This window comes from Nocardioides sp. (assembly GCF_964229035.1).
Classification (GTDB): Bacteria; Actinomycetota; Actinomycetes; order Propionibacteriales; family Nocardioidaceae; genus Nocardioides.
Genome location: NZ_CAXRAZ010000065.1, coordinates 54,126 through 108,272 on the forward strand (window position 1 = coordinate 54,126; position 54,147 = coordinate 108,272).

48 protein-coding genes (1 of these 48 cut by a window edge) are annotated in these 54,147 nt (G+C 72.7%); 33 read left to right on the top strand and 15 right to left on the bottom strand.

Features of this window, described 5'->3' with window-relative positions; translation table 11 throughout:
* Positions 1-751 carry the 3' portion of an acyl-CoA thioesterase gene (locus tag ACERUN_RS18810; protein WP_370291641.1) on the top strand. 158 nt of this gene lie to the left of the window's left edge, so only the last 751 of its 909 coding nucleotides appear in the window; its start codon lies off the left edge, out of view; the stop codon is at positions 749-751.
* Positions 752-790: 39 nt separating this feature from the next.
* On the opposite strand, the gene ACERUN_RS18815 is transcribed toward ACERUN_RS18810, so the two are convergent.
* The 3 genes from ACERUN_RS18815 to ACERUN_RS18825 form a co-directional block, all read right to left on the bottom strand.
* Entirely contained in the window at positions 791-1,576 is a 786-nt protein-coding gene (locus ACERUN_RS18815; RefSeq protein ID WP_370291642.1) for an enoyl-CoA hydratase/isomerase family protein, read from the bottom strand.
* Positions 1,577-1,658: 82 nt separating this feature from the next.
* The gene (locus ACERUN_RS18820) at positions 1,659-2,069 is read right to left on the bottom strand and encodes a globin (protein WP_370291643.1); all 411 of its coding nucleotides are present in this window, start codon (positions 2,067-2,069) and stop codon (positions 1,659-1,661) included.
* Between the two features lie 7 nt (positions 2,070-2,076).
* Complete coding sequence (locus tag ACERUN_RS18825) at positions 2,077-3,150, bottom strand: mechanosensitive ion channel family protein (RefSeq protein WP_370291644.1); 1,074 nt, start codon at positions 3,148-3,150, stop codon at positions 2,077-2,079.
* A gap of 111 nt (positions 3,151-3,261) precedes the next feature.
* On the opposite strand from ACERUN_RS18825, the gene ACERUN_RS18830 reads away from it, so the two are divergent.
* Entirely contained in the window at positions 3,262-3,630 is a 369-nt protein-coding gene (locus ACERUN_RS18830; RefSeq protein ID WP_372740705.1) for a hypothetical protein, read from the top strand.
* A gap of 4 nt (positions 3,631-3,634) precedes the next feature.
* Complete coding sequence (locus ACERUN_RS18835) at positions 3,635-4,003, top strand: DUF5130 family protein (RefSeq protein ID WP_370291646.1); 369 nt, start codon at positions 3,635-3,637, stop codon at positions 4,001-4,003.
* Positions 4,004-4,111: 108 nt separating this feature from the next.
* Here the strand turns inward: ACERUN_RS18835 and pepN are convergent, their stop codons facing one another.
* Positions 4,112-6,688 carry an aminopeptidase N gene (gene pepN / locus ACERUN_RS18840; protein ID WP_370291647.1) on the bottom strand — a complete coding sequence of 859 codons (2,577 nt, stop codon included), beginning with the start codon at positions 6,686-6,688 and terminating at the stop codon, positions 4,112-4,114.
* A 235-nt stretch (positions 6,689-6,923) separates the two neighbouring features.
* On the opposite strand from pepN, the gene ACERUN_RS18845 reads away from it, so the two are divergent.
* The 9 genes from ACERUN_RS18845 (at position 6,924) to secA (ending at position 19,986) form a co-directional block, all read left to right on the top strand.
* Positions 6,924-8,552 (top strand): CHAP domain-containing protein, encoded by a 1,629-nt coding sequence (locus tag ACERUN_RS18845; RefSeq protein WP_370291648.1) that lies wholly within the window; start codon positions 6,924-6,926, stop codon positions 8,550-8,552.
* A 52-nt stretch (positions 8,553-8,604) separates the two neighbouring features.
* Positions 8,605-9,243 carry a disulfide bond formation protein DsbA gene (locus ACERUN_RS18850; protein ID WP_370291649.1) on the top strand — a complete coding sequence of 213 codons (639 nt, stop codon included), beginning with the start codon at positions 8,605-8,607 and terminating at the stop codon, positions 9,241-9,243.
* A 216-nt stretch (positions 9,244-9,459) separates the two neighbouring features.
* Positions 9,460-11,256, top strand: a complete 1,797-nt coding sequence (gene metG, locus ACERUN_RS18855; protein ID WP_370291650.1) for a methionine--tRNA ligase — start codon at positions 9,460-9,462, stop codon at positions 11,254-11,256.
* An 87-nt stretch (positions 11,257-11,343) separates the two neighbouring features.
* Entirely contained in the window at positions 11,344-12,252 is a 909-nt protein-coding gene (locus tag ACERUN_RS18860; RefSeq protein WP_370291651.1) for a GNAT family N-acetyltransferase, read from the top strand.
* Between the two features lie 78 nt (positions 12,253-12,330).
* On the top strand, positions 12,331-13,215 hold the full coding sequence (locus tag ACERUN_RS18865) for an alpha/beta hydrolase (RefSeq protein ID WP_370291652.1): 885 nt from the start codon (positions 12,331-12,333) through the stop codon (positions 13,213-13,215).
* Positions 13,212-15,203, top strand: coding sequence for an acyltransferase family protein (locus ACERUN_RS18870; RefSeq protein ID WP_370291653.1), 1,992 nt, complete (start codon positions 13,212-13,214; stop codon positions 15,201-15,203). Before ACERUN_RS18865 ends, ACERUN_RS18870 begins: the two co-directional genes overlap by 4 nt.
* A gap of 81 nt (positions 15,204-15,284) precedes the next feature.
* Complete coding sequence (locus tag ACERUN_RS18875) at positions 15,285-16,679, top strand: folylpolyglutamate synthase/dihydrofolate synthase family protein (protein ID WP_370291654.1); 1,395 nt, start codon at positions 15,285-15,287, stop codon at positions 16,677-16,679.
* Positions 16,676-17,083: a DUF4233 domain-containing protein gene (locus tag ACERUN_RS18880; RefSeq protein WP_370291655.1), complete on the top strand. Its 408-nt coding sequence runs from the start codon at positions 16,676-16,678 to the stop codon at positions 17,081-17,083. Before ACERUN_RS18875 ends, ACERUN_RS18880 begins: the two co-directional genes overlap by 4 nt.
* 29 nt (positions 17,084-17,112) lie before the next feature.
* Positions 17,113-19,986, top strand: coding sequence for a preprotein translocase subunit SecA (gene secA, locus ACERUN_RS18885; protein WP_370291656.1), 2,874 nt, complete (start codon positions 17,113-17,115; stop codon positions 19,984-19,986).
* 84 nt (positions 19,987-20,070) lie between these two features.
* Here secA and ACERUN_RS18890 read toward each other — a convergent pair whose 3' ends face one another.
* The 3 genes from ACERUN_RS18890 to ACERUN_RS18900 form a co-directional block, all read right to left on the bottom strand.
* Positions 20,071-21,321 carry a hypothetical protein gene (locus tag ACERUN_RS18890; RefSeq protein WP_370291657.1) on the bottom strand — a complete coding sequence of 417 codons (1,251 nt, stop codon included), beginning with the start codon at positions 21,319-21,321 and terminating at the stop codon, positions 20,071-20,073.
* 89 nt (positions 21,322-21,410) lie between these two features.
* Positions 21,411-22,040, bottom strand: coding sequence for an Rv3235 family protein (locus ACERUN_RS18895; RefSeq protein WP_370291658.1), 630 nt, complete (start codon positions 22,038-22,040; stop codon positions 21,411-21,413).
* A complete protein-coding gene (locus tag ACERUN_RS18900) occupies positions 22,037-22,984 on the bottom strand; it encodes a LysM peptidoglycan-binding domain-containing protein (RefSeq protein ID WP_370291659.1) in 948 nt (315 codons plus the stop codon). Before ACERUN_RS18900 ends, ACERUN_RS18895 begins: the two co-directional genes overlap by 4 nt.
* Positions 22,985-23,113: 129 nt before the next feature.
* Here ACERUN_RS18900 and ACERUN_RS18905 point away from each other — a divergent pair, with 129 nt between their 5' ends.
* A complete protein-coding gene (locus tag ACERUN_RS18905; protein ID WP_370291660.1) occupies positions 23,114-23,653 on the top strand; it encodes a hypothetical protein in 540 nt (179 codons plus the stop codon).
* Between the two features lie 42 nt (positions 23,654-23,695).
* Here ACERUN_RS18905 and ACERUN_RS18910 read toward each other — a convergent pair whose 3' ends face one another.
* From ACERUN_RS18910 to ACERUN_RS18930, 5 genes are read right to left on the bottom strand one after another with little or no spacing between them, the layout of a single operon-like run.
* Complete coding sequence (locus ACERUN_RS18910) at positions 23,696-24,043, bottom strand: sec-independent translocase (protein WP_370291661.1); 348 nt, start codon at positions 24,041-24,043, stop codon at positions 23,696-23,698.
* A gap of 30 nt (positions 24,044-24,073) precedes the next feature.
* Positions 24,074-25,213 (bottom strand): Mrp/NBP35 family ATP-binding protein, encoded by a 1,140-nt coding sequence (locus tag ACERUN_RS18915; RefSeq protein WP_370291691.1) that lies wholly within the window; start codon positions 25,211-25,213, stop codon positions 24,074-24,076.
* 50 nt (positions 25,214-25,263) lie between these two features.
* Positions 25,264-25,857 (bottom strand): DUF1003 domain-containing protein, encoded by a 594-nt coding sequence (locus ACERUN_RS18920; RefSeq protein ID WP_370291662.1) that lies wholly within the window; start codon positions 25,855-25,857, stop codon positions 25,264-25,266.
* Entirely contained in the window at positions 25,854-27,122 is a 1,269-nt protein-coding gene (locus ACERUN_RS18925) for a magnesium transporter MgtE N-terminal domain-containing protein (protein WP_370291663.1), read from the bottom strand. The genes ACERUN_RS18920 and ACERUN_RS18925 overlap by 4 nt, the downstream gene beginning before the upstream one ends.
* Before the next feature lie 46 nt (positions 27,123-27,168).
* Positions 27,169-29,058 carry an alkaline phosphatase family protein gene (locus ACERUN_RS18930; protein WP_370291664.1) on the bottom strand — a complete coding sequence of 630 codons (1,890 nt, stop codon included), beginning with the start codon at positions 29,056-29,058 and terminating at the stop codon, positions 27,169-27,171.
* Positions 29,059-29,367: 309 nt separating this feature from the next.
* Between ACERUN_RS18930 and ACERUN_RS18935 the strand changes: the two genes are divergently transcribed.
* From ACERUN_RS18935 to ACERUN_RS18950, 4 genes are read left to right on the top strand one after another with little or no spacing between them, the layout of a single operon-like run.
* Positions 29,368-30,561: an acyl-CoA dehydrogenase family protein gene (locus ACERUN_RS18935; RefSeq protein ID WP_370291665.1), complete on the top strand. Its 1,194-nt coding sequence runs from the start codon at positions 29,368-29,370 to the stop codon at positions 30,559-30,561.
* A 24-nt stretch (positions 30,562-30,585) separates the two neighbouring features.
* The gene (locus ACERUN_RS18940; RefSeq protein WP_370291666.1) at positions 30,586-31,644 is read left to right on the top strand and encodes a hypothetical protein; all 1,059 of its coding nucleotides are present in this window, start codon (positions 30,586-30,588) and stop codon (positions 31,642-31,644) included.
* A gap of 11 nt (positions 31,645-31,655) precedes the next feature.
* Positions 31,656-33,266, top strand: coding sequence for a hypothetical protein (locus ACERUN_RS18945; RefSeq protein WP_370291667.1), 1,611 nt, complete (start codon positions 31,656-31,658; stop codon positions 33,264-33,266).
* Entirely contained in the window at positions 33,254-33,493 is a 240-nt protein-coding gene (locus ACERUN_RS18950; protein WP_370291668.1) for a DUF6752 domain-containing protein, read from the top strand. The genes ACERUN_RS18945 and ACERUN_RS18950 overlap by 13 nt, the downstream gene beginning before the upstream one ends.
* 21 nt (positions 33,494-33,514) lie before the next feature.
* Here ACERUN_RS18950 and ACERUN_RS18955 read toward each other — a convergent pair whose 3' ends face one another.
* Positions 33,515-34,756: an endonuclease/exonuclease/phosphatase family protein gene (locus ACERUN_RS18955; RefSeq protein ID WP_370291669.1), complete on the bottom strand. Its 1,242-nt coding sequence runs from the start codon at positions 34,754-34,756 to the stop codon at positions 33,515-33,517.
* A 184-nt stretch (positions 34,757-34,940) separates the two neighbouring features.
* Between ACERUN_RS18955 and ACERUN_RS18960 the strand changes: the two genes are divergently transcribed.
* Positions 34,941-35,975, top strand: a complete 1,035-nt coding sequence (locus ACERUN_RS18960; RefSeq protein ID WP_370291670.1) for a MaoC family dehydratase — start codon at positions 34,941-34,943, stop codon at positions 35,973-35,975.
* Between the two features lie 22 nt (positions 35,976-35,997).
* Here ACERUN_RS18960 and ACERUN_RS18965 read toward each other — a convergent pair whose 3' ends face one another.
* A complete protein-coding gene (locus tag ACERUN_RS18965; RefSeq protein WP_370291671.1) occupies positions 35,998-36,609 on the bottom strand; it encodes a DUF6174 domain-containing protein in 612 nt (203 codons plus the stop codon).
* Between the two features lie 176 nt (positions 36,610-36,785).
* Here ACERUN_RS18965 and ACERUN_RS18970 point away from each other — a divergent pair, with 176 nt between their 5' ends.
* The 9 genes from ACERUN_RS18970 (at position 36,786) to ACERUN_RS19010 (ending at position 46,394) form a co-directional block, all read left to right on the top strand.
* Complete coding sequence (locus ACERUN_RS18970; protein WP_370291692.1) at positions 36,786-38,351, top strand: ABC transporter substrate-binding protein; 1,566 nt, start codon at positions 36,786-36,788, stop codon at positions 38,349-38,351.
* A gap of 1 nt (position 38,352) precedes the next feature.
* Entirely contained in the window at positions 38,353-40,383 is a 2,031-nt protein-coding gene (locus ACERUN_RS18975) for an ABC transporter permease (RefSeq protein WP_370291672.1), read from the top strand.
* 1 nt (position 40,384) lies between these two features.
* A complete protein-coding gene (locus ACERUN_RS18980) occupies positions 40,385-41,257 on the top strand; it encodes an ABC transporter ATP-binding protein (protein ID WP_370291673.1) in 873 nt (290 codons plus the stop codon).
* Positions 41,254-41,961: an ABC transporter ATP-binding protein gene (locus ACERUN_RS18985; protein WP_370291674.1), complete on the top strand. Its 708-nt coding sequence runs from the start codon at positions 41,254-41,256 to the stop codon at positions 41,959-41,961. The genes ACERUN_RS18980 and ACERUN_RS18985 overlap by 4 nt, the downstream gene beginning before the upstream one ends.
* A complete protein-coding gene (locus tag ACERUN_RS18990; protein ID WP_370291675.1) occupies positions 41,958-43,610 on the top strand; it encodes a choice-of-anchor P family protein in 1,653 nt (550 codons plus the stop codon). The genes ACERUN_RS18985 and ACERUN_RS18990 overlap by 4 nt, the downstream gene beginning before the upstream one ends.
* A gap of 3 nt (positions 43,611-43,613) precedes the next feature.
* Complete coding sequence (locus ACERUN_RS18995; RefSeq protein WP_370291676.1) at positions 43,614-44,213, top strand: hypothetical protein; 600 nt, start codon at positions 43,614-43,616, stop codon at positions 44,211-44,213.
* A 25-nt stretch (positions 44,214-44,238) separates the two neighbouring features.
* Positions 44,239-44,967, top strand: coding sequence for a TetR/AcrR family transcriptional regulator (locus ACERUN_RS19000; RefSeq protein ID WP_370291677.1), 729 nt, complete (start codon positions 44,239-44,241; stop codon positions 44,965-44,967).
* Positions 44,968-45,009: 42 nt separating this feature from the next.
* The gene (locus ACERUN_RS19005; protein WP_370291678.1) at positions 45,010-45,570 is read left to right on the top strand and encodes a histidine phosphatase family protein; all 561 of its coding nucleotides are present in this window, start codon (positions 45,010-45,012) and stop codon (positions 45,568-45,570) included.
* Positions 45,571-45,710: 140 nt separating this feature from the next.
* Entirely contained in the window at positions 45,711-46,394 is a 684-nt protein-coding gene (locus ACERUN_RS19010; RefSeq protein ID WP_370291679.1) for a DUF6758 family protein, read from the top strand.
* Between the two features lie 27 nt (positions 46,395-46,421).
* Here the strand turns inward: ACERUN_RS19010 and ACERUN_RS19015 are convergent, their stop codons facing one another.
* Positions 46,422-47,225: a thioesterase family protein gene (locus ACERUN_RS19015; RefSeq protein ID WP_370291680.1), complete on the bottom strand. Its 804-nt coding sequence runs from the start codon at positions 47,223-47,225 to the stop codon at positions 46,422-46,424.
* A 286-nt stretch (positions 47,226-47,511) separates the two neighbouring features.
* Here ACERUN_RS19015 and ileS point away from each other — a divergent pair, with 286 nt between their 5' ends.
* The 6 genes from ileS to ACERUN_RS19045 all read left to right on the top strand — a co-directional run.
* Positions 47,512-50,754 carry an isoleucine--tRNA ligase gene (ileS, locus tag ACERUN_RS19020; RefSeq protein WP_370291681.1) on the top strand — a complete coding sequence of 1,081 codons (3,243 nt, stop codon included), beginning with the start codon at positions 47,512-47,514 and terminating at the stop codon, positions 50,752-50,754.
* Positions 50,755-51,126: 372 nt separating this feature from the next.
* Positions 51,127-52,266 carry a succinyl-diaminopimelate desuccinylase gene (gene dapE, locus ACERUN_RS19025; protein ID WP_370291682.1) on the top strand — a complete coding sequence of 380 codons (1,140 nt, stop codon included), beginning with the start codon at positions 51,127-51,129 and terminating at the stop codon, positions 52,264-52,266.
* Positions 52,263-52,988, top strand: coding sequence for a TIGR00730 family Rossman fold protein (locus ACERUN_RS19030; RefSeq protein ID WP_370291683.1), 726 nt, complete (start codon positions 52,263-52,265; stop codon positions 52,986-52,988). The genes dapE and ACERUN_RS19030 overlap by 4 nt, the downstream gene beginning before the upstream one ends.
* A 9-nt stretch (positions 52,989-52,997) precedes the next feature.
* A complete protein-coding gene (locus tag ACERUN_RS19035) occupies positions 52,998-53,444 on the top strand; it encodes a DivIVA domain-containing protein (protein ID WP_370291684.1) in 447 nt (148 codons plus the stop codon).
* Positions 53,416-53,583 (top strand): DUF3117 domain-containing protein, encoded by a 168-nt coding sequence (locus ACERUN_RS19040; RefSeq protein WP_370291685.1) that lies wholly within the window; start codon positions 53,416-53,418, stop codon positions 53,581-53,583. Before ACERUN_RS19035 ends, ACERUN_RS19040 begins: the two co-directional genes overlap by 29 nt.
* Positions 53,580-54,147, top strand: a 568-nt coding sequence (locus tag ACERUN_RS19045; RefSeq protein ID WP_370291686.1) for a M17 family peptidase N-terminal domain-containing protein, incomplete at its 3' end; no start/stop codon positions are given. The genes ACERUN_RS19040 and ACERUN_RS19045, both read left to right, overlap by 4 nt.

Genomic DNA, 54,147 nt, shown 5'->3' on the forward strand with positions numbered 1-54,147 from the left:
CACCGGCGCCTACGTGGTCGTGCGCCACGAGATCACCTTCGCGGCCCCGCTGCTGTTCCGCCGCTCGTCGGTCTCGGTCGACTCGTGGGTCTCGCAGCTGCGCACGGCCTCCTTCGCCCTCGAGCACGAGATCTACGACGAGCAGGACGACGGATCGCGCACGGTCTACCTGCGCGCCCGCACGGTGCTCGCGCCGGTCGACGCGGTCGAGCAGGCCCCCCGCCGCCTGCTGCCGGCCGAGCGCGAGGCGCTGGCGGTCTACGCGGACGACGCCCCCGTCGGTCGCGAGCCCTCGCAGCCCCTGCGCCTCGAGGTGCCGCGCGCCCACGCGGCGCACTACCCGGTGCAGGTGCGCTTCTCCGATCTCGACATCTACCGCCACGTCAACAACGTCAAGTACGTCGAGTACTTCCAGGAGTCGCGCATCGCGCTGTTCCGCAAGCTGCGCGAGCCGCTGAAGGACTTCCCGCGCCTCAACGTGGTCGTCGCCCAGACCGACCTCGACTACGTCGCGCCGATCACGCTGCGCGAGGAGCCCTACGACGCCTGGACGAGCATCACGGCCTTCGGCACGAAGTCGATGACGATCGACGCCGAGATCACCGACGGCACCGGCGGTGCCGCCGGGGGCACGGTGCTCGCGCGGGCGCGCGTCGTCCTGGTGCTCTTCGACCTCGAGACCCAGCGCTCGGTGGCGGCGCCTCCCGGATACCGCGAGGCGGTGCTGGGCGCGTTCGGCGTCACCGCCTGACGCGGCGACGCGGTCCGTCGGGCCGGGGGTCCGGCGCGATCACCAGCCCGGTGGCAGCGCGGTGAAGTCGGCCTCGCGTCCCTCGGCGAACGCGGTGAGGGCCTCCAGGTTGGCGGGCCCGCCCATCAGCTCGGCGAACGCCTCGTTCTCGCGCTCGCGAGCCGCGCGCACGGCCTCGCGGTGCGGCGCGGTCATCGTGCGCTTGACGGCGATCAGCGACGAGATCGGTCGGGCGGCGAGCACGGCTGCGTGCGCGCGCGCCACGTCCATCAGCTCCTCGGGGGCGCAGACCTGCCGCACCAGGCCCATGCGCTGCGCCTCGGCAGCGTCGATCCACTCGGCCGAGAGCAGCATCCACGCGGCGTCCTGGCGTCCGATCAGCTGGGGGAACAGGTAGGAGGAGGCCGCCTCGGGGGCCACGCCGAGGGAGGTGAAGGGGCACTTGAGGCGGGCGCCCTCGGCCATGAAGGCGAGGTCGGCGAAGCCCAGGATCGTGGCGCCGATGCCGAGACCGAGGCCGTTGACCGCGACCACCAGCGGCTTCGGGAACTCCACGAGCGCGTCGACGAGGCCCACGAAGCCGTGTCGCCCGCGCACAAAAGTGGGGTCGGTGGCGATGCGGTGCATCTCGATCAGGTCGGTGCCGGCGCTGAACGCGCGCCCTGCCCCCGTCAGCAGGACGACGGCCACGCCGGGGTCGGCGGCGGCGTCCAGGAGTGCGTCGGCGGTCGCGTCGTAGAGCTCTTCGTCGAAGGCGTTGAGCGCCTCGGGGCGGTCCAGCACGATCGTGCGCACGCGCGCGTCGTCGGTGATCTGCAGCGGCATGGGCGGCAGCCTAGCCGTCAAATAGAACGTGTTCTCGTTCACGCCCCCGCCCCCGGCGCCGGTCGGCGCTCGCCGCGTTGCCTCAGCCGGGGGTGTTGATCATGAACGTGGCCGCGTGGGTCACGTAGTCCCAGAACCGCGCGTCCTGCTCGGCGGTGAGGCCGGCGTCGTCCAGGGCGGCACGGAAGTGCAGCAGCCAGCGGTCGCGGGCGGCCTCGTCGACGGGGTAGGGGGCGTGGCGCATGCGCAGGCGCGGGTGGCCGCGCAGCTCGGAGTAGGTGCTCGGCCCGCCCCAGTACTGCATGAGGAAGAGGCGGAAGCGCTCCTCGGCGGGCCCGAGGTCGGCCTCGGGATACATCGGGCGCAGCAGCGCGTCGCCGGCCACGCCCTCGTAGAAGCGGGCGACGATGCGCCGGATCGTGTCGGCGCCGCCGATCTCGTCGTAGAAGGACGACGCCGGCGGCTGCGCGGACTGCGGGGGCTGCTGCGTCACGCGACCATCATCCCTCGCCCGCCGCACCGCTGCGCTGCGGGGCCGGGGAGCCCTGGGGAGCGCCGCCGTCGGCGGCGTCCGGCGTGCGGCGGTCCTCGCGGTGCCACACGACCCGCTGGGCGAAGGGGATCTCGATGCCCTCGTGGTCGAAGCGGGCCTTGATGCGCTGGCGCAGCTCGCGGGCCACGGCCCACTGCTCCAGCGGCGCGGTCTTGACCATCACCCGCACCGTCACCGAGTCGGCCGCGAGCATCTCGACCCCGGTCACCTCGGGCTCCTCCACGATGTAGCGGCCCACCTCGTCGTCCTCGCGCAGGTCGTGGGCCACCTCGCGCAGCACCCGCTGCACGCGTGCGAGGTCCTCGCCGTAGCCGACGTTGACGTCGACCACCGCGCGCGACCAGTTCTGGCTCTTGTTGCCCACCCGCACGATCTCGCCGTTGGGCACGTACCAGACGGTGCCCTCGATGTCGCGCAGCCGCGTCATGCGCAGGGTCACCGCCTCCACGGTGCCGCCGGCCTCGCCGAGGTCGACGACGTCGCCGACGCCGTACTGGTCCTCGATGAAGATGAAGACACCGGCGAGGAAGTCGCGCACGAGCGACTGGGCGCCGAAGCCGAGGGCGATGCCGAGGATGCCGGCGCTGGCGATGATCGGTGCGATGTCGACGCCGAACTCGCTGAGCACCATGGTGCCGACGACCGCCACCACGATGAAGGTCACGATGCTCTTCAGGACGCCGCCCATCGTGGCCGCCCGCTGCTTGCGGCGGGCCGCGATGGCGCTCTCGACGCGCTCCGGCAGGACGCCGCTCTCGGCGCGCAGCGCGACCCGGTCGACGAGGCGGTGCAGCACCCAGCGCACCAGCAGGCCGCCCAGCACGAGGCCGAGGACGGCGAGCGGCTTGCCGATCAGCACGTCGGACCAGTTGGCGAGCGTGCGGTTGCCGAACCAGTCCCACATCAGCTCGCAGGTCTGCTCGCCCTCGGCGCACGGGCTCGCTCCGGAGCCGGTGGTGGCCGAGGCCAGCGCGGCGGGGAGTGCGCTGGCGAACAGGGCGGTCAGCGTTGTCCCAGGCATCTGCTCATCCTTGCAAAGCCACCTGAGCATCGCATCTGTGACGCATCCCGCGCCCGGCTGGCGGCACCGGCGCGGAACTCGGCGGCGAGGGAGGATATCCTCCTGCCCGTGATGACCACCGCAGCCCGCCGTCTGGCCGTCGCGAGCGCCGTCGCGACCACCTCCGCGATGATCCTGCTCGGCACGGCCGTCGCCGCCTCGGCCGACACCCCGGAGCCGATCCCCGGCGGCGGGTGGGAGAAGGAGCCGTCGATCGACCTCCTCCACGCCTTCCTCGTGCTCGGCGGCATCCCGCTGCTGCTCTTCGTCGTCATCACCCTGCTGTACGTCGCCCCGGCGCTGGCCCGTGGCGAGAACCTCCGCCCCGACGCGAAGGTGCCCGAGAACCAGTGGCTCGGCGGCCCGAACCGCGCGGCCGGTGAGCTGGCTGCTCCCGACACCGAGGACTCCAAGGCCGGCGGCGCCGGCGGGAGCTGGTAGTCCGATGGCCATCCAGGGCAGCCCAGGGTTGACTCCGGCCGAGCGGGCGGCCCTCGATGTCACCATCCGTCGCGCCGAGCAGGCGTGCCGCGCCGAGATCTCGGTCTACGTCGGCACCTCGACCGGCGACTTCCGCGACTTCTCCACCAGCCTGCACAACACCCTCACCCTGCCGGCCCGTAGCGTCCTCGTGATGGTCGACCCCGGCCGCCGCCACGTCGAGATCGTCACCGGCGGTCACGTGCGCGAGCGGCTCACCGACGAGGAGGCCGCCGCGGCCGTCGCCGTCATGACCGAGCGGTTCGCCGCCGGCGATCTCGCCGGAGGGCTCACGCGCGGCATCGAGCAGCTCGCCGACAGCGCGCTGTCCTGACGCTCCGGCGAGGACCGACCAGCTCGACGCGACACGGCCCCGGCCGTCCGCGGGGCCGAAGCCCCCGGACGGCCGGGGCCGTCGTCGTGTGCCGGGTGCGACCGCCCCTCAGCGGGCCGCGTCGCAGGCCTGCGCTGCGAGCGCCCGCGCGACCTCCGCGCGGCCCTCGCGCACGTAGCGCACGGCGCCGGGGTTCACGGTGCCCGCGTGCTCGTCGAGCCAGGCGTCGACGAGGTCGACGGTGGTCTGGTCGGCGAGCAGGCGCGGGAAGATGAACTCCAGGGCCACGGAGGCCTTGTGGGCGCCGAGACGCTCCCAGGCCCCGGCGACCTCGGCGAGGTAGCGCTCGCGGAAGGGCGTCAGCAGCTCCTCCTGCCCCGGCTGCCAGAACGACAGGACGACGCTGCGCTGCGTCTCGTTCGGCACCGTGGGGTCGAGCAGGGCCTGGGTCCAGGCCCGCTCCTTGGCCTCGAGGGTGGGCTGCATGGCCCGGGCGGCAGCAGCCTTCTCCTGACCGGAGATCGTGTTGTCGTTCGCCAGCTCGGCGTCGATCCGGGCGTCGTCGGCACGGCCGAGTCGAGCCAGGGCGCCCAGGAGGGTCCAGCGCAGGTCCTGGTCGATCTCGAGTCCCTCGAGCTGCCACTCGCCGGCAAGCAGTGCCTCGAGGGCATCGGCACCTGCGTCGCTGCGCACCGCTGCGGCGTAGGAGCGAGCGAAGGTCAGCTGGTGGTCGGTGCCCGACGCGGCCTGCTCGAGCAGTCCGCGCAGGCCCTGCTCCCAGCGCGCGGCCAGGTCGGCGCGTCGGGCGGGGTCGCTGTAGGAGGTGACCGTCTGGGCGGCGTAGGCGGGGATGCGGCTCACGCCCCACGCGTCGGTCTCGGCGCCGATGTTGCCGAGCACCAGCTCGACGTAGTCGCCGGCGGCCATCTCCGCGTCGCGGGTCATGTCCCAGGCCGCGCTCCACACCAGGGCCCGCGCGAGGGAGTCGTCGAGATCGGAGAGGCGACCGACGGCCGTGGCGAGGGAGCGCTCGTCGAGGCGGATCTTCGCGAAGGCGAGGTCCTGGTCGTTGAGCAGCAGCAGCGCCGGCTGGCGGCGGCCGACGAGCTCGGGCAGCTCGGTGCGCGCCCCCTCGACGTCGACCTCGACGTAGTCGGTGCGCGTGAGGCGGCCGGCCTCGTCGCTGTCGTAGAAGCCGATGCCGAGGCGGTGGCGGCGCAGGGTGGGGTGGTCCTCGGGAGCCGTCTGCACGATCGCGAACGCCGAGTACGCGCCGTCCTCGCCGACCTCGAGGTCGGGGGAGAGGGTGTTGGTGCCGGCGGTCTGCAGCCACTCCTGCGCCCACCCGGCCAGCTCGCGACCCGAGGCCTTCTCCAGCGCGGCCAGGAGGTCGCTGAACTCGGTGTTGGCGAAGGCGTGGTCGTGGAAGTACTGCTTGAGCCCGGCGAGGAAGGGCTCCAGGCCGACCCACGCCACCAGCTGCTTGAGCACCGAGGCGCCCTTGGCGTAGGTGATCATGTCGAAGTTGACCTCCACGGCGTGGAGGTCGTGGTTGTCGGCGGCGATCGGGTGCGTGGAGGGCAGCGAGTCGGCGCGGTAGCCGGTCTGCTTGCGGGCGTTCGCGAAGCCGGTCCAGGCGTCGTCGTAGGACGTCGCGAGGGCCTCGGCGTGATAGCAGGCCCACTCGGCGAAGCTCTCGTTGAGCCAGAGGTCGTCCCACCACTTCATCGTCACGAGGTCGCCGAACCACATGTGGGCCATCTCGTGCAGGATCACCGAGGCGCGGAACTCGTAGAACGAACGCGGCTGGCGCGAGCGGGGGAGGTACTCGTCGCGCAGCGTGACGGCACCGGCGTTCTCCATCGCGCCCATGTTGTACTCCGGCACGTAAAGCTGGTCGTACTTGCCGAAGGGGTAGGGATAGCCGAAGGCGTCCTCGAAGAACGCGAAGCCCTGCTTGGTCAGCGTGACGATCTCGTCGCGATCGCGCTCGAGGTAGTCCTTGAGCGACTGGCGGCAGTAGTGGCCCAGCGGGATGGTGCCGTGGGCGCCCTCGTAGACGTCCTGCACCTCGTAGTAGTCGCCGGCGACGATCGCGGTGATGTAGGTCGACATCGGCTTGGTGGGCTCGAAGGCCCACAGGGCCACCCCGTCGCGCACGGGGGAGGGCTCGGGCGTCGTCGCGTTGGAGACGACCTTCCAGTGCGCCGGTGCGGTGACGTTGAAGGTGAAGGGCGCTTTGAGGTCGGGCTGCTCGAAGGTCGCGAACACGCGCCGGGCGTCGGGCACCTCGAACTGCGTGTAGAGGTAGACCTTGCCGTCGGCGGGGTCGACGAAGTGGTGCAGACCCTCGCCGGTGTGCGAGTAGCGGCAGTCGGCGCGGACGACGAGCACGTTCTCGCCCTGCAGGCCGCGCAGCGCGATGCGGCTGTCGGCGTACGCGTCGAGGGCGACGGGCTCGCCGTTCAGCACGATCTCGTGGACGTCGGCGTCGACGAGGTCGACGAAGGTGGAGGCGTCCGCACCGGGCTCGCGGCAGGTGAAGGTGAGCGTGGTGGTGGAGCCGAAGGTCTCGACGCCGGAGGTGGTGGCGTCGGAGAGGTCGAGGTCGACGACGTAGGAGACGACGTCGACCAGGGCGGCGCGGGTGGCCGCCTCGTCGCGGGTCAGATTGGTGCCTGGCATGGGCCTCATCCAACCACCCGGTCCCTGATCCGCGGGCGGGCCCCGGTGGAGGTCGGCGTGCGGTGGCCGATAGCGGTGGTGGGGCGGTCGCCGGCCGTCGTCCACGACCCGCCCGGGCGCGTGGCGAAAGTTGCAACGATGTAATTCTCGAAAGTCAACGCGACACGCCGGTGACACGCGGGATTTATGGGGTTTTTGTTGCAAGACCGCACGTCTGTGGCCGATGGTGTTCGGCATGCGTATCCCGGGATCGGCCGCGCGCTGGACGACGACGCTCGTCGCCAGCGCCCTCCTCGCGACCCTCCTGGTGTTCGCCACAGCCCGCAGCCCGCTGGTGCAGCTCGCGCCCGCCGCCACCAACACGCGGCTGTGCAGCGGCTACTCCGGCTGCATCGACGCCGGATACTCCGATGCCGGCTACTCCGCGGTGAACGACCGGATGTACTGGAACATGTACTCCGGGCACAACTGCACGAACTACGTCGCCTACCGCGTGATCAAGGCGGGCGGGCCGACCACGCGGCCCTGGAGCGGCAACGGCAATGCGAGCCAGTGGGGACTGCGACTGGCGAACCTGACCGACCAGACCCCGAACGTCGGCGCCGTCGCCTGGTGGGCCCGCTACGACAACGGCAGCGGCTCGGCCGGCCACGTCGCGATCGTCGAGAGGGTGATCTCCCCGACCGAGATCATCATTTCCGAGGACTCCTGGGGCGGCACGTTCCACTGGCGCCGCATCAGCAAGGACAGCGGCCGCTGGCCGAGCGGCTTCATCCACATCACCGACAAGCGCGTGGTGCCGCAGGCGCCACCGGCCATCGCCGGCACCCCGGCCGTCGGTCAGGTGCTGAAGGCCGGCAAGGCCAAGTGGTCGGTCGCTCCTACCGCCCTGAGCTACCTGTGGCTCGTCGGCGGGTCGTCCACCGGCATCACCACGCCCACCTTCACGCTGCGACCCGGCGACCTCGGCAAGACCGTGGCGGTGCGGGTCCGCGCCAAGCGCGCCGGTTACACCGACGGCATCACGACCTCGGCCGCCACGCCTGCGGTGTCGCCCGGCAGCTTCACGCTCGCCCAGCCGCCGGTCGTGACCGGCGAACCGCTGGTCGACGAGACCCTCACGGCCACGTCGGGCTCATGGAAGCCCAAGCCCTCGACGGTCGGGTGGCGCTGGTACGCCGACGCCAAGCTCCTGACCGCCAACACCGGCCCGACCCTCGAGCTCACGCCGACCCTCGTCGGCAAGGTGATCACCGTGCGACCCGTCGCGCGCACCGAGGGCTACACGGCCGCGGCGGCTCCCACCCTCAAGGTCGGCACCGTGCTCATGGGCGTCATCGAGGTGACCTCGCCCCTGCGCATCGCCGGGCGCCCCCAGGTGGGCCAGACCCTCGAGGTCGCGGGCGGCACCACGAACCCCGCCGACGCGAAGCGCACCGTGCAGTGGCTGCGCGACGGCATCCCGATCCCGGGGGCGACCGGCCCCACGTTCCGCCTGGGCGCGGCGGACGTCCTGCACCGCATCGGCGTGCAGGTCAACCTCACCCGCCGCAACTACGCCCCCGCCTCCGAGACCGCCTCGGCCGGCCTCGTCACCAGCCCCGGCACCATCAAGGTGATCACCGCCGGCGGCGAGCGCACCGCCACCGTGTGGGTGAGCGTCAAGGCCACCGGGATCGACCCCGTGCCCGGCACGGTCTCGATCAAGGTCGGACGCCGCGCGGCCCAGGAGGTGCGCCTGGTCGGTGGGAAGGCCCGGATCACGGTCGAGTCGTCGTCGGGCCGCAAGCCGGTGACCGTGCGCTACCTCGGATCGGCCGGAGTGCCCGCCGGCACGGCGTCCGCCTCGGTCGTCGTCCGCTGAGCCGGCCCGGCCGACCCGGGAATGCGTCCGCGCGGCCCCGGGTTGGGCGGTCATGGCTGACTCCACCACCACCCGCGACCGCGCCGACATCTGGGTCGACCCCCTCTGCCCCTTCGCCTGGATCACCTCGCGGTGGATCCTCGAGGTCGAGAAGGTGCGCGACATCGAGGTCGTCTGGCACGTCATGAGCCTCGCCTACCTCAACAAGGACCGCGACCTCCCCGAGGGCTACCGGGCCCTCCTCGCCCCCGCCTGGGGCCCGGTGCGTGTGCTCGTCGCCGCCGCCGAGCGCCACGGCGACGAGGCCATCAAGCCGCTCTACGACGCCCTCGGCGAGCGCATTCACCCCGGTGGCCGCACGCTGCACGAGGAGGGGGACGACGGCCGCGCCCTCGTCGCCGAGGCCCTCGCCGAAGCCGGCCTCGACGCCGACCTCATCGACGCACTCGGCGACAGCTCGTTCGACGACGCCGTCGCCCGCTCCCACCACGAGGGCATGGACGCCGTCGGCGACGACGTGGGCACCCCCACGATCCACGTCAACGGATCGGCCTTCTTCGGCCCCGTGCTCTCCAAGATCCCCCGCGGCGACGACGCCGGCCGGCTCTGGGACGGCGCCGTCGCCGTCGCGGCCTTCCCGTACTTCTACGAGCTCAAGCGCACCCGCTCCGGCGACCTCGATTTTTCGTAGGCGCGAGCGTGTCGCCGGTCGTGGGCGAGGAGGGCCCTCCGGGCCCGTCCTCGTCCACGACGCGCCTACGGCGCGGGCGACACGCTGCCGCGCGCGCGGTCGACGTCGCCTCCGGTACCTCGCCGCCGGCGGCCACCGGCCACCCGCCCCGTGGTCGCCGACGTGGCAAGGATGGTGCGCATCCGTGGACGACGTGCAGCCCCTAGGCTTGCGGGCATGACGCACGTCCTCTCCGCCGTCGCCTGGCCCTACGCCAACGGACCCCGCCACATCGGGCACGTGGCGGGCTTCGGTGTGCCCTCCGACGTGTTCAGCCGCTACCAGCGCATGGCGGGCAACGAGGTGCTGATGGTGTCCGGCTCCGACGAGCACGGCACCCCGATCCTGATCGCCGCCGACGAGGCCGGCATCACGCCGCAGGAGCTGGTGGACCGCAACCACCGCCTGATCGTGGAGGACCTCGTCGGTCTCGGCGTCACCTACGACCTCTACACCCGCACCACCACGCGCAACCACCACGCGGTCGTGCAGGAGCTCTTCCTCGGCGTCTGGGAGAACGGCTACTTCGTCGAGCAGACCACCTACGGCGCGATCTCGCCGTCCACGGGGCGCACGCTGCCCGACCGCTACATCGAGGGCACCTGCCCCATCTGCGGTGCCGACGGCGCGCGCGGCGACCAGTGCGACAACTGCGGCAACCAGCTCGACCCGCACGACCTCATCGACCCGCGATCGAAGATCAACGGCGAGACGCCGGAGTTCGTCGAGACCCAGCACTTCTTCCTCGACCTCCCCGCCCTCGCCGAGGCCCTCACGCAGTGGCTCGACGGTCGGGAGGCGACGGGGCTGTGGCGCCCCAACGTCATCCGGTTCTCCAAGAACATCCTCGACGAGATCCGCCCGCGCGCCATGACCCGCGACATCGACTGGGGCATCGCGGTGCCGCTCGACGGATGGCGCGAGAACCCCACGAAGAAGCTCTACGTGTGGTTCGACGCCGTGATCGGCTACCTCTCGGCCTCCATCGAGTGGGCGCGCCGCTCGGGCGACCCCGAGGCCTGGCGGTCGTGGTGGAACGACCCCGAGGCGCTGTCGTACTACTTCATGGGCAAGGACAACATCACCTTCCACTCCCAGATCTGGCCCGCCGAGCTGCTCGCCTACGCCGGCCACGGCGCCAGGGGAGGCACCGCGCGCGAGCTGGGCGAGCTCAACCTGCCCACCGAGGTCGTCTCCTCGGAGTTCCTCACCATGGAGGGGCGCAAGTTCTCGTCGTCGAAGAAGGTCGTGATCTACGTGCGCGACCTGCTGGCGCGCTACCAGCCCGACGCCTTCCGCTACTTCGTGGCCGCTGCGGGGCCGGAGAGCCAGGACTCCGACTTCACCTGGGCCGAGTTCGTGCGCCGCACCAACGACGAGCTCGTGGCCGGCTGGGGCAACCTGGTCAACCGCATCGCCAACCTGATCGCCAAGAACTTCGGCGAGATCCCGGCCGCGGGCGAGCTCACCGACGCCGACCGCGCCGTGCTGGGCGTCACCGAGACCGCCTTCACCACCGTCGGCGACCTCATCGGCCGCCACCGCCAGAAGCAGGCGATCGGCGAGGCGATGCGCGCGGTGGGCGAGGTCAACAAGTACGTGTCCGACCACGAGCCCTGGAAGCTCAAGGGCGACGACCAGCGCGAGCGCCTCGCCACGATCCTGCACGTGGCGGCGCAGTGCATCGACGACCTCAACCTCGTCCTGAGCCCGTTCCTGCCGTTCTCGGCCAACGCCGTCGACGCCGCGTTCGGGGGCCCCGGCGGCGTGGCGCCGATGCCGCGCATCGACGAGGTGGCCGACCTCGACGACGCCTCACGCTCCTACCCGATCATCACCGGCGACTACTCCGGCGTGCCCGCATGGGGCCGTCGTCGGCTCGAGGTGGGGCGCCCGGTCGCCAAGCCGACGCCGGTGTTCACCAAGCTCGACACCGCGGTGGTCGAGGAGGAGCTCGAGCGCCTCGGCAGCTGATCCACCGCTGCCTGCCGGTGATCTGCGGCGCCGCGCGCCGCGCGAATCCCGGTGGTCCGGCGAGGCCGCATGGTCGAGGATGGGTCCGTGGCTGATCTCGGAGTCAGGTTCCTCGGCGACCCGGTCGCCTTCCTCGAGCAGGCGGGGCGCTATCTCGACGAACGCCCCGTCACGGCCACCGTCGTGGCGACGGTGGCCGAACGATGGCGACGCAGCGGTCATGCGCCCGGCTCGCCCTACGACTGGTTCGCCGTCGTCGAGGACGACGGCGAGGTCGTCGGGGCGGCGATGCGCACGGCGGCGTTCGAACCCCACCCGATCTACGTGCTCGACCAGCCCGAGGACGCCGCCCGCGCCCTGGCACGCGCGGTGGTCGAGCGCGGCGAGCCCGTGACATCGGTCAACGGGCTGCGCCCGGCGGTCGACGTCCTCGCTGCCGAGGTGGCCCGGCTCCGCGGCGGCGACCCGCAGGTCGACCTGCACATGCGGCTGTTCGAGCTGGGTACGCTGCGCCCGCCCGCCGAGGTCGCCACCGGGCGGTTGCGCCGCGTCGAGGACGACGACCTCGACCTCGCGGTGGACTGGTTCCGCCGCTTCCATCGCGACGCCGACAAGCAGGCGGGGCGTACGGCGGCGCACAGCGCGGAGGGCGAGGGCGACGAGGTCGTGGACGACGTCCGCGCCCGGATCGCGATCGGCACCATCTGGCTGTGGGAGGACGACGGCGGCCCCCGCCACCTCACCGCCGCCAACCCGCCGGCGCTGGGCGTGGTCCGCATCGGCCCCGTGTTCACCCCGGCCGAGCATCGGGGCAGGGGGTACGCGGCCTCTGCGGTGAGCCAGATCGCGGCCGACCAGCGAGCCGCGGGGCACCGGGTGGTGCTCTTCACCGACCAGGCCAACCCGGTGTCGAACCGGCTGTACCTCGGCCTCGGGTTCGAGGCGGTGGTCGACACCGCTCACCTCGCCCTGCACCGGGAGACGGGACCGCTGTGAGCCGGATCCCGCGAGATTTGGCGACTTTCCCCGGCGATCCGCCCGATCGCGAGGCCCGCTCCACCTAGCCTGGGCGCCATGACGCTGTACCCCCAGGCGCGCCGGGCCGTGGAGGCCTCGGCAGGCGGTATCTCGGTCACCGACGATGCTTTCGACATCGAGCAGGCGCGTCGGGAGGACCGCGAGGCAGCGGCCGGTCAGGAGCGCGTCGAGATCGCCGAGGTGCGCGACGTCGACGCTGGCGGGGTGCCGGCGCGCCTGTACCTCCCCGACGGCTTCGACGCCGTCGTGCTGCACGCCCACGGGGGCGGCTTCGTCTTCAACGACGTCGAGGTCCACGACGCCGCCGTGCGCCGATTCGCGGCCGCCGCGGGCGTCGCGGTGCTCAGCGTCGACTACCGCCGGCCGCCGGAGCACCGCTTCCCGGCCGCTCCGGACGACCTGGGCGCGGCGCTCGCCTGGATCGACACCCAGCCCGAGCTCGCCACGCAGCCCGCCTTCGCCCACGGCGACAGTGCGGGCGGCAACCTCGCGCTCGTCACGGCCCTGCGGCACCCCGGGCGGTTCGCGGGCGTCGTCCTCATCTACCCCTTCCTGGACCCCACGGCCTCGTTCGAGTCCTACCGCACCCACGCCGACGGCTTCGAGGCCAGCGAAGCAGCCTGGTACTGGGAGCAGTACGCGGCCGACCCCGCCGACCTCACCCACCCCGACCTCGCTCCGCTGCTCTCGCCGACGCTCGGCGGGCTGCCGCCCACCCTCGTCGTCACGGCCGAGCACGACCCGCTGCGTGACGAGGGCGAGCACCTGGCCCTCACCCTCGCCGAGGCCGGTGTCGAAGTGGTGGCGACCCGCTACCTCGGCCAGATCCACGGTTTCTGGCGTCATGCGGGGGTCTTCGACGCGGCCGAGCCGCTGATGTGGCAGGTCGCCGGATGGCTGCGTATGGTCCTGCGGCGATGACCGCCCTCGTCTCACGCCCGGAGCCCTCGCCCACGTCCCCGGCCACCGACCTGCCGGCCCGTCCCGACGCCTGCGAGCGCGCCGCTCGCCCCGCACAACCCGACCGGCTGCCCCCCGCCGCCGCCCGTGGACGACGCCCGGTCGCCCCCGCGCGGGAACGGATCGCGGGCCTCGACACCCTGCGGGCCGTCGCGGTGCTGCTGGTGGTCGGCTACCACCTCCACGTGCCGGGCCTGCCGGGCGGATTCCTGGGCGTGACGATCTTCTTCGTCATCTCGGGCTACCTGATCACCCGGCTGCTGCTGGAGGAGCTGCGCACCACCGGCTCGGTCGACCTCGGGGCCTTCTACCGGCGTCGCATCCGCCGACTGCTGCCGGCCGCCTACCTGGTGGTGGTGGCGGCGCTGGCTTGGGCCACGCTCGTGCAGCGCGACCTGCTCGTGCGCCTGCCCGGTGACGCCTGGGCGGCGCTCGGCTACGTCAGCAATTGGTCGATGATCCTGCGCGACGTCTCCTACTTCGAGTCGTTCGCCCTGCCCTCGCCGTTGGCGCACTTCTGGAGCCTGGCGGTGGAGGAGCAGTTCTACCTGTTCTGGCCGCCGGTGCTGCTCGCACTGATCCTGCTGCTGCGCCGGCGACGCACTGCGCTGCTGGCGGTGGGCGGCGCGGCCGTGCTCTCGACCCTCCTGCTGGCGGTGCTGCACGTCGGGGCCGACGACCCGAGCCGCGCCTACATGGGCACCGACACCCGTGCGGCCGAGCTGCTGGTGGGCGCCCTGCTGGCCCTGGCGCTGCACCGTGGCGGTGCTGCGGGCAGTCGTCCGCGCCCGGCCCTCGACCTCACGCCATGGCGAGCGCGCCTGCTCCTGGCCGTCGGCGCCGGCGTGCTGGTCGTGCTGGTGCGCTCGCTGGGTGATGACGCCGTCCTCGTCTACCGCGGCGGCCTCCTGCTCGCCGCCGTGGCGGCCGGTGCCGTGGTCGTCGCCGCCCAGTCGCCGGCGCTCTCGCTCCCGGCCGGTCTCGACCGAGGCCTGCCGGGCTGGTTCGGACGCCGCTCCTACGCCATCTACCTGTGGCACTACCCGGTGCTCATCGCCTGCTCCACGCCGGCGGACCTCAACGACTTCTCGCCGCTCAAGGCGGTGCTGGTGGTAGGGCTGACGCTGGCCCTCGCCGCAGCCAGCTACCGCTGGGTCGAGCGGCCCGTGCTGCGCTGGGGGGTGCGCGGCGCCCTGCGCCGGCTGCGGCGACGTCTCGCGGCGCTCTCCGCCCCCGCCAGGTCGGGCAGCCTGCTGGGCGCGATGGTGGTCGCCGCCGTGGCGATGCTCGGCCTCACCGGTGCCATCGGGCCGATCGAGCGCGATCACGGACCCAGCGTCGTCACGGTGGGGGCGGCGGCCGACACCGCGGAACCGGTGATCCCCGCGGAGCCCGCGCCCGGAGCGAGCCCCGCCTCTGGGGGAGCGGCACGACCCGCGGCGCCCCCCGTCGTCCCGCTCACGGGTCGCGCCACGGTGGCCATCGGCGACTCCCTGATGATCGACATCTCGGGTCGCCTCGAGCGCATCGCCCCCGGCATCAGCATCGACGCCCGCGTGGGTCGCCAGCCCTGGGACGGGCTGAAGGTGGCCAATCGGTTCGCCCGCTTCAACCGGCCCGGTGCCACCTACGTGCTCGGCATCGGCACGAACGGCGCGATCGACACCGACGACCTCGACACGTTCGTCCGCGGGCACCGCGCCGCCCGCGTCCTCCTCATCACCCCGCGCGTCGACCGCTCCTGGGAGGACGACAGCGTGCGCGCGATCCGCACGGTGGCGCGCCGCCATGCCAACGTCGGCGTCGTCGACTTCCACCGGCTGTCGAAGGGGCATCCCGAGTGGTTCGCGCCGGACGGCGTCCACCTCACCGGGGCAGGTGTGCGGGCGATGGTCGCCGAGATCGCCCGGGTCGCCCGCAGCACCCCGCAGCCGACGCGCCCGGCCTGAGCGCCACCGTCGCGGTCGACTCGCCCCGGATCGTCCGCCGATCGCGCCGGGCTGGGGAGGCTCAAATAGACTCGGGGTGCCATGACTGACGCCCCCACCGCCTTCGAGGCGCACGACGAATCCGACGCTCGGCCCGTCGCCCGCCCCGCAGCGACCGTGGCGGAGGTCGAGGACGCCCTCCTCTCGCGCTGGCCCGAGACCCGCCTGGAGCCCTCGCTCGACCGGATCCGGGCCTTCACCGAGCTCCTCGGCGACCCGCAGCGGGCCTACCGCTCGATCCACCTCACGGGCACCAACGGCAAGACCTCGACCTCGCGCATGATCGACGCGCTGCTCCGCGCACTCGACCTGCGCACCGGCCGGTTCACCAGCCCGCACGTCGAGCGCATGGCCGAGCGCATCAGCGTCGACGGCGAGCCCCTGGACGACGAGGCCTTCGTGCGCGCCTTCAACGACGTCGCCCCCTACACCCACCTCGTGGACGCCGCCGGCCCCCATCCCCTCAGCTTCTTCGAGACCGTCGTCGGCATGGCCTACGCGGCCTTCGCCGACGCACCCGTCGACGTCGCCGTGGTGGAGGTCGGCATGGGCGGGTCGTGGGACGCCACCAACGTCATCGACGCCGACGTCGCCGTCGTCACCCCGATCGGGCTCGACCATGCCCAGTACCTCGGCGACACCACCGCGGCGATCGCCCGCGAGAAGGCCGGCATCATCAAGCCCGGGGCCTTCGCCGTCCTCGCCCAGCAGGACGCCGACGCCGGGGCCGTGCTGCTCGAGCGGGCCGTCGAGGTCGGGGCCACGATCGCCCGCGAGGGCCTCGAGTTCGGTGTCGTCGGGCGCGTGCCCGCGGTCGGCGGCCAGGCGGTCACGCTGCAGGGTCTGCGAGGTCGCTACGACGAGGTCTTCCTCCCTCTCTACGGCGCCCATCAGGCCCAGAACGCCGCGGTGGCCCTCGCCGCCGTCGAGGCCTTCGTGGGGGGCGACGAGCCCCTCGGCGACGACGTCGTCCGCGGGGCCTTCGCCGAGGTCAGCTCACCCGGGCGCCTCGAGATCGTGCGCCGCAGTCCCGTCGTCCTGCTCGACGCCGCCCACAACCCGCACGGCGCGCGGGCCGTGGTGGCGGCGCTCGAGGACTCCTTCTCCTTCGAGCCCGTGGTCGGTGTGCTCAGCGTGATGGGCGACAAGGACGTCGAGGGCCTCCTCGCCGAGTTCGAGCCGGCCCTCGACCACGTCGTCGTCACCCGCAACTCCACCGACCGCGCGCTGTCGGCCGAGCGGCTGGGCGAGCTCGCGGTCGAGGTGTTCGGCGAAGACAGGGTCAGCGTGGTGCCCTCGCTCGCCGACGCGATCGACGCCGCCGCCGCGCTCGCCGAGGCCGACAGCCGCGACGCGCTGAGCTCGGGGGCCGTCCTCGTCACGGGCTCGGTGGTCACGGTCGGGGAGGCCCGCGCCCTGCTCGGAGGTCCGCGATGAGCACCGTCGATCCGCAGCCCGCGCCGGTGGACCCCGAACGCACACGGTCGCCCCGGCGCTCGATGTGCGCCGCGGTGCTGACGCTCGAGGCCATCACCTTGGCGCTGACCACCCCGGTGATGATCTCGCTGGCGGACGTGCAGCCGTCGCTCGCGCTCGCCATCGGTCTCGGCCTCGCGCTCCTCAGCCTCCTCGTCGCCGGCTCGCTGCGGCGCGAGCAGGCCTACCTGATGGGCCACCTCATCCAGGTCGCCGCCATCGGCCTGGGCTTCGTCGTGGGGTTCATGTGGGTGCTCGGTCCGCTCTTCGCCCTGCTCTGGGGAACCGCCTACGGGCTCGGCCGCAAGATCGAGCGCGAGCGCGCCGCGGCATGGGCGGAGTACGACCGCCGCCACGAATCCTGACTCGCGAGGACCCTGGGTAGAGTGGCCGGGTGCCAGTGATCATCGACAAGCTGCTCCGTATCGGCGAGGGCAAGATCCTCCGCCAGCTCGAGAGCATCGCGAAGGCCGTCAACGCCATCGAGGACGACTTCACGGCGATGTCCGACGACGAACTGCGCGGGATGACCGACGAGTTCCGCCAGCGTCTCGCCGACGGCGAGACCCTCGACGACCTCATGCCGGAGGCCTTCGCCACCGTGCGCGAGGCCGCCCGCCGCGTCCTCGGGCAGCGCCACTTCGACGTGCAGGTGATGGGCGGCGCCGCGCTGCACCTGGGCAACATCGCCGAGATGAAGACCGGTGAGGGCAAGACGCTCGTCTCGACCCTGCCCGCCTACCGCACCGCCCACGAGGGCAAGGGCGTGCACGTCGTCACCGTCAACGACGACCTGGCGAAGTTCCAGTCCGAGATGATGGGTCGCGTCCACCACTTCCTCGGGCTCACCGTCGGCGTGATCCTGCCCGAGATGCGTCCCGCCGAGCGGCGCGAGGCCTACGCCTGCGACATCACCTACGGCACCAACAACGAGCTCGGTTTCGACTACCTGCGCGACAACATGGCCTCCTCCATCGAGGAGTGCGTCCAGCGCGGCCACAACTTCGCCATCGTCGACGAGGTCGACTCCATCCTCATCGACGAGGCGCGCACCCCCCTCATCATCAGCGGTCCCACGCAGGACGAGGTCAAGTGGTACGGCGAGTTCGCCAAGATCGCGCAGAAGCTCACCAAGGACGTCGACTACGAGGTCGACGAGAAGAAGCGCACCATCTCGGTGCTCGAGGCCGGCATCACCAAGGTCGAGGACCACCTCGGCATCGAGAACCTCTACGAGTCGGCCAACACCCCGCTCATCTCCTTCCTGCACAACTCGATCAAGGCCAAGGAGCTCTTCCGCAACGACAAGGAGTACGTCGTCATGGAGGGCGAGGTGCTCATCGTCGACGAGCACACCGGCCGCATGCTGGCAGGGCGTCGCTACAACGACGGTCTGCACCAGGCGATCGAGGCCAAGGAGGGCGTGAAGGTCCGCGAGGAGTACCAGACCCTCGCCACCGTCACGCTGCAGAACTACTTCCGCCTCTACGAGAAGCTCTCGGGCATGACCGGCACGGCCATGACCGAGGCCTCCGAGTTCGACAAGATCTACAAGCTCGGCGTCGTCCCGATCCCGACCAACCGCAAGATGCAGCGCATCGACCAGCCCGACCTCGTCTACCGCACCGAGGAGGCCAAGTACGACGCGGTCGTCGAGGACATCGCGGAGCGGCACGCCACCGGGCAGCCGGTGCTCGTCGGCACCGTGTCGGTCGAGAAGTCGGAGTACCTCTCGCAGGCCCTGCGCAAGAAGGGCATCGCGCACTCGGTGCTCAACGCCAAGGTGCACGCCGAGGAGGCCAAGATCGTGGCCATGGCGGGCCACAAGGGCGCCGTCACCGTGGCGACGAACATGGCCGGTCGAGGCACCGACATCATGCTCGGCGGCTCGGTCGAGTTCCTCGCCGACCAGGAGCTGCGCAAGCAGGGCCTCGAACCTTCCGGCGAGACGGCCGAAGAGTACGACGCCGCTTGGCCCGCGATGCTCGAGAAGATCCGCGAGCAGGTCGAGAAGGAGCACGACGAGGTCAAGGAGCTCGGCGGCCTCTACGTGATCGGCACCGAGCGCCACGAGTCGCGCCGCATCGACAACCAGCTGCGAGGTCGATCGGGTCGTCAGGGCGACCCCGGCGAGAGCCGCTTCTACCTCTCGCTGCAGGACGAGCTCATGCGGCTTTTCAAGTCCGACTGGGTCGACCGCGTCCTGCTGATGCTCAAGATCCCCGACGACGTCCCGATCGAGAACAAGCGCGTCACCAACGCCATCGCCAACGCGCAGGGCCAGGTCGAGTCGCAGAACTTCGAGTCCCGCAAGAACGTCTTGAAGTACGACGACGTGATGGACCGCCAGCGCAAGGTGATCTACGGCGAGCGGCGTCAGGTGCTCGAGGGCGTCGACCTCGAGGAGCAGATCCGCACCTTCATCGACGACGTCGTCGCCGGCTACGTCGAGGGCGCGCTGGACGACTTCTCCGAGGAGTGGGACCTCGAGCAGCTGTGGACCGACCTCAAGCAGTTCTGGCCGGTGTCACTGTCGTGGAAGGACCTCGTCGAGGACGCCGGCTCGCAGGCCGCGCTCGAGAAGTCGGACCTCATCGAGCAGCTCAAGGCCGACGCTCACGCCGCCTACGACCGCCGCGAGGAGGAGGTCGGCGAGGAGGTCGCGCGCGAGCTCGAGCGTCGCGTGCTGCTCTCGGTCCTCGACCGCAAGTGGCGCGAGCACCTCTACGAGATGGACTACCTGCGCGAGGGCATCTACCTGCGCGCCTACTCCCAGCGCGACCCCCTCGTGGAGTACCAGCGCGAGGGCTTCGACATGTTCACCGCCATGATGGACGGCATCAAGGAGGAGACGGTCGGATTCCTCTTCAACCTGGAGGTCCAGGTCGAGGAGGAGGAGTTCCACTACCACCCCGACGGCACCCGCCACGCGGGCCCGATGCACGAGGGTGCGCTCGCCGAGCCCCCGATCGGCCTCGGTGCCGGTGGTGGCGTCGACCTCGGCTCGATCTCGCAGGGGCTGGCCCCCTCCGCGCCGAAGGTCAGCGCCAAGGGTCTCGACCTGGCCAAGCCGGCCCAGCTCGCCTACTCCGCGCCCGACGAGACGGGTCACGAGGAGGTGCGGCGCGGCACCGCGTCGTCCACCGACGACAGTGTCGACGAGGTGGGTCGCAACGCGCTGTGCCCCTGCGGCTCGGGCAAGAAGTACAAGCGCTGCCACGGCGCCCCCGGCGGCCCGAGCGGGCTGACCACGCGCGTCAACGGCTGACCCGGCGCCGCGCACAGAGCACAACGCGAGAGCCCCCTTCCGCCAGCGGAAGGGGGCTCTCGTGCCCGTGGGGACCCTGCGCCCTCAGCGCAGGGTCATCGCAGGCTCGCCGTTGACGAGGCCGTTGGCACTGCGCACGCACGAGCCGCCGCGGGGGGTGCCGGCGTTGTAGGCCTGACGCACGCAGCTGCGGACGGCGAGCTGGCCCCAGTAGTTGGGGTGCAGCGACTCCTGGATGTAGTAGGGGCTGCTGCCCGCCGTGGTGATGGTGCGGATCTGGTTGACCCACTCGGTGCGGTCGACGGCGCCGGAGCTCCGCCAGCTCGCCAGCCCGACCTCCTCGTAGAGGCCGACGCCCGTCTCGCAGAGCCGGCGCCCGTTCATCGTCGCGGCGAGATCGAGGACCTTCGCGTTGGCGATGCCCGCCTGGCTGATCGCGCCGGTCACGGCGCCGTTGATCGTGGGCAGCGCGGTGGTGTTGGCCCAGGTGGCGTCGGCGTCCCAGAAGCCGCAGCCGCCGGTGTTCTGGCGGGTGTAGCCGCTCTGGCTGTAGCGCAGACCTCCGCCGCTGGGCAGAGGCGAGGGGTAGGTCTGCACCAGCATCGTCCACTGACCGTCGCTGTAGCCGGCGTTGCGCATCGCGGTGCGCACGTTCGTCAGGGCGCCGGCGATGCGCCCCCGCACGGCCGCGACGTTGGCGCTGGTGAAGTTGGCGGTCACGCTGCTGTCGTCGTTGCAGTAGTCGCGCCACCACGAGGGCGAGAGCAGGAAGTCCTGCACGCACTGCTGCACGACGCCGGCAAAGCCGAAGTCGTTCCCGCCGATCGAGACCGCGACCATCCGCACGTTGTGGGTGCTGGCGAAGGTCTGCAGCGCCCGTGCCTGCCCGACGCCTGCGGTGCCGCTGTAGAAGTCGAGCCCGGGCTTGAAGTAGTCGCCGGTGGTGGTGGCGGTGGTGGCGCCCGAGCAGGCGAGGTTGAGGCTGCTCACGCCGTTGCCGATGTGGATCTCGGCGCTGCGGGAGCGATGGCACCGCTCGATGGCCTCGCCCGTGCCGGTGGCGTTGTCGTTGTAGGCGCTGGCCCCGAGTGCGTCGGCGCGGGCGGAGGAGTCGTTGGAGGAGCCGGCCCAGCGCCCCGCCTCACCGGAGATGTAGGAGTCGCCGACCGAGACCACCCAGGGGGTGCCGGCCCCGGGACCGTCCGCCCTGGCGGGGGACGCGCCGAGCGGGGTCAGGGCGGCGGTGGCCGCGACAGCGGCGGCGAGTCCGGCTGCGCGGCGCAGACGGCGAGGACGACGGGGGACGGGAAGAGCCCGAGAGGTGTGATCAGCCATGGTCGCACCGTAGCGGCCCGAACGTGACCTGCGTCACCCCCTTGCTGCTTCGGGGTGGGGTGGATCCGACGGCGTCTGGTGGCGGGCGCTCAGGCGAAGTCGGCCGCCGTGCAGATCCAGCGCTGCTGACGGCGCTCGAAGCGCAGGGCCACGGCACGCGAGCGGGGGCCGTAGCGCACGTGCACACCGCACTCGACGACGTCCTCGGACAGGAAGCAGGTGCGCACGCTGTGCACCCGCGGCCGCACGGGCTGCACGCGGGCCAGGCCCGGCTGGTGCCCGCCCGCGAGGGCGACCAGGTGGGCGCGACGGCGCAGGTCCTCGTACACCGTGGACGACGTCCAGCGCACGAGCTGCGTGACGGGGCGATCGCCGCCGACGATCTCGACCGCGGCCTGCGCGAAGCGGTGGGTCCACTCCTCGATCGTGCGACGCAGGCGGGCCTCCACGCCGACCACGTCGGCGCCGACGCGCGGGTGCGCCGGCCGCGGCGGCAGCGGGCGGGGTCGGCGGTGCGTCGTCTCCGCGGGTCCGGGCGAGGAGTCGGGACTCGCCGGCGCCGGCCCGCCGTCGTCCGATGCCTCGGGTGCGCTGTCGGGGGCGGGCTCCTCCGGCGGGCCCTGCCGGGGCAGGAGGGCCAGGGCCAGCGAGCCCTGGGTGGAGGCGACGGGAGCGGGGGCGCGGAAGGGGAGCAGCAGCGGTTGCGGCAGGGCGGTCATCGGTCCTCCTGGGGTGCGACGGGCGTGGATGGGGTGATCGGGTCGGCCGGAGGTGTCGGGAGCCGCAGGCGCTGACCGGGGTGCAGCAGGTCGGGGGAGCCGGCGAGGCGATCGGCGTTGAGCTCGCGCAGGCGCACCCAGTAGGCCCCCACCTGCGACGGCGCGGCGTGGCGCTCGGCCAGGCGCCACAGCGAGTCACCCGGCGCCACGGTGACCTCCCGGGGCGTCGGCGCGGGCGCCGCAGGCCGCGGTGACGGAGGGTGGGAGCGATCGCCGCCGGTGCTGCCGGGCCGCTCGGGGTGTGCTGCCGGGCTGGCCGGTGCGCCGGGCGCTGCGGGCCGCACCGGCGGCCGAGCTGACGAGGGCGGGGTCGTCGACGGCGCCGCGGGCACCAGGGTGCGCGGGGACGTCGAGGGCGCCTGCTGCTCCGGCGCCGGTGCGAGGCTCGGTGCCGCGGCGGGCTCGGGTGCCGCGGCCCGCTCGGGCAGCGGCAGGCCGACGAGTCGACGCGGGTCCAGAGGCTCCAGCTGCTCCGCCGCCGCTGCGGCGCCGCTCCCGATCTGCGTCGGTGTCGCGGCCGGGCTCGCGCTCGGGGCGCCGGGGAGCTCGGCGGCACCGGCGGGCGCGGCCAGGCCGACGCCGCTGAGAGCGGCCACCCCGCAGGCGGCCAGCAGCCAGCGCTGCGGGCCGGGGAGCCGTCCGGTCGCGAGCGTGCCGGCGAGGTCACGGCGCAGCAGGTCGGCGGCGAGCAGGCTGAGCGCCAGCAGGGCAGCGATGCTCAGGAGCGAGCACGCGCGCACGCAGAGCGTGGCGAAGTCGCCGGGCTCCTGGCCCAGCAGCGCGAGCGCTCCGGGCCCGAGGGCCGTCGTGGCGCCGATCGTCGTCGCCGTGCTGGCGGCGGCGAGCGCCAGGAGGCGACGGCGTCGCCAGACGTGGTCGATCATCCCGAGATCCCTCACGAACCATGCGTTTGATTGCGTTTGACTCAGCATGGATCGATTCGAGACGCATCGCAACCGCTCTTCCCCAGGCCCGCGTGAGGCCGGCCGGTCGGTCCGTGCGAGGGTGGAGGCATGGGTTGGGAGAGCGAGCTGTTCGCGCTGTTCGACGACCTCGAGGCCCAGGCCTCCTCCCTCAGCGCCACCGAGCGCCTCGCCGAGCACGTCGACCGCAGCCGCGCCGAGTATCAGACCGTGTCGCTGGCGGGCCGGCTCATGGCAAGCGTCGGCTCCGAGGTGTCGGTGCGTCTGAACGGGGTTCCGGGGGCGGTCGGCGGCGTGTTGGAGCGGGTCGCCGACGGCTGGCTGCTGGTGGCGGCCGGCGACGTCGACTGGATCGTGTCAACAGCGGCGGTCAGCACCGTGCAGGGCGCCTCCGTGCGTGCCGTGCCCGAAGCGGCCTGGTCACCGCTGACCCGGCTCGGTCTCGGATCCGCGCTGCGCCGCATCGCCGAGGCGGGGGAGGAGTGCGTCGTCCACCTGATCGGCGGCGACCGCCTCGAGGGCTTCCTCCGGCGCGTCGGGCAGGACTTCTGCGAGCTGGTCGAGGGCGAGGACCGGCGCGTCCAGCTGGTCGCCTTCAGCGCCCTCGCCGCGGTGCGCTCGCACGGCTGACCGCCAGGCCGGGGCGGCGAGCCGGCCGGAGGACGGGAGCGCTCAGGTGGCGTCGTGGTCGAACGGCGGGCGCTCGCCCGGGCTCAGCGGCCCGGGCGAAGCGACTGAGGGCCGGTCGTTGACGGCGTCGTCGATCTCGTCGATCTCGGCCATCGCCTCGGCGATGTGCTTGCGCACGATCGCCCGTGGATCGAGGTCGGTGAGCTCGAGGTCGGAGTACTCCGGCCCGAGCTCGGCGCGCAGCTCGTCGCGGGCGTTGGTGGCGAACCTGCGCAGCTGGCGCACCATCTGCCCCGCCTGACGAGCGACGTCGGGCAGCTTGTCGGGGCCGAAGACGATGATCGCCAGCACCATGATGACGGCCAGCTCACCGAACCCGATCCCGAACATGCGTCCTCGCCCGCTCTCGCCCGCGCCGGATCAGAACTTGCTGGTGGGCGTCAGGCCGAGCTGCAGGCCGGCGAGGCCGCGGCCGCGACCGCCGAGCCGCTCGGCGATGCCGGCGAGCTCGCGTGCGGCGGGGGAGTCGGGCGCAGCCTCGACGATAGGTCGACCGGCGTCACCGCCCTCGCGCAGCGCGACGTCGATCGGGATCCGGCCAAGCACCGGCACGTCGTAGCCAAAGCGCTGCGAGAGCGTGGCTGCGACGCGCTCGCCGCCGCCGCTGCCGAAGATCTCGAGCTTCTCCTGCGACCCGTCGGGGTTGGTGTGGAGGTAGTAGCTCATGTTCTCGACGACGCCGACGACGCGCTGGTGCATCATCGAGGCCATCGTGCCTGCCCGCTCGGCGACCTCGGCGGCGGCCTCCTGCGGGGTCGTGACCACGACGACCTCGGCGCCCGGCAGGTGCTGGCCCATCGAGATCGCGATGTCGCCCGTGCCCGGAGGCAGGTCGAGGAGCAGCACGTCGAGGGCGCCCCAGTAGACGTCGGAGAGCATCTGCACGAGGGCGCGGTCGAGCATCGGGCCGCGCCAGGCCACCACCTGGTCGCGGCGCGGCTTGAGCATGCCGATCGAGATCACCGAGACGCCCGAGGCGGTGGGCACCGGCATGATGAGGTCCTCGACCTGGGTGGGGCGCGCATCGGCCACGCCGAGCATCGCCGGCACCGAGTGGCCGTACACGTCGGCGTCCACGAGGCCGACCTTGCGGCCCTGGCGCGCCAGCGCGAGCGCGAGGTTGACCGTGACCGACGACTTGCCCACGCCGCCCTTGCCCGAGGCGATCGCGAAGACCTTGGTGAGGTTGCCGGGCTGCGCGAACGGGATCTCGCGCTGCGCCTGACCGCCGCGAAGGGTCTCGTGGAGCCCCTGGCGCTGCTCGGCGCTCATCACGCCGAGCTCGACCCCCACGCGGACGACGCCGGGGATCGCGCTCACTGCTGCGGTCACGTCGCGGGTGATGGTGTCCTTCAGCGGGCAGCCGGCCACCGTGAGCAGCGCCTTGACCAGGACCTCCGCGCCGCCGTCACCGGCGGAGATGTCGACGGCGTCGACCATGCCCAGCTCGGTGATCGGGCGCTTGATCTCGGGGTCGTTGACCTTGGCGAGGGCGGTCATGACCTGCTCGGTGCTGACCGTAGGCTGCGGGTGGCTCACGCTGGTCGAGTCTAGGCAGTGCTCGGTCGGGCGTCGTCGTCGCGGTCGCGGTGAGACGCCGCACCCCGCTCCGGCCCGCCTTCCTGGCGGTCCTTCTCGGCCTTCTCGGCCTTCTCGGCGCGCTCGTCACGTTCGTCGAGGTCGGCCAGCAGACCGCGCAGCTCCGAGCGCAGGAAGTCGCGGGTGGCCACCTCGCCCACCGACATCCGCAGCGAGGCGACCTCGCGGGCGAGGAACTCCATGTCGGCGTGGGCGCGGGCGTCGGCCTGGCGGTCCTGCTCGGCGATCACCCGGTCGCGGGCCTCCTGGCGGTTCTGGGCCAGCAGGATCAGCGGGGCGGCGTAGGAGGCCTGGAGGCTGAGCATGAGGGTGAGGAAGATGAAGGGGTAGTCGTCGAAGCGGAGGTCGTCGGGCGCGGCGAGGTTCCACGTGACCCAGCCGACGACGAACAGCGACATGTAGATGAGGAAGGTCGCCGTGCCCATGAAGCGGGCGAACTGCTCGGCGAACACCCCGAAGGTGTCGGCGTTGTAGCTGGGACGCCGCACCAGCTGGCGGCGCTCCTCGCGCGGGGTGTCGAGGCGCTCGCGACGCGGCTCGCTCATCGTCGTCCGCTCGTGCGGCCGGGGGCGCGGTCGCGCCAGTTGGCGGGCAGCATGTGGTCGAGCAGGTCGTCGACCGTGACGGCACCGAGCAGCCGGCCGTTCTCGTCGACCACCGGGGCCGCCACCAGGTTGTAGGTGGCCAGGTGCGCGGCCACCTCGTCGGTGCTGGCCTCGGGGCGCAGCCACTCCAGCGAGTCGTCGAGCGCGCCGGCGACGAGGGTCGACGGCGGCTCGCGGAGCAGGCGCTGGATGTGGGCGACGCCGAGGAGCTTGCCGGTGGGCGTCTCCAGCGGCTGGCGGCACACGTACACCAGCGCGGCCAGGGCGGGGGTGAGCTCGGGGTTGCGCACGTGGGCCAGGGCGTCGGCGATGGTGGCGTCGGGCCCGAGGATCACGGGCTCCGAGGTCATCATCGCGCCCGCGGTGTCCTCGACGTAGCTCATGAGGCGCCGCACGTCCTCGGCCTCCTCGGGCTCCATCAGCTCGAGCAGGATCTCGGCGGTCTCGGGCGGCAGGTCGCGCACGAGGTCGGCGGCGTCGTCCGGCGACATCTCCTCGAGGACGTCGGCCGCGCGCTCGGAGTCGAGCCCCTTGAGGATCTCGACCTGGTCGCTGTCGGGCAGCTCCTCGAGGACGTCGGCGAGCCGCTCGTCGTCCAGGGCGAGGGCGACGGCCGTGCGCCGGTCGGGCGGGAGGTCGTGCAGGACGCTCGCGGCGTCCGCGGGGCGCATCTCGTTGAGTGCCGCGGCGAGGTGGGTGGCGCCCTGCCGCTCGTCGGTGCGCGTGAGCCCGCTGACGTCGCGCCACTCCACCACGTGGGTCTGCCCGCGGCGTCGGAACCCCTTCGACGGCTCGCGCACCGCCACGCGGCACAGCACCCAGTCGCGGTTGCGCGCCGGCTCCATGGCGACGTCGTAGACGGTGCCGCTCACCACGGTGCCCGCACCGACCGTGATCGTCACCGTGCGGTCGAGCATCTGCCCGATCACCAGCGTCTCGGTGGAGCGCTGCTCGAAGCGGCGCATATTGAGCAGGCCGGTGGTGTAGACGTGGCCGGCGTCGATGTTGGTCACCCGGGTCATCGGCACGAAGATCCGCCGTCGACCGAACACCTCGGCCACCATGCCCAGCACGCGGGGCTGCGTGCCCTCGGCCCGCATCGACACCACGAGGTCGCGCACCTTGCCCACCTGGTCGCCCTGCGGGTCGAAGATGGGCAGCCCCACCAGTCGGGCCGCGAAGACGCGGGACGGTGTGGCGCTCACGGGTCCACCGTAGCGGTGGGCCTCGGCGTCGTCGGACGAGCCGCGCTCAGCGGCCGAAGACGTCGAGGCTCAGCGCGGTGTTGTAGGTGCTGCGCGGCACCACCGGCAGGGCGAGTGCGCTCTCGACGAGGTTGGCCACGTCGCCCGTGCGCAGCGGACGACGCGAGGTCGCGTTGTTGCGGGGGTCGGTCCAGGCCGGGTTGAGCCGGTAGAGGTCGGCCTTGCCGATGCCGCCGCCCCACACCGCGAGCGGCACGCCGTAGCCCTCGCTCGCGGGCGCCCCGGTGGTGCCCGAGGTGAGGATCACCATGGTGGACGTGGCGGTGGCGGCGTCGCTCCTGATCGTGCGCAGGATCGCGCCGACGCGCCGGTCGAGCGCCGCGACGGCCCGGAAGTAGGCGGTGCTGCGCCAGCCGCGGGCGGCGCCCGCCTGGAGGGCGTCGTTGAGCTGCACCACGGTGAGGGCTGCGGGGCCGCGGCTGAAGCTGCGCTGGGTGGCGGAGACGACCGCGGGGTCGGAGCCGATCAGCCGCGAGGTGATCTTGTTGCGGCCGTTGTCGGGTCCGTAGGAGTCGCGTCCCGCCGAGGCGCCCGCCCAGGTACGCGGCACGATCGCGCTGCGCGGGTCGCCCGAGTAGAAGGCGGTGCGCAGGCCCAGGTTGTGCGCGATGTCGAAGACGCTGGAGACGTACTGACCGGCGGTGCGGTGCACCGTCGTGCGCGGATCGCGGCTGGTGGCGACGCCGTGCCCGCCGGAGGCCCGCCGCACCGTGCGGCCGGTGAGGAGGCTGATGGTGTTGGGCAGCGCGAGCCGCGATCCGACGTCCGAGCGGGCCTGCAGCGTGGACGCCGAGCGGTCCAGCAGCGCGGCGATGTTCGGGGTGCGCGTGCGGCTGATCATCCGCGAGCGCAGCCCCTGCGCGTCGATCACCACGACACGGCGCACGCCGGCCGCGCGGGCCGGCTGCGGGGCGATGGTGGCGGTGGCGTGGATGACCGGGTGGTCGGTGGTCACCTTGACGTAGTCGTCGCGCAACGCCTCGTACCCGCTCCAGGCGATGTCGGGGGTGCCCATGATCCAGTCGATCTGCACCGGCCTCGCCGGCTGGCACGCGCCGCCGGGCACGTCCTCGTGGCGGCCGCCGGAGGCCGACTCGAGCTCGGTCAGGTAGGTGACGGGGCAGTAGAAGCGCTCGCGGTCGTTCATGTCGCCGGTGAAGATCACCGGGATGCTCGGCGTGGCTCGGCGCAGCCTGTTGACCAGCGCTGCCTGGATGCGCTCGGAGGCGTCGCGCCACTTCTGGGCGTCGCCGCGGGTGTTGGAGGGGTTGTGGGTGTTGGTGAACCACACCAGCTGGCCGGTGTGGTTGTTGCGCAGCTGCACCAGCGGACGCGGCCGGGTACGCCCGTAGAAGTAGGGCGTGGTGTAGGTGGTCTTGACGACCGCGGTCCAGTCGGCGGTGCGCCAGCCGAGCGAGCTGAAGGTGCCGTCCTTGACCGTGCGGCCCGGCCAGGTCTGCCAGGCGCCGCGGGTCACTGCGGTGAAGCGGTCGAACTGGACCGGCTCCATCTCCTGGAACCCGGCGAGGTCGATGCCGAGGCGGTCCAGCAGCTTCACGGCGCGCACGGTGCGCACCGGTCCGCTGTCCATCGACTCGTTCTTGCCGCCCGCGACGGTGTGGCTGTTGCCCAGCAGGTTGAACGTGGCCACCTGGAAGGACGTCGGGGTCGCGCTGCGGGCGCTGACGCTCGTGCTCCCCGACCGGGCCGCGCTCTCGCTCGCGCTCGCCAGGCCGGTGCTCCCCGCAGCGCCGAGGGTGCCGGCCGCCAGCGCCGCGGCGGTCGCGAGGGTCGCCAGCCGGCGCCGACTCGCGGGGCCCCGTCGCAGGCGGGGAAGGGCGGTGCGGAGGAGGCGGTGCGGACGGGCAGGCGTCATGACGACACTCCGAATCGGGTCGGATGTACGCGATCTGAGAACACGTGTGGTGGGATTGCTGGCGATCAGTGTGACTGAAGTGACTGCTGCGGTCCACCGGCCTCGGCGTGTCGCGCCCTCGGATGGCGGATCCTTGGTGGTAGGCGAGCACGTCGTCGGCGCTCCTCGGTCGGATCGCGGCGGTGCCGACCCGGCCCGCGCCGGGTGTCGCATCCGTCACGTCCAGGAACGCGGCCAACCCTCGCCGTCCGTTGTGACCAGCCGGTAACATCGGCTTGTCCCAAGACTTGCTGAGGAAGTGAGAACCCGATGGGCCGCCTTGCGCAGACCGACGACCTGACCGACGTCCAGGAGGAGATCCTCAAGGCCGTCCGTATCTTCACGGACGAGCAGATCATCCCCGTGGCCCAAGAGCTCGAGCACGCCGACGAGTACCCGACCGACATCATCGAGGGCCTCAAGGAGCTCGGCGTCTTCGGGCTCATGATCCCCGAGGAGTACGGCGGCCTCGGCGAGTCGCTGCTCACCTACGCCCTGTGCGTGGAGGAGATCGCCCGCGGCTGGATGAGCGTCTCCGGCGTGATCAACACCCACTTCATCGTGGCCTACATGATCATGCAGCACGGCACGGAGGAGCAGAAGCAGAAGTACCTGCCCCGCATGGCCACCGGCGAGATCCGCGGTGCCTTCTCGATGTCCGAGCCGGGCCTCGGCTCCGACGTCGCGGCCATCTCCACCAAGGCCACGAAGCTCGACGACGGCAACTACTCGATCACCGGCCAGAAGATGTGGCTGACCAACGGCGGCTCGGCCAACCTCGTCGCGGTGCTCGTGAAGACCGACGAGGGCGCCGACACCCCCTACCGCAACATGACGACCTTCCTCATCGAGAAGGAGTCCGGCGTCGGCGAGACCGCCCAGGGCGTCACCGTGCCGGGCAAGATCGACAAGATGGGCTACAAGGGCATCGACACCACCGAGCTGGTGCTCGACGGCCACATCATCTCCGCCGACCAGGTGCTCGGCGGCGAGCCCGGCCAGGGCTTCTTCCACATGATGGACGGCGTCGAGGTCGGTCGCGTGAACGTCGCCGCCCGCGCCTGCGGTCTCGCGATCCGCGCCTTCGAGCTCGGCGTCAACTACGCCCAGCAGCGCAAGACCTTCGGCAAGCAGATCGCCGACCACCAGGCCGTGCTCTTCCGCCTGGCCGAGATGGCCACCAAGGTCGAGACCATCCACACGATGATGGTGCGCGCCGCCCGCCTCAAGGACACCGGCCGCCGCATGGATGTCGAGGCCGGCATGGCCAAGATGCTCGCCTCGGAGTACGCCAACGAGGTCGTGGAGGACTCCTTCCGCATCCACGGCGGCTACGGCTACTCCAAGGAGTACGAGATCGAGCGCATCATGCGCGAGGTCAAGTTCATGCTCATCGGCGAGGGCACCAGCGACATCCAGAAGATGATCATCGGCCGCGCGATGCTCAAGGACTACAAGATCTAGTCCCCACCTGCGAGGCTCCTCGCCATGGCGGGTCGGATGTGGTGGCACATCGGCCTGCCCAAGACCGGCACGACCTATCTGCAGGACGTGCTGTGGTCGCACCGCGACACCCTGGACGCGGCCGGGCTGCACGTGCCCGGCCGCGTTCGTCGTGAGCACCTCTGGGCGAGCCTCGAGGTGATCGGTGCCGACCTCGCCGACCGCGACCCGCGAGCCCGCGGTTCCTGGCCACGGCTCGTGGACGACGCCGGCGCCGCCCTCGCGCGCGGGCGCGACGTCGTCCTGAGCCACGAGTTCGGGTGCGCGGCGTCCACCGCGCAGGCGCGGCGGGCGCTCGACGACCTCGAGGGGCTGCCGGACGCCGCGGAGGTCCACGTCGTCCTCACCGCCCGCCCGGCCGCGGCGGTGCTCGTGAGCGGCTGGCAGGAGCAGGTGAAGAACGGTGCCGCCCTGGACCTGGTGGCCGCGGCCCGGCAGGACGCGCTGACCTTCGGGTGGCGCGCGTGGGACCTGGCCGGCGTGCTCGAGCGCTGGTTGTCCGCCGTGCCCGCGGAGCGGCTGCACGTGGTCACGGTGCCGGCGGACGGCTCGCAGCGCCCGGCCGAGCTGTGGCGTCGCTTCGCCTCGCTGGTCGACGTGGCGGACGCCGACGTCAGTGCGCCGCCGACGCCGGCCAACGTGTCGCTGGGGCTGGTCGAGCTGGAGCTGCTGCGCCGCATCAGCCCGCACCTCGGTGCCTTCCGCGGGAGAGCCGTCGACCGCGGGCGCTGGTTGCGCGGGGTGCTGGCCGAGGAGCACCTGCGCTCGGCGGCCGCCGGAGGCCCTCCCGCCGCGGCCGCACTGCCCCCCGACCTGGCCCGCGACTGCGCGGCGCGCACCCGGCGTGCGCGCCGCCTCATCGAGGACGCCGGAGTGTCCGTGGTCGGCGACCTGGACGACCTGCTGCCCTCGCCCACACAGGCGCCGCGACCCGAGCCCGAGCCCGTGGACGACGCCGCGCTCCTCGACGCGGCTGGGCGCCTGGTGGCCTCGCTGCTCGCCGAGCTGCGCGTCCGCGACGGTGACCGGGAGATGAACGGATAGAGTCCCGCCTCGTGGCAGCGACCGATCGGCGACCCGACGCCCCGATCAGCGCGCTGGTGGTCGACGACGACGGGCTGCGCATCGAGGGTCGTGGCGACTTCGCGGTCAACGTCGTCTTCGGGGAGCAGCGGGTGCTGTCGTTCTGGCTCGAGCGCGACACGGTCGCGCGCGACGGCACGCGCTTCTTCGCCTGGCCCGCCCAGCTGAAGCGCTTCCTCAACGGTGCGGTGACGGTGTCGCTCCGCTCGCCGGTCGACGGCTCGACGTGGATCAGCGCCGACGCCGTGCTCGGCGACGGGCAGGGTGTCGTGGCCGTGGTCGACGGCCAGGGCCGGCCGCTCGGCATGGACAAGAGCATGAAGCTGCACCGCCTCTTCGGCGACAGCGACCGCACGGCGATGGAGCCGCTGGCGGCTGCGCTGGACGACGTGCTCGCGGCGCTGGAGCGGGCCGGCGTCCAGCCCTTCGTGGCCTACGGCACGCTGCTGGGCGCCGTGCGCGACGGCGACTTCATCGGCCACGACTCCGACGCCGACATCGGGTACGTGTCGCAGCACGCGCACCCCGTCGACGCCATCCGCGAGTCCTTCGCGCTGCAGCGGCGCCTGCTGGCGATGGGGTACCGCGTCCAGCGCTACAGCGGGCTCGGGCTCAAGGTGCTCGTGCGTGAGGGCGAGAGTTCCTGGCGCGGCCTCGACGTCTTCGGCGGCTTCCTGCGCGACGACATGCTCTACCTCATGGGCGAGGTCGGCCACCCGTTCCGCTCCGAGTGGCTCCACCCCCGCGGCACGGCACGGCTCGGGGAGCGGGAGGTGCCAGTGCCCGCGCAGCCCGAGCACCTGCTCGAGGCCATGTACGGACCGTCCTGGCGGGTGCCCGACCCGGCCTACAAGTTCACGACGCTCGTCTCCACCCAGCGTCGTCTCGACGGCTGGTTCCGCGGCCTGCGCACCGGTCTCGAGGTGCGGTGGCGCCGCTTCCGGGCTCGCTCCGAGCCCGTCGCGACCGCGCCCAGCACGTTCGCGGCCTGGGCCCACGCCCAGAGTCCGGCCGGCGCCTGCTTCGTCGACGTCGGCTGCGGTCGCGGCCTGGACGTCGTCTGGCTCGCCGAGCGCGGCGATGCCGCCCGCGTGGTCGGGCTCGACTACTTCGCACCGGATCTGCGCCTGGCCGAACGTGGCGTGGGCGCCGCGGCCGGCGAGGGGCGCGTCGTCCGCGACCGGGTGGAGCTGACCTGGCTGAACCTGGCCGAGATCCGCTCGGTCATGGAGACGATCGCCCGCCTCTCGCGGACCCCGGGGCCGAGGGTGGTGCTGGCGCACCACGTGCTGGACGCCACCGAGGCGCACGCGCGGCGCAACTTCCTGCGCCTGGCGCGGGTCCTCACCCGCGAGGGAGGCCGGTGCTTCCTCCAGGTCCAGGTCGCGCCCACGGCGCGCAGCAGGGCCTGGAGGCTGCGTGCGCTCGATCGCGACGAGCTCGCCGCGCTCATCGCGGCCGCGGGCGGCACGATCGAGCACGAACTGCTCACCAGCGAGCTGGAGGTCGGCCTGGCCGACCCCGAGGACGAGGGCGCCGCGGCGCCCGCGATCATGAGGATGGTGGTGTCATGGCATCGGTGACCCGTGTGGTCCGCAACCGGCTCGGGGGCGGCGAGATCGCCGAGCTGCGCGAGCGGGTGGCCTCGCTCGAGGCCGAGGTGCAGGAGTGCCGCCAGCTCAACATCCGTCTCGCGGAGCTGTGCGACGTCGTGGCCGAGCTGCTGGTGCCGATGGCCGAGCGTGACGAGGCCGCGACCGCTGCGGCGCTCGACCGCTTCCGCGCCGAGCTGGGTGACCCGACCCGCTGAGGCGTCCGCCGCGACGCCCCGTCAGCTCGCGCGCTGGCGCGGGCAGAACCAGATCGACCCCTTGGTGGAGGGGCGGATCTGGCACTTGCTGGCGGTCTTGGGGGCCGGCAGCGTGGCGGTGGAGACGATGATCGGGTGGTCGCTCAACCGGCGGTCGCGGATGCCGTAGTCGGCCACGTAGTCGCTGAGGGTGACGCCCTTCGAGCCGAGGATCCAGTCGATCCAGACCCGCCGGGGGAGGATGCAGCGGCCGTTCTCCGTGCGGGTGCCGTCGGCGGAGACCATGCCGCTCTGCGCGGTGAAGGGGCACCCGAACTCGGCGCGGTCGTTCATGTCGCCGGTGAAGATGACCGGTGTGCCGTCGGCGCCGAGCTCGCGCGCCAGACGGGCCTCGATCGCGAGTGCCTGCGCGCGGAAGCGCGCGGCCGGGCCGTGGACGTCGGCCGGGTTGTGGAAGCTGCCGATCCAGATGCGGTGCCCGGTGGTGCGGTGGCGCAGCAGCACCTGCGGCATGCCTCGCGGGCGTCCGCCGAAGTAGGGGATGTCGGTGACGCGCTTGTCGACCAGTTCCCACACGTCGCTGCGCCAGATGATCGAGTTGTCGGCGAGCAGCGGACCCATCGTGTCGCCGGGGAAGATGTCCCAGCTGCCGCCCACCGCACGCTCGAAGGCGCGCACCTGCGGCACCTGGAACTCCTGCATGCCCGCGACGCTGATGCCGTATTGCTGCAGCGCCTGGATCTGGCCGGGGAGCCGCTGCAGGGCGCCCGGGTAGCCGCGACGCTTGCGCGGCCCGCTCGTGTGGCTCGCGCCGAGCACGTTGAAGGAGGCCACCTTGAAGGAGAGGTCGACGCTGGTGGGCGGGGCGTCGACGAGCACCAAGCCCTTCGGCGCGAGCTCGCGTGCGATCTCGGCCGGGGTGGAGGCCTGCTGGCGCGCGCGACCGGCGACGAGGCCGCCGTCGCCCACCTGGCCGGCCACGTCGGTGCTCGGACCGTCGGTGGCCGCGGCACCCGGTGCCGGGGTGAGCGCCGGCGACACCGCGGCCGGGGGAGCGGGGGCCGCCGCGGGGACCGTGGGGCTCTGCCCGGCGGTGACGGCGACGACGACCAGCGCGGCCAGCACGGGGATGCCGATGAGGGCTTCGAGGACGCCGCTGCGAGCGCTCAGGCGACGACGCGGCGTGTCAGCAGGGGCCGATGGCGTGGGTCCGGGGTCGCCCGGCAGGTCGTCGTCGTGCGGCGTCCGCCCGCCCTCGTCCACGCTCGCTCCCGTCGCGCCCGATCGATGCTGTGCGCTCCCTCACAGCCGGTCCGAGAAGTCTAACCGCCGGGGCGGGCCCGTTCGGCCGGTATGGCCGGACGCAGGCGCTCGGCTCCTCACGGGCCGGTTCTCTCCAGCCGGACCTCGCGCGGCCCGGCGACCGCGCCGCGGCACAATCGTGGCCATGAGCAAGACGAACCCGGGCAACTTCTTCGAGGACTTCGCGCTGGGCCAGGTGATCGAGCACGCCACGCCGCGCACCGTCACCGAGGGCGACCGGGCCGTCTACGGATCGCTCTACCCCACGCGCTTCGCGGTGCCGTCGTCCGCGGTGTTCGCGGCCTCCGTCGGGCTCGACCCGCACCCGGTGGAGGAGCTGATCGCCTTCCACATCGCCTTCGGCAAGACCGTGCCCGACGTCTCGCTCAACGCGGTGGCCAACCTCGGCTACGCGGAGTGCCGGTTCCACCGTCCCGTCGTGCCCGGCGACACGCTGCGCACGAGCTCGGAGGTCATCGGGCTCAAGCAGAACTCCAACGGGCGCAGCGGCGTGGTCTACGTGCGCTCCACGGCCACCAACCAGCGCGGCGAGGTCGCCCTCGACTGGGCGCGCTGGGTGATGGTGCACAAGCGCGACCCCGACGCGCCGGCGCCCGAGACCGTCGTCCCCGATCTGGCGCCGGCGGTCTCCGCCGACGACCTGGTGGTGCCCGAGGGTCTGGACTTCAGCGCCTACGACTTCGCTGCGGCCGGCGAGCCGCACCGCTTCGACGACTACGAGGTCGGCGAGCGCATCGACCACGTGGACGGCGTCACCCTCACCGACTCCGAGCACCAGCAGGCCACGCGGCTGTGGCAGAACACCGCGAAGGTGCACTTCAACACCGAGGCCCGCCCCGACGGCAACCGCCTCATCTACGGCGGCCACGTCATCTCGATGGCGCGGGCGCTGTCGTTCAACGGGCTGGCCAACGCCCAGCTGATCGCGGCCATCAACGCGGGCGCCCACACCTCGCCCGCCTTCGCCGGCGACACGGTGTATGCCTGGTCGGAGGTGCTCGACAAGGCCGAGACGGCGGCGCCGGGCGTGGGCGCGCTCCGCCTGCGCCTCGTGGCCCGCAAGGGTCGCGACGAGTCGATGACCCTGCGCGGCGACGACGGCAAGTACGCCGACGGTGTGCTGCTCGACCTCGACTACTGGGCGTTCGTGCCCCGCTGAGCAGCTGGGCCGCTGGGCCGCGTCAGCGCACGACGACCTTGCTGATCGTGTAGGTGATCTCGTCGTCGGTGGCGTAGCGCACCGGGTCGATCGACACCGAGGTCGGCGCGACGCTGCTGTCGGGCCAGGCCACCGTCACCCGGCCGTCCTTCGGCGTGCCCTTGGCCGCCTGCTCGTTGGCGCGGTCGATGACGTCCTGGATGGTCAACCGGGCGACCTCGGGGACGACGTCGGGGTCGATGCTCTGCCCGGTGTCGGGAAGGTCGACGAGGCGAGCCGCCGCCACCTCGCCGTCGCGCACCCGGATGCTGACCGAGCCGAGCACCGGGCAGTAGCACTGCAGGCCGAGCACGTAGTCGTAGTCGCGCGGGGCGAAGGCCGGGTAGGTGGCCCCGGGAGCCACGCTCGTCGGGGCGCCCGTCGGCGATCCACCGCCCGTGGACGACGGTGCGCTCGGCGTGTCCTCGGTCGTGTCGCCGGCGGTGCCCGCGGTGTCGCGGGCCGCCCTATCGGTGTCGCCGCTGCCGCAGCCGGCCAGGCCGGCCAGCGCGGCCAGGCAGGCGAGGGTCGCCGCGGCGAGCGGGAGCCTGCGGGCGAGGGAGGAGCGGGCTCGGTCGGGGCGGGGGGTCGGCACATCACTCATGATGCTCCGACGTGCGGAGCACGAGGCAGGTTCCCCCTTGCGCAGAACTGAAACTTGTTCCAGTTTTGTTCTCGGCAATGCGTGACCCCGGTCACATCATGCCGTTAGAGTCATAGAGGTCTCATCGAGACTCCCGGCTGCTCCCGAAGGGAATCGACTTGTCCGTCGTGCGTCTCGCCCGTCCTGCGCCCGCCGTCCGTCCCCGCTCCGCGCGGGCCGCTCGCACCGTCCGGGTGCGCGCGGCACGGGTGGCGGCGGTCTCGCTCCTCGCGCTCTCGCTCGCGGCCTGCGGCTCGCAGCTCGACCCCGGCACCGTGTCCCGGGCCAACGGCACCTCGCTCGTCGGCGGGGCCGAGGGCCAGGGGGGTGCCGTGGGAGGAGTCGCCGACGGCGGCGCCGTGGCCGACCCGTCCGCGGCCGGCGCGGACGCCGGTGCCGGAGGTGCCGCAGGCGATGGCGCCGCGGCCGGTGGCGGTGGGGCGTCCGGCGGCAGCGGGGCAGCGGGTGGCTCGGCGGGCGGCGCGGCCCCCGCGTCGTCCTCGGGTGGGAAGGGTGCGACCTCGGCCACCGGCGGCGTCAAGGCGGGTTCGTGCGCTGGCTTCGCCAACCAGAAGGGCATCACCGACAAGACGATCACGCTCGCGAACGTCGCCGACATCTCCGGCCCGGTGCCCGGCATCTTCGAGGCCACGCAGCAGGCGGCGCGCGCGTACGTGGAGTACTTCAACGCGACGAGCAGCATCTGCGGGCGCAAGCTGCAGCTGACCACCCTCGACTCCCGGGCCGACGCCGGCGCCGACCAGCAGGCGTACGTGAAGGCCTGCGACAGCGCCTTCGCCGCGGTCGGCTCGATGTCGGCCTTCGACAGCGGCGGCGCGGCCACCGCCAACAACTGCGGCCTGCCGGACCTGCGCGCGGTGTCGGTGAACCCCGAGCGCCAGGCCTGCAAGACCTGTTTCGCGGCCTACGCGATCCGCACCAACCTCATCCCGACCTCCGCCTCCGGCTTCCTGGCCAAGAAGTTCCCGCAGGCGGTGAAGAACGCCGCGGTGCTCTACATCAACGCCGGCGCCGCTGTGGCCAACGCCCGCTCCCAGGCGGCCGGCTACGAGAAGGGCGCAGGGTGGAAGGTCACCTACCTGCAGGGCATCGACGTCGCTGAGTTCAACTTCGCCCCCTACGTGCAGCAGATGAAGGCCAAGGGCGTGCGGGCGGTGGCCTACCAGGGCCCCTACCAGAACAGCGTGAAGCTGCAGCAGGCCATGCAGCAGCAGGGCTTCAAGCCCGACTTCTTCCTGCAGGACCCCACGATCTACGACCAGCGCTACCTGCAGCAGGCGGGCAGCCTGGCCGAGGGCTCCTACATCTACGCGGCCAACGACCTGTTCGAGAACAAGAACAACAAGGAGATCCAGCTCTACCTGAGCTACCTGCAGCAGGTGAAGCCGGGCGCCATCCCCAACTACTACGGGCTCTACGCGTGGTCGGCCACGCGCCTGTTCGTCGAGAAGGCCCTCGCGCTCGGCGGCAAGCTCAACCGCGCCTCGCTGGTGCAGGCGGTGCGCGGCACGTCGAAGTGGACCGGCAACGGCGCTCACACCGCGATGAACCTCGGCACCTCGAACACCCCGTCGTGCCTCAAGGTGGCGCAGTACAAGGGTGGACGCTGGCAGCAGGTCTCGCCGGGCGATTACATGTGCACCGGCGTCGTCGACACCGGGATCGGCCGCTGACATGAGTGCGCTGTTCTCGTTCACGCTGCTCGGCCTCTTCACCGGCGCCGCCTACGCGATCATGGCGAGCGGCCTGGTGCTCACCTACACCACGACGCGCGTGTTCAACATCGCGCACGGCGCCTTCGGCATGGTGCTCGCCTTCACTTTCTGGGACTTCACCCAGCGTCAGGGCATCCCCACCCCGCTCGGGCTGCTGCTCGTGCTCGGCGTGGTCGCCCCCGCCATCGGGTTCGTCATCCAGCGCTTCGTCACCCGCGGCCTCGGTGAGGGGCCGGTGTCGGTGGCGCTCGTGGTCACCGTCGGCCTGCTCGTCGGTCTGATCGGTCTGGCCCAGCAGATCTGGCCGCCCGAGCCGCGGGTGCTCCTGCCCTTCTTCCCCGAGACCGGCTGGCAGGTCGGCAGCACCTTCATCACCGCCCACCAGGTCATCACGATCGCCTGCTCGATCGCGGTCGCGGGCGGTCTCTACCTGCTCCTCAACCGCACCCGGGTCGGCACGGCGATGCGGGCCTCGGTCGACAACCCCGACCTCCTGCGCTTCTTCGGTGGGCGGCCCGACACCGCCGCCGCGCTCGCGTGGGCGATCGGCATGTCGCTCGCGGCGCTCGGAGGCATCCTGCTCACCCCGGCGGTCGGGCTCGACTACTACGCCCTCACCCTGCTCGTGATCAACGCCTACGCCGCGGCGATGCTGGGCCGCCTGAAGAGCCTGCCGCTCACCTTCGCCGGCGCCATGGGCCTCGGCGTCCTCGAGTCGCTCGCGGTGGCCTACCTGCCCACCGACGGCTTCTGGTCGACCGTGCGCCCCGTCATCCCCGCGCTCTTCCTCTTCGCGATCGTGGTCGGCATGCCGCAGGCCCAGCTGCGCATCGGCCAGGTGAAGGGCATCGTGGCGGCCCCCGTGCCCTCGGTGCGCCGCTCGGTCGGCTGGGGCGCGGTGCTGTTGGTCGGGGCCTTCGTCGTCATCGGCGCGGTCTCGCGCGCCGACGTCCTGCTCATCGGGGTCGCCGCCACCTACGCGATGGTCATGCTGTCGCTGGTCCTCCTCACCGGCTACGGCGGCCACGTGTCGCTCGCGCAGTTCACCTTCGCCGGCGTCGGCGCGCTGGCCTACGCGCGCCTCGACGAGCCGAACCTGCTGGGCCTCGGGCTCGCCGCGCTCATCACCGCCGCCGTGGGGGCGCTGGTGGCCCTGCCGGTGCTGCGGCTGACCGGGCTCTACCTGGCGCTGTCGACGCTCGCCTTCGCGGTGCTGATGGACAAGATGATCTTCCAGGCCGAGTTCGCCTTCCGCTTCAACGGCACCCTGGCCACCGAGCGACTCTCGGTGCTCGGGGTGCGGATCGGCAGCGACGCGGCCTACGTGTGGTTCATGGTGCTCGCCTTCGTCGCCATGGCCCTGCTGCTGCTGTGGCTGCGCCGCGGCGCCCTGGGGCGGCTGCTGATCGCCATGCGCGACAGCCCGTCGGGTTGCGGCACGCTGGGGCTCGACCTGCGCTGGTTCCGGGTGGGTCTGTTCTCGGCCTCCGCCGCGATGGCCGGCCTCGCCGGAGCGCTCTTCGCCGGTCTGCGGGGCACCGTGGGCGCGGCCGACTTCCTCTACTTCCAGTCGCTGCTCGTGCTGCTGCTCGCGGTGGTCTTCGGCGTCACCTCCGTCACCGGCGCCCTGCTGGGCGGCACGGCGCTGATGCTGCTTCCGGTGTGGCAGAGCTCGGCCCCCGAGCTCGCGGGCCTGCTGTTCGCCGTCCTGGGCTTCGGTGCCGTGCTGCTGGGCCGCGACCCCAACGGCATCGCCAACAACCTCTTCACCCTCGGACGACGCCTGGGCGCCCGGTTCGCGCCGGGACTCGAGGAACGACTCGGCGCCCGGCTGCCGTCGCTCGGCGGTCTGCGCTCGTTCGGTCGCGGCGAGGTCGGCTCGCCGACCCCGGCCCGGTCGGTCGACGACCCGACCGCGCTCCCGGCCGTCGGCGCCCACCGGCGCGACGACGACGTGCACACCACCGTGCTCGTGAAGGAGGTGGGCTGAGATGGCCGCACCCGCACTGCACCTGGGTGACCACCGACTGCCCCGCATCGGCCTGGGCGTGCGCACCGGCGGTCGCCCCGATCCGCACGCGACGCTGCTCGAGGTCGACGACGTGGTGGTGCGCTTCGGCGGCGTCACCGCCGTCGACCACGCCTCCTTCAGCGCCGAGGCGGGTCGCATCACCGGTCTGATCGGCCCCAACGGGGCCGGCAAGACCACCTGCTTCAACGTGATCACCGGCCTGCAGAGGCCGACCTCGGGCGCGGTGCGCCTCCAGGGTCGCGACGTCACCTCGTGGCCGGTGCACCGGCGCGCCAAGGCCGGCATGGGACGCACCTTCCAGCGGCTCGAGGCCTTCGGCTCGCTCACCGTGCGCGACAACGTGCGGGTGGCGTGCGACATCGCCGCCGGCCCGTCGTCCTGGTTGCGCCGGCGCACCACGGACGTCGAGATGCTGCTCGACCGCGTCGGCATCACCGAGCACGCCGACGAGCGCGCGGACGCCGTGCCCACCGGCGTGGCGCGGCTCCTCGAGCTCGCCCGGGCGCTCGCGCGCGATCCCCGGCTGCTGCTCCTCGACGAGCCGTCGTCCGGTCTCGACGAGAGCGAGACCGACGACTTCGGCATGCTGCTGCGCGAGCTCGCCGACGACGGGGTGGCGATCGTGATGGTCGAGCACGACATGGACCTCGTGATGGGAGTCTGCGACGCCATCCACGTGCTCGACTTCGGTCGCGTGATCGCCAGCGGTGACCCCTCGATGATCCGCACCGACGCCGCGGTGCAGCGCGCCTACCTCGGTTTCGCCGACGAGCAGGCCGACGGCACCGACCCGACCAGCGACACCAGCCAGATGGAGGCCGTGGCCCCGTGAGCGTCCCGATCCTCGACGTCGTCGACGTCCACGCCTCCTACGGCCGCATCGAGGTGCTGCGCGGCGTCGACCTCACCGTGCCCAAGGGGGCGGTGATGGCGCTCCTCGGCCCCAACGGTGCCGGCAAGTCGACCCTGGTCAAGGTGATCAGCGGTCAGAAGCAGCCCACGTCGGGCGACATCCACCTGGGCGGCGTCCACGTGCGCGGGGCGCGCCCCGACGACCTCGCCCGGGTGGGCCTGTGCACGGTGCCCGAGGGCCGCTCGGTCTTCCCGAACCTCACGGTGGAGGAGAACCTCACGCTGATGTCGTACGCCGGCGTGCCGACCTCCGCGATCCTCGAGACCGCCTACTCCTACTTCCCGCGGCTGCACGAGCGCCGTCGTCAGCTGGCCGGCACGATGTCGGGCGGTGAGCAGCAGATGCTCGCGATGTCGCGGGCCCTGGCCTCCGACCCCGCGCTCCTGCTGCTCGACGAGCTGTCGATGGGTCTGGCGCCCCTCATCGTCGACGAGCTCTACGACACCGTGGCCCGCATCGCCGCCAGCGGCGTGACGATCCTGTGCATCGAGCAGTTCGCCCGCACCGCGCTGCGCGTGGCCGACTACGCCGCGGTGATGGCGGGAGGGCGGGTGGTCGCCACCGGCGAGCCGGGGGAGATCCTCGAGACGATGGCCGACGTCGTGCTGGGCGGTGCCGCATGAGCGCGTGCTCCTGCCCGCGCCCCGCCCCCCGTGGACGACGCGCGCGGCTCGCCCTGCTCGGCGGGGTGCTCGCCTCGATGGTGCCGGTGGTCACCGCCACCACGCCGGCGGTGGGCGCCGACGGCTCGGGGGCGGCCTTCGGCGGCTTCACCACGACGGCCACCGCCACCCCGATCCGGGTCGAGATCTTCGAGCCGAGCATCCCGATCCCCGTCGACGCCGGCAAGGCCCAGGTCGAGCTCAATCTCGGCTACGCGAAGGTGCGGGCCGATTCCGGCCAGAGCACCGGGCGCTCGAGCCTGTTCTGGCCCGGCGACCCGGTGGGCGAGGGCCTGAAGACCTTCGCCGAGCAGCTGGGCTTCCCGCCCTCGCCGCTCACCGACGGCGGTTACCCCGTCCAGGTCAACGCCCAGTTCCCGGGTGACACCCCCACCCAGGCCGACGAGCGCATCCCCGGCTCCATCCAGCGCACCACCGCCGGCGACCGCACCGCCATCGCCGAGACGGGCTTCTCGCCCGACGGCGCCGTGCGCGGGCCCGACGCCGACGACGACGGCAAGGGCGCGCCGGGCGGGGCCAACCCGCTCAGCGGACTCGCCGACCAGCTCTCCGGGCTCCTCAGCGGCGGGCTCGGCGGCCTGGGCGGGCTGGGCGGGCTGGGGGGCGCGCCGTCCTCGGCCGCAGCCAACCCGCTCGCCGCCCTCGTGGACGCCGACGGCTACGTGGCCGTGAGCCGCATGGACGCCTCCAAGGGGCCGGTCGTGGCGGCCTCGCGCGCGACGCTGGGCGAGGTGCGCCTGCTGGGCGGCCTCATCACCCTCGGCGGTGTCGAGACGGTGGCGCGGGCCAGCACCGATGGAGCGAAGGCCACGACCGGCGGTTCGACGAAGTACGGCACGTTCGCGATCGCGGGGCAGAAGTTCTCGATCGGTCCCGACGGCATCGAGAGCATGGGTGTGCTGACCCCGATCCCCGGGCTCAAGGATCTTCCGGCAGCGGCGCTCCAGCAGCTCGGTGTGACCATCGAGGCGCCCGAGAAGGTGCGCGAGGTCGCCGGCGACCAGGGCACGTCCACCTCGGAGGGCATCCGCATCACCATCGACCTGAAGACCCTGGCCCCGCTGCTGCGGGCCCTGCCGACCTCCGTGCTCGGCGACCTGATCCCGGCGGAGGCGGGGCCGCTGCGCGGCATCGTGTCGGGACTGTCGAACCTCTCGCCGCGCATCGTCATCACCCTCGGCTACGCCCAGGCCGTGGTCGACACCGTCCCGCCCATCGCGCCCCCGGCCCCCACACCGCCGGCGCCCGTGCCGGCGGGCGGGGCGCCGGTCGCCGCGGGCGGTGCCGCCGCCGGCGGCGGCGGGGCGATCGGCGTGCCGACCACCGTGCCGGGCGCGCCCGCTCCCGCGGGCGCCGTGCCCGCCGCCACCGCCGGTGGCGGCGACGTCGACTCGCTGGTCGACGCCGCCCCGCGCAGCGCTGGCCTCCCCGAGCTCGCCTCGATCCCGACCCTGCTGCTGGTGGCCGCCTTCGCCGGCGCCGCCTTCGCCGGCACCTGGCTGCGCCGCCTGGGCGTCGCGGCGCTCGGTGGCGGCGCCCCCTGCTCCCACGGCCTCGCCAGCGGCCTGCCCGACCTCCGAAAGGCCTGAACCATGACCGCGATCCAGCAGCCCGACCACGCCTCCCTCACCGTCGGTCCGGCCAGCGGCGCCCGCACCGGCACGCTGGGCGCCCTGCCCCGCGCCGGCTCCGGAGGCCGCAGCGGCATCGCGCCGCTCAAGGGCGACCATGGCGCCCTGCTCCAGGTGGTGCTGTTCTGGGCGGGCGCGATCATGCTGCCGCTCGGACTCGTCGTGATCGTGCTCGGCTGGTACGGCGCGGCCAACACGCCCTACCAGTACGACCAGCTCTCCTACCTCGTCTCCGGCGGCCTGCTCGGGCTGGGCCTCACCTTCGTCGGCGGGTTCCTCTACTTCGGTGCCTGGCTGGCGCGCATCGCCGCCGACGGCCGCGACGCCTCGCAGCGCCTCGCCGACACCCTGCTCGTGCTCGCCGAGGCCAGCGCGTCGTCGGGTGGCGGCACGGCTGCTCCGCGCGCCGAGGTCGGCGCGATCCCCGTGGTCGCCGGCACCGGCACCACCATGCACCGCCGCGACTGCGCGCTCATCACCCATCGCGACGACCTGACGCCCGTGGGCGAGCAGAACTCCCACCTCTCCCTGTGCCGCGTGTGCCAGCCCGGAGCACGGTGAGCGCCGTGACCCGGGGCGAGGACGCATGAGCGGGCGTCCGCCTCGGGCGACGGGCGCCGCCCTCGACCGCACCGGGGCGGGTGAGGGGGCGTCGTCCCCGGCCCGGGGCGAGGACGCCGCTGGCCCGCCGGTGCTCAGCGCGGCCGGCACCCGGCTCAACCGGCGGGGCCTGCGCACCCGGGCGACACTGCTCGAGCAAGCGGTCCGCTGCCTCGTGGACGGCGGTCCCGCGGCCGCCAGCGCCAGCGCCGTCGTGCGGCGGGCCGGCGTCACCTGGGGCACGGTGCAGCACCAGTTCGGCGACGTCGACGGCCTGTGGGCCGCGGTGCTCGACGGGCTCGCCGCCGAGGTGGGGCTCGACCACCTGCCGGTGCCCGGCCAGGCCGACCTCGCCGAGCGGGTGGAGGCCGTCGTCCAGCAGCTGTGGACGGCGATGCAGCTGCCCGCCGCGATCGCGGTGCACCACCTGCGCAGCGCCCTGCCGCGCACCCGCCGCGAGCTGCAGGCCGACTACCCGCGCACCACCGCCGCGCTGGCGGAGTGGGACGCGCAGTGGAACCGCTGGTGCGAGCGCGCGCTCGACGGCCTCGGACTCGCGGCCGAGCGCACCGCACCGGTCCGGCTGCTGCTCCCGGCGGCCGTGCGCGGACTCTGGCTCGACCAGGAGCTCGCGATCAGCGGGCGCGACGAGGCCGACCCGGCGCTCGCCCGCCTCGCGCTGTGCGCTGCGGTGGCCACCCACCTCGCGCGCTGAGGCGCCGAGCCGGCGGCGCCCGGGCACTGGCAGGATGACGCCATGGCCTCCTCCGCCGTCATCGTCCGCCACGGCGCCACCGAGTGGAGCGTGTCCGGGCAGCACACCTCCGACACCGACCTCCCGCTCCTGCCCGAGGGCGAGGACACCGCCCGCTCGCTCGCGCCGCGCCTGGCCGGCGGCGACTTCGCGGAGGTGCTGAGCAGCCCGCTGAAGCGGGCGCGCCACACCGCCGAGCTGGCCGGGTTCCCCGACGCCGAGCTGCTCGACGACCTGGTCGAGTGGCGCTACGGCAGCGCCGAGGGCCGCACCACGGCCGAGATCCGCGAGACGCTGCCCGACTGGTCGCTGTGGACCCATCCCACCGAGGGCGCGGAGACCGCGGCCGAGGTGGCCGCGCGCTGCGATCGCGTGGTCGAGCGCATCCGCGCCGCCTCCGGCCCGGTGCTCGTCTTCGCGCACGGTCACGTGCTGCGGGTGCTCACCGCCCGCTGGCTGGGGCTGCCCGCCCAGGAGGGGCGGCTGTTCCGCCTCGAGACCGCCACGATCTCCGAGCTCGGCTACGAGCGTGAGACCCCCGTGCTCCTGCGCTGGAACTCCTGAGCCCGCCCCTCGGCGCGGCCTGGTCCCGTGGGCGACAGGGCGGGTTGCTTGACGCGACGCCCCACGCCCAGCACCTTTGCTGCAACGCGTCTGCGCTCCCGCGCAGCGGTGTACCCGTGGCCGAGACGGAGTGAGGTGGCATGACGTCCAGCGCAGCAGGCGGATCCTCCACGAGCCCGGGGGAGTGCCCACGCTGCCCCGCTCCCGTGGGTGAGGCGGCCGCCGGACGGTGGGTCTGCCCAGAGCACGGCGACGTGCTCCCGCTGTGGCGCTCGGGCGAGACCACGTACGAGTCCTTCGCCGACCACCTGCGCCGGGCCGGCACCTGCCCCACCTACCTGCCGTGGCCGCTCGGGCCCGGGTGGAGCGTCACGGACGCTGCCACGGTCGCGGTCCCCGGTGCCGACGGCGCCGCGACGCTGAGCTGCGTGTCGGGCAGCAGCCAGCTCGACGGCCCGGTCGACGTCATCGTGGTCGTGGAGGAACCGGGCACGGGTTTCGGTGCGCGCGTCGCCGGGCTCACGGGCGGCGACGGCCAGCCGCGCCTCGACCCCGGCAGGGAGGTCGGTGAGGGGTCGCCGCCGGTGCGGGTGCGCGTCGACGCGCGCCCGGTGGGCCTGTGGCCGGTGTCGGTGAGCACCTCGCCGGGGGAGTGGGACCGCTCGGTGCTGGCGGGCGAGGCCGAGGGGCGCTGGCTCTGGTTGGTCCTGAGGCCCGCGTCCGCCGTCCTGCTGCTGCGCGACGACTGGATCCTGCGCGACGTCTCGACCACCGGCCCGCAGCTCGTGGCCCTGCCGTTCGGGGGCGCCGCGCCGCCCTGGTGAGGCGCGGCGGCCGCAGCGGCGGGCGGCTCAGCCCTCGGCGAGGATCGCCAGCTGCCGACCCTGCGCGATGAGCCGGCCCTCGGCGTCCCACAGCTCGACGTCCTCGTCGTGGTAACCCGCGATGACGTGGCGCGAGACCACGTGGCCGAGCGCCCACACGGTGCTCGGACGACGGCGGTAGTGCACCGTGAGCTGGATGGTCGCCGAGGCGAGGTGGCCGATCTCGGCCGTGACCGGAGGGAAGGCGTCGACCATCGCGCCGGCGAGCAGCGCGTCGACCGGGCGCGAGTCGGCTGCCCGGATCCAGCACAGGGACTCGGTGACGCCCGAGGGGGTGCCGGCGAGCCAGCCCGGCACCTGGGGCGCGCGGTAGGCGTAGCGGTCGAGGATCGGCACCATGCCGGTGGGGATGAGCGCGCCGACGTCGGTGCACTCCTCGGGCGAGGGCACCTGCGGCGCGGCGTGGGGCGTGTGCTCGGTCGAGCCGGCGGCCTCCCAGTCGTGCGTGCTCACCACGGCGTGGGCGATCTCGCGCCCGCCCTGCGTCAGCACCGCGTCGTAGGTCGAGACCCGCCTCCCGACCCGGACCTCGCGCACCGACACCTCCGCCTCACCCGGCACGGCGGGGCGGAAGTAGGTGACGGCGATCGTCAGGGCATCGGGATGCGCGGAGTGCGCCATCACCGCGTGCTGCAGCACCGCGAGCACGTACCCGCCGTTCGGCGTGCCGTTGGCGGTGTTCCAGTCGGCCGTCAGCTCCACCACGTGGACGCCGTCGGCTCGCTGCTCGGAGGCCACCGCGGCGTCGAGGAGGAAGGTCGCATCGCTCACGTCGCACATCCTGACGCAACCGGGTTGCGCGGGTGCACGGTGCTCCCCGTACCCTTGGCGCACAGGCGCTCGAGCCGTCATCAGCGGCGAGCCCCGGGAAGAACGGTCGGTGCTCCGGTGCCGGCCCAGTAGAACCCGGCGGGTAGGCCCGTCACAGCCCACGACGAGAGGCCCGTGCAGCGATCGGCAGCGATCGGCACGAGCAAGCAGGGTGGTACCGCGGTCCGCACGGATCGTCCCTGCGGCACGACACCAGCCGCAGACGATCAGCAGGAGACCGACTCCCATGGCCTATCCCAAGGTCACCACCGACCCCGCCGGCGCCCAGGGCGTCCCCAGCTCGCCGCGCTTCCCCGCCATCGAGGAGAGGGTCCTGGCCTACTGGGCCGAGGACGACACCTTCCGCGCGTCCGTCGAGCAGCGCGATCCCGGCGCCGCCGGCGAGAACGAGTTCGTCTTCTACGACGGCCCGCCCTTCGCCAACGGCCTGCCGCACTACGGCCACCTGCTCACCGGCTACGTCAAGGACATCGTGCCGCGCTACCAGACGATGCGCGGCAAGCGCGTCGAGCGACGCTTCGGGTGGGACACCCACGGCCTGCCGGCGGAGCTCGAGGCGATGCGGCTCAACGGCATCAAGACCACCGACGAGATCGTCGAGATGGGCATCGACAAGTTCAACGACGCCTGCCGCGCCTCGGTGCTCAAGTACGCCGGCGACTGGCGCTCCTACGTCACGCGCCAGGCCCGCTGGGTCGACTTCGACAACGACTACAAGACCATGAACCCCGAGTTCATGGAGTCGGTGCTGTGGGCCTTCAAGAGCCTGTACGACAAGGGCCTGGTCTACGAGGGCTTCCGCGTGCTGCCCTACTGCTGGAACGACGAGACGCCGCTGTCGAACCACGAGCTGCGCATGGACGACGACGTCTACAAGAACCGGCAGGACCCCGCCGTCACCGTGGGCTTCGAGATCACCGGCGGCAACGGGCGCGCTGACGACCTGGTGGGCGCCAAGCTCTGCATCTGGACGACGACGCCCTGGACGCTGCCGAGCAACCTCGCCGTGATGGTGGGCACCGAGATCGACTACGTCGCCGTCGTCCGCGACGACGCCCGGCTGGTGTTCGCCGAGGCGCGTCTGGGCGCCTACGCCCGCGAGCTCGGCGACGAGCCCGAGGTGGTGTGGCGCGGCACCGGCGCCGACCTGCTCGGCCTGACCTACACCCCGGCCTTCGGCTACTTCGCCGGCCACGAGAACGCCTTCCGCGTCGTGGCCGCCGACGAGGCGGTCACCACCACCGACGGCACCGGCCTGGTGCACTCCGCCGGCGCCTTCGGCGAGGTCGACAAGGAGGTCACCGACCGCGAGGGCATCGCCCCGGTGATGCCGGTGGGCAAGGACGGTCGCTTCACCGCACCCGTGGTGGAGTACGCCGACCTGCAGGTCTTCGACGCCAACCTGCAGATCATCGACGACCTCAAGAATCACGGTGGAGCCGTCACGCCCGGCACGCTGCTGGTGCGTCGCGAGACCTACGATCACTCCTACCCGCACTGCTGGCGCTGCCGTGAGCCCCTCATCTACAAGGGCGTCAGCAGCTGGTTCGTCGAGGTCACCGCGATCAAGCAGCGCATGGCCGAGCTGAACCAGCAGATCCGCTGGACCCCCGACCACATCCGCGACGGCCAGTTCGGCAAGTGGGTCGACAACGCCCGCGACTGGTCGATCACCCGCAACCGATTCTGGGGCAGCCCGGTGCCGGTGTGGAAGTCCGACGACCCGGAGTACCCGCGCGTCGACGTCTACGGCTCGTTCGAGGAGATCGAGCGCGACTTCGGGCGCCTGCCGCGCAACGCCGCCGGCGAGCCCGACCTGCACCGGCCGTGGGTCGACGACCTCACCCGTCCCAACCCCGACGACCCCCGGCCGGAGGGGGAGCGCTCGACGATGCGGCGCGTCAGCGACGTCCTCGACGTGTGGTTCGACTCGGGCTCGATGAGCTTCGGGCAGGTGCACTACCCCTTCGAGAGCAAGGAGTGGTTCGAGCAGCACTTCCCGGCCGACTTCATCGTCGAGTACATCGGCCAGACCCGAGGCTGGTTCTACACGCTGCACGTCCTCGCGACGGCGCTGTTCGACAAGCCGGCCTTCTCCTCGTGCATCAGCCACGGCATCGTGCTCGGCTCCGACGGCAACAAGATGTCGAAGTCGCTGCGCAACTACCCCGACGTCTCGGAGGTCTTCGACCGCGACGGCGCCGACGCCATGCGCTGGTTCCTCATGGCGAGCCCGATCCTGCGCGGCGGCAACCTGGTCGTCACCGAGCAGGGCATCCGCGACGCCGTGCGCCAGGTGATGATCCCGCTCTGGAACACCTGGTACTTCTTCGCGCTCTACGCCAACGCGGAGCAGTACGACGCGACGGGGCGCACCGACTCCAGCGACCCGCTCGACCGCTACCTGCTCGCCAAGACGCGCCAGTACGTCGAGCAGGTGGGGGTCCAGCTCGACGACTACGCGATCGCCGACGCGTGCGAGACCGTGCGCGGCTTCCTCGACGTGCTCACCAACTGGTACGTGCGGCGCGCGCGCGAGCGCTTCTGGGAGGGCCGCCCGGAGGCGTTCGAGACCCTGCACGCGGTGCTCGACATCGTGTGCCGCACGGTCGCGCCCCTGTTGCCGCTGGTGAGCGAGGAGATCTGGCGCGGCCTCACCGGCGGCCGCTCGGTGCACCTGACCGACTGGCCCGACGTCACCGCCCTCCCGCAGGACGACGCCCTGGTCGCCGCCATGGACCAGGTGCGCGAGGTGTGCTCCACGACCTCCGCGCTGCGCAAGGCCGGACGCCTGCGCAACCGACTCCCGCTGGCCGGCCTCACAGTCGTCGTCGACGATCCGGCGTCCGTCGAGGCGTTCGCCGCGATCGTCGCCGACGAGGTCAACGTCAAGGCGGTGCGTCTGCTGGCGAGCGACTCGGCCGAGGCCGAGGCCTTCGGCGTCGAGCAGCGCCTCACGGTCAACGCCCGCGCGGCCGGCCCCCGCCTGGGCAAGGACGTGCAGCTGGCGATCAAGGGCTCGAAGTCCGGCGACTGGTCGGTCGCCGCCGACGGCACGGTCACCTCCGGCGGGCTCGCGCTCGTGGAGGGCGAGTACACGCTCGAGACGGTGGCGGGCGACGCCTCCGACGGCTTCGCCACCGGCGTGCTGCCGAGCGGCGGGTTCGTCGTCCTCGACACCGTGGTGACGCCCGAGCTGGCGGAGGAGGGCGTGGCCCGCGACCTCGTGCGGGCGGTGCAGCAGGCCCGTCGCGACGCCGGCCTCGAGGTCACCGACCGCATCGAGCTGGTCATCGACGGCGCGGACGCCGTGCTGGCCGCGGCGCGGGCGCACGAGTCGCTCATCGCGGGCGAGACCCTCGCGACGTCCTACGCCGTCGGCGCGGACCAGGGTGACGGGCGCGGCGAGGACGTCGTCGTCACCGTCGGCGACGGTGCCGAGGCGCGCATCCGCCTGGCTCGCGCCTGATCTCCCGCTCGCGCCCCCACCGGGTCGTCGAGCGGACCGCTCGGGGTCCGCGGCCCCGAACTCGCCGGGCAGCGGACGCCGCCAGTCGCTGACGTCGACGGTGATGCGCGCCGACGTCGTGCCGTTCCGGTGGAGGGCGCGCTCCGTGATCTCGTCGAGCGTCGAGACGCCCCGTGGACCGCGTCGGCGGCGTACTCCCGGACCGCGGCCGTACGAGGATCGTCGGGGCCGGTGGCCGGCCTGCCGGTGGGCTCCTCCGGGGTCGATCTGGCCCTGCGTCTCCCGAGCAGTCGCATGGCAGGAGCCTGGGTCGCCTCCGGCCCACCGGCGGGTGTCGCCGGAGTGCGAGGGTCCGGCTGGTTGACTTGCCCCGTGTCCACGCCCGCCACCGTCCTCGACCTGGCCGCCGACGTCGTCACGCTGACCCGCCAGCTGGTCGACATCGAGTCGGTGAGCAAGGGCGAGCAACAGATCGCGGACGCCGTCGAGGCGGCGCTCGTCGCCCTCCCGCACCTGCACCTCACCCGTCGCGGTCACACCCTCGTCGCCCGCACCGAGCTCGGGCGGCCCTCACGGGTGGTGATCGCCGGCCACCTCGACACCGTGCCCGTCAACGGCAACCTGCCGAGTCGGCTCGACGAGGAGGCGGGCATCCTCCACGGCCTCGGCACCTGCGACATGAAGGGCGGCGACGCCGTCATCCTCAAGCTCGCCGCGACCGTCGCCGAGCCGGTGCACGACGTCACCTACGTGCTCTACGAGGCCGAGGAGATCGACGCCACCTCCAACGGGCTGCGCCTGCTGTCGGAGTCCGACCCGGACCTGCTCGAGGCCGACTTCGCGATCCTGATGGAGCCCTCCAACGCGGGGGTGGAGGCGGGCTGCCAGGGCACGCTGCGCGTCGAGGTCCGCACCCGCGGCGAGCGGGCCCACTCCGCGCGGTCGTGGCGCGGTGTCAACGCCATCCACGGGGCCGCCGAGGTGCTGGCGCGGCTCAACGCCTACCAGGCGCGCCGGCCGGTGATCGACGGCCTGGAGTACCACGAGGGCCTCAACGCCGTCGGCATCAGCGGGGGAGTGGCCGGCAACGTCGTCCCCGACGAGTGCGTGGTGACCGTCAACTTCCGCTTCGCCCCCGATCGCTCCGAGGCACAGGCGCTCGCCTTCGTCAAGGAGTTCTTCGCGGGCTTCGACATCACCCTGACCGACTCCGCGCCCGGTGCGCTCCCGGGGCTCGACCGACCCGCGGCCCGCGCCTTCGTCGAGGCCGTCGGGGGCGCGGTGGCGCCGAAGTTCGGGTGGACCGACGTCGCCCGCTTCGACGTCCTCGGCGTCCCGGCGGTCAACTTCGGCCCCGGCGACCCGGTCTTCGCCCACAAGGCCGACGAGCACGTCGAGACCGCCCAGATCGAGCACTGCGAGCGGGTGCTGCGTGCGTGGCTCACTGCCGCGCCCGCCTCGAGCCACGAGACGTCCGCCGGCGCACCCGCCGGCGAGGAGGAGGACCGATGACCAAGCGCAACGGACCCGGACCCCGCCCGAGCGCCGGTCGCCCTGCGGGGTCGACCACCGACCAGCGGCTGCTCGACAGCCGCGGCGACTCCGGCTGGGTGCACACCGACCCGTGGCGCGTGATGAAGATCCAGGCCGAGTTCGTGGAGGGTTTCAACGACCTCGCCGAGCTGGGGCCGGCCATCTCCGTCTTCGGCTCCGCGCGCATCCCGAGCACCCACCCGGCCTACGACATCGGCGTGCGCGTGGGTGCTGCGCTGGTGGACGCCGGGTTCGCCGTGATCACCGGCGGCGGGCCGGGCGCCATGGAGGCCGCCAACAAGGGTGCGATGGAGGCCGGCGGCGAGAGCATCGGCCTGGGCATCGAGCTGCCCTGGGAGACCAGCCTCAACGAGTACGTCACCTTCGGGCTGAACTTCCGCTACTTCTTCGTGCGCAAGACCATGTTCGTGAAGTACTCCCAGGGCTACGTCGTGCTGCCCGGCGGCCTCGGCACCCTGGACGAGATGTTCGAGGCGATGACGCTCGCCCAGACCCTCAAGATCACCCGGTTCCCGATCGTCCTGATGGGCGTGGAGCACTGGCGGGGCCTCATCGAGTGGATGCAGGGCTCGATGCTCGAGGACGCGCGCATCAAGCAGTCCGACATCGACATGCTGACCCTCACCGACGACGTCGACGAGGCGGTGGCGCTCATGGTCGCCGCCCGCGATCGCTCCTGAGGCGCCGCCATGATGTGGGTCTTCGCCATCATCATCGTCCTCGCCATGGGCGGCGTCGCCATGGTCGCGGCCGGTCACGGGGCGCCGCTGGCCCCCGCCTACGACGACCGGCCCGACGCCACCGTGCCCGGGTACCGCCCGCTGGCGGCCGGCGACCTGCGTCGCGTGCGGTTCTCGCTCGCTGTGCGCGGCTACCGGATGTCGGAGGTCGACGCCCTCCTGCGCCGGCTCGCCACGGAGATGGAGGCTGCTGCGGCCCACCGCGAGACGACGCTCGGTGACCCGGGGCACGACGCCGGGGACGGCGCCTCGGAGGACGAGCAGGGGTCTCGGCTGCGGGCCGCGGACCCCATAGGAGATAATGAGGAGTCGCAGTCGGGTGCACAGGGCCCCGATCGCTCGCACAGCAGTGGAAGAGGGGTGCCGCATGGCGGCGATGAAGCCTCGGACCGGTGACGGTCCGCTCGAGGTCACCAAGGAGGGTCGCAGCCTCGTGATGCGCGTCCCGCTCGAGGGTGGCGGTCGTCTCGTGGTCGAGTTGAACGCCACCGAGGCTGCTGAGCTGGGCGAAGCGCTCAAGAACGTTCTCGGGTGACCTCACCCGCCGCCCCTGCCGTGCCCGCCGCGCCGGTGCTGCCCGGACAGGTCTCGCCGCCGCAGTTCGCGGTGAGCGACCTCCTGCCCGGCGCCATCACGGGCGTCGACGTCGTCGCGCTGCCCGTCCTGCCGGGCGGCGCGGACGACGGCGTCCTGCTCGGCCCGGGTGCGGCCGAGCTCGGCGACGAGCTCGGTCTCGACCTGCTGGGCGTCGCGGAGGTGCACGGTCTCACCGGCCGCGTCGGCGACTGCGCGGCGGTTCCGGTGCCGGCGGGGTCGGCGAACAATCCCGAGCTCCGGCTCGTGCTGCTGGTGGGTGTCGGCGACGCCCGGCCGATCGACCTGCGCCGCGCCGGCGCGACCCTCGCTCGCGCCACCGTCGACCGCGCTGCCGTGGCCACCTCGCTGCCGCTCGTCGCGCCCGCCGCCGCGGGCGACGGCAGCGGCGAGGGTGCGCTCGAGGCGTTCGTCGTCGGCATGATGCTCGGCGGCTTCGTCTTCCACTGGCGCTCCCAGGGCCCGGAGCACCAGCCGGGGGGCCGCCGCGGGGGGGGGGCGGCCG

Coding starts and splice junctions, on each gene's coding strand:
- ACERUN_RS18815 (WP_370291642.1), bottom strand. CDS start 1,576: ATGCCGCTGCAGATCACCGACGACGCGCGCGTGCGCACGATCGTGCTG.
- ACERUN_RS18825 (WP_370291644.1), bottom strand. CDS start 3,150: ATGCCTGGGACAACGCTGACCGCCCTGTTCGCCAGCGCACTCCCCGCC.
- ACERUN_RS18830 (WP_372740705.1), top strand. CDS start 3,262: ATGACCACCGCAGCCCGCCGTCTGGCCGTCGCGAGCGCCGTCGCGACC.
- ACERUN_RS18835 (WP_370291646.1), top strand. CDS start 3,635: ATGGCCATCCAGGGCAGCCCAGGGTTGACTCCGGCCGAGCGGGCGGCC.
- pepN (WP_370291647.1), bottom strand. CDS start 6,688: ATGCCAGGCACCAATCTGACCCGCGACGAGGCGGCCACCCGCGCCGCC.
- ACERUN_RS18845 (WP_370291648.1), top strand. CDS start 6,924: ATGCGTATCCCGGGATCGGCCGCGCGCTGGACGACGACGCTCGTCGCC.
- ACERUN_RS18850 (WP_370291649.1), top strand. CDS start 8,605: ATGGCTGACTCCACCACCACCCGCGACCGCGCCGACATCTGGGTCGAC.
- metG (WP_370291650.1), top strand. CDS start 9,460: ATGACGCACGTCCTCTCCGCCGTCGCCTGGCCCTACGCCAACGGACCC.
- ACERUN_RS18865 (WP_370291652.1), top strand. CDS start 12,331: ATGACGCTGTACCCCCAGGCGCGCCGGGCCGTGGAGGCCTCGGCAGGC.
- ACERUN_RS18870 (WP_370291653.1), top strand. CDS start 13,212: ATGACCGCCCTCGTCTCACGCCCGGAGCCCTCGCCCACGTCCCCGGCC.
- ACERUN_RS18875 (WP_370291654.1), top strand. CDS start 15,285: ATGACTGACGCCCCCACCGCCTTCGAGGCGCACGACGAATCCGACGCT.
- ACERUN_RS18880 (WP_370291655.1), top strand. CDS start 16,676: ATGAGCACCGTCGATCCGCAGCCCGCGCCGGTGGACCCCGAACGCACA.
- ACERUN_RS18890 (WP_370291657.1), bottom strand. CDS start 21,321: ATGGCTGATCACACCTCTCGGGCTCTTCCCGTCCCCCGTCGTCCTCGC.
- ACERUN_RS18895 (WP_370291658.1), bottom strand. CDS start 22,040: ATGACCGCCCTGCCGCAACCGCTGCTGCTCCCCTTCCGCGCCCCCGCT.
- ACERUN_RS18900 (WP_370291659.1), bottom strand. CDS start 22,984: ATGATCGACCACGTCTGGCGACGCCGTCGCCTCCTGGCGCTCGCCGCC.
- ACERUN_RS18905 (WP_370291660.1), top strand. CDS start 23,114: ATGGGTTGGGAGAGCGAGCTGTTCGCGCTGTTCGACGACCTCGAGGCC.
- ACERUN_RS18910 (WP_370291661.1), bottom strand. CDS start 24,043: ATGTTCGGGATCGGGTTCGGTGAGCTGGCCGTCATCATGGTGCTGGCG.
- ACERUN_RS18915 (WP_370291691.1), bottom strand. CDS start 25,213: ATGACCGCCCTCGCCAAGGTCAACGACCCCGAGATCAAGCGCCCGATC.
- ACERUN_RS18920 (WP_370291662.1), bottom strand. CDS start 25,857: ATGAGCGAGCCGCGTCGCGAGCGCCTCGACACCCCGCGCGAGGAGCGC.
- ACERUN_RS18930 (WP_370291664.1), bottom strand. CDS start 29,058: ATGACGCCTGCCCGTCCGCACCGCCTCCTCCGCACCGCCCTTCCCCGC.
- ACERUN_RS18935 (WP_370291665.1), top strand. CDS start 29,368: ATGGGCCGCCTTGCGCAGACCGACGACCTGACCGACGTCCAGGAGGAG.
- ACERUN_RS18940 (WP_370291666.1), top strand. CDS start 30,586: ATGGCGGGTCGGATGTGGTGGCACATCGGCCTGCCCAAGACCGGCACG.
- ACERUN_RS18950 (WP_370291668.1), top strand. CDS start 33,254: ATGGCATCGGTGACCCGTGTGGTCCGCAACCGGCTCGGGGGCGGCGAG.
- ACERUN_RS18960 (WP_370291670.1), top strand. CDS start 34,941: ATGAGCAAGACGAACCCGGGCAACTTCTTCGAGGACTTCGCGCTGGGC.
- ACERUN_RS18975 (WP_370291672.1), top strand. CDS start 38,353: ATGAGTGCGCTGTTCTCGTTCACGCTGCTCGGCCTCTTCACCGGCGCC.
- ACERUN_RS18980 (WP_370291673.1), top strand. CDS start 40,385: ATGGCCGCACCCGCACTGCACCTGGGTGACCACCGACTGCCCCGCATC.
- ACERUN_RS18990 (WP_370291675.1), top strand. CDS start 41,958: ATGAGCGCGTGCTCCTGCCCGCGCCCCGCCCCCCGTGGACGACGCGCG.
- ACERUN_RS18995 (WP_370291676.1), top strand. CDS start 43,614: ATGACCGCGATCCAGCAGCCCGACCACGCCTCCCTCACCGTCGGTCCG.
- ACERUN_RS19000 (WP_370291677.1), top strand. CDS start 44,239: ATGAGCGGGCGTCCGCCTCGGGCGACGGGCGCCGCCCTCGACCGCACC.
- ACERUN_RS19005 (WP_370291678.1), top strand. CDS start 45,010: ATGGCCTCCTCCGCCGTCATCGTCCGCCACGGCGCCACCGAGTGGAGC.
- ACERUN_RS19010 (WP_370291679.1), top strand. CDS start 45,711: ATGACGTCCAGCGCAGCAGGCGGATCCTCCACGAGCCCGGGGGAGTGC.
- ileS (WP_370291681.1), top strand. CDS start 47,512: ATGGCCTATCCCAAGGTCACCACCGACCCCGCCGGCGCCCAGGGCGTC.
- ACERUN_RS19030 (WP_370291683.1), top strand. CDS start 52,263: ATGACCAAGCGCAACGGACCCGGACCCCGCCCGAGCGCCGGTCGCCCT.
- ACERUN_RS19035 (WP_370291684.1), top strand. CDS start 52,998: ATGATGTGGGTCTTCGCCATCATCATCGTCCTCGCCATGGGCGGCGTC.
- ACERUN_RS19040 (WP_370291685.1), top strand. CDS start 53,416: ATGGCGGCGATGAAGCCTCGGACCGGTGACGGTCCGCTCGAGGTCACC.